The 55,247-nt window shown below is 60.0% G+C and carries 56 protein-coding genes and 2 pseudogenes (2 of these 58 running past the window's edge); 35 read left to right on the top strand and 23 right to left on the bottom strand.

Going from position 1 to position 55,247, the window contains the following annotated elements; all coding sequences use genetic code 11:
• The 5 genes from ACYZUA_RS04400 to pilG all read right to left on the bottom strand — a co-directional run.
• Positions 1-2,359, bottom strand: partial view of an Hpt domain-containing protein gene (locus tag ACYZUA_RS04400; RefSeq protein ID WP_461962210.1) — the beginning only. It extends 3,545 nt beyond the left edge of the window; the window shows 2,359 of its 5,904 coding nt (coding positions 1-2,359); the start codon lies at positions 2,357-2,359; the stop codon falls past the left edge of the window.
• A gap of 37 nt (positions 2,360-2,396) precedes the next feature.
• Complete coding sequence (locus ACYZUA_RS04395) at positions 2,397-4,454, bottom strand: methyl-accepting chemotaxis protein (RefSeq protein ID WP_461962209.1); 2,058 nt, start codon at positions 4,452-4,454, stop codon at positions 2,397-2,399.
• A gap of 125 nt (positions 4,455-4,579) precedes the next feature.
• Entirely contained in the window at positions 4,580-5,113 is a 534-nt protein-coding gene (locus ACYZUA_RS04390; protein ID WP_461962208.1) for a chemotaxis protein CheW, read from the bottom strand.
• 10 nt (positions 5,114-5,123) lie between these two features.
• On the bottom strand, positions 5,124-5,489 hold the full coding sequence (pilH, locus tag ACYZUA_RS04385) for a twitching motility response regulator PilH (protein WP_008068134.1): 366 nt from the start codon (positions 5,487-5,489) through the stop codon (positions 5,124-5,126).
• A 57-nt stretch (positions 5,490-5,546) separates the two neighbouring features.
• Positions 5,547-5,951: a twitching motility response regulator PilG gene (gene pilG, locus ACYZUA_RS04380; protein WP_008152601.1), complete on the bottom strand. Its 405-nt coding sequence runs from the start codon at positions 5,949-5,951 to the stop codon at positions 5,547-5,549.
• A 234-nt stretch (positions 5,952-6,185) separates the two neighbouring features.
• Between pilG and gshB the strand changes: the two genes are divergently transcribed.
• From gshB to ACYZUA_RS04345, 7 genes are all read left to right on the top strand, one after another.
• Positions 6,186-7,139 (top strand): glutathione synthase, encoded by a 954-nt coding sequence (gshB, locus tag ACYZUA_RS04375; protein WP_461962207.1) that lies wholly within the window; start codon positions 6,186-6,188, stop codon positions 7,137-7,139.
• 77 nt (positions 7,140-7,216) lie between these two features.
• Positions 7,217-8,116 carry a TonB family protein gene (locus ACYZUA_RS04370; RefSeq protein WP_461962206.1) on the top strand — a complete coding sequence of 300 codons (900 nt, stop codon included), beginning with the start codon at positions 7,217-7,219 and terminating at the stop codon, positions 8,114-8,116.
• 258 nt (positions 8,117-8,374) lie between these two features.
• Positions 8,375-8,947 (top strand): YqgE/AlgH family protein, encoded by a 573-nt coding sequence (locus ACYZUA_RS04365; RefSeq protein WP_461962205.1) that lies wholly within the window; start codon positions 8,375-8,377, stop codon positions 8,945-8,947.
• Entirely contained in the window at positions 8,947-9,384 is a 438-nt protein-coding gene (ruvX, locus tag ACYZUA_RS04360) for a Holliday junction resolvase RuvX (protein ID WP_005792259.1), read from the top strand. Before ACYZUA_RS04365 ends, ruvX begins: the two co-directional genes overlap by 1 nt.
• 100 nt (positions 9,385-9,484) lie before the next feature.
• Positions 9,485-9,988 (top strand): bifunctional pyr operon transcriptional regulator/uracil phosphoribosyltransferase PyrR, encoded by a 504-nt coding sequence (pyrR, locus tag ACYZUA_RS04355; RefSeq protein ID WP_461962204.1) that lies wholly within the window; start codon positions 9,485-9,487, stop codon positions 9,986-9,988.
• A 27-nt stretch (positions 9,989-10,015) separates the two neighbouring features.
• On the top strand, positions 10,016-11,020 hold the full coding sequence (locus tag ACYZUA_RS04350) for an aspartate carbamoyltransferase catalytic subunit (protein ID WP_007897943.1): 1,005 nt from the start codon (positions 10,016-10,018) through the stop codon (positions 11,018-11,020).
• Positions 11,017-12,288 carry a dihydroorotase gene (locus ACYZUA_RS04345; RefSeq protein WP_008152614.1) on the top strand — a complete coding sequence of 424 codons (1,272 nt, stop codon included), beginning with the start codon at positions 11,017-11,019 and terminating at the stop codon, positions 12,286-12,288. The genes ACYZUA_RS04350 and ACYZUA_RS04345 overlap by 4 nt, the downstream gene beginning before the upstream one ends.
• Before the next feature lie 87 nt (positions 12,289-12,375).
• On the opposite strand, the gene ACYZUA_RS04340 is transcribed toward ACYZUA_RS04345, so the two are convergent.
• Positions 12,376-12,807, bottom strand: coding sequence for an NINE protein (locus tag ACYZUA_RS04340; RefSeq protein WP_461962203.1), 432 nt, complete (start codon positions 12,805-12,807; stop codon positions 12,376-12,378).
• A 250-nt stretch (positions 12,808-13,057) separates the two neighbouring features.
• On the opposite strand from ACYZUA_RS04340, the gene ACYZUA_RS04335 reads away from it, so the two are divergent.
• Positions 13,058-13,675, top strand: a complete 618-nt coding sequence (locus ACYZUA_RS04335) for a C40 family peptidase (RefSeq protein ID WP_461962202.1) — start codon at positions 13,058-13,060, stop codon at positions 13,673-13,675.
• 96 nt (positions 13,676-13,771) lie between these two features.
• Here ACYZUA_RS04335 and ACYZUA_RS04330 read toward each other — a convergent pair whose 3' ends face one another.
• Positions 13,772-14,806 (bottom strand): type IV pilus twitching motility protein PilT, encoded by a 1,035-nt coding sequence (locus ACYZUA_RS04330; protein WP_095127084.1) that lies wholly within the window; start codon positions 14,804-14,806, stop codon positions 13,772-13,774.
• A 195-nt stretch (positions 14,807-15,001) separates the two neighbouring features.
• Here ACYZUA_RS04330 and ACYZUA_RS04325 point away from each other — a divergent pair, with 195 nt between their 5' ends.
• The 10 genes from ACYZUA_RS04325 to ACYZUA_RS04280 all read left to right on the top strand — a co-directional run bounded on the left by ACYZUA_RS04325 (position 15,002) and on the right by ACYZUA_RS04280 (position 22,101).
• Positions 15,002-15,697, top strand: coding sequence for a YggS family pyridoxal phosphate-dependent enzyme (locus ACYZUA_RS04325; protein ID WP_461962201.1), 696 nt, complete (start codon positions 15,002-15,004; stop codon positions 15,695-15,697).
• A 24-nt stretch (positions 15,698-15,721) separates the two neighbouring features.
• The gene (proC, locus tag ACYZUA_RS04320; RefSeq protein WP_461962200.1) at positions 15,722-16,540 is read left to right on the top strand and encodes a pyrroline-5-carboxylate reductase; all 819 of its coding nucleotides are present in this window, start codon (positions 15,722-15,724) and stop codon (positions 16,538-16,540) included.
• Between the two features lie 10 nt (positions 16,541-16,550).
• Entirely contained in the window at positions 16,551-17,141 is a 591-nt protein-coding gene (locus ACYZUA_RS04315) for a YggT family protein (RefSeq protein ID WP_283182032.1), read from the top strand.
• Positions 17,142-17,145: 4 nt separating this feature from the next.
• Positions 17,146-17,442, top strand: a complete 297-nt coding sequence (locus ACYZUA_RS04310) for a DUF167 domain-containing protein (RefSeq protein WP_461962199.1) — start codon at positions 17,146-17,148, stop codon at positions 17,440-17,442.
• 289 nt (positions 17,443-17,731) lie between these two features.
• Positions 17,732-18,871 carry a homoserine O-succinyltransferase MetX gene (gene metX, locus ACYZUA_RS04305; protein WP_461962198.1) on the top strand — a complete coding sequence of 380 codons (1,140 nt, stop codon included), beginning with the start codon at positions 17,732-17,734 and terminating at the stop codon, positions 18,869-18,871.
• Between the two features lie 7 nt (positions 18,872-18,878).
• Positions 18,879-19,499, top strand: a complete 621-nt coding sequence (gene metW, locus ACYZUA_RS04300; RefSeq protein WP_461962197.1) for a methionine biosynthesis protein MetW — start codon at positions 18,879-18,881, stop codon at positions 19,497-19,499.
• Positions 19,500-19,525: 26 nt separating this feature from the next.
• A complete protein-coding gene (locus ACYZUA_RS04295) occupies positions 19,526-19,960 on the top strand; it encodes a DUF4426 domain-containing protein (protein ID WP_461962196.1) in 435 nt (144 codons plus the stop codon).
• Positions 19,957-20,553, top strand: coding sequence for an RdgB/HAM1 family non-canonical purine NTP pyrophosphatase (gene rdgB, locus ACYZUA_RS04290; protein WP_461962195.1), 597 nt, complete (start codon positions 19,957-19,959; stop codon positions 20,551-20,553). The genes ACYZUA_RS04295 and rdgB overlap by 4 nt, the downstream gene beginning before the upstream one ends.
• Entirely contained in the window at positions 20,550-21,755 is a 1,206-nt protein-coding gene (hemW, locus tag ACYZUA_RS04285; protein WP_461962194.1) for a radical SAM family heme chaperone HemW, read from the top strand. Before rdgB ends, hemW begins: the two co-directional genes overlap by 4 nt.
• Before the next feature lie 22 nt (positions 21,756-21,777).
• Complete coding sequence (locus ACYZUA_RS04280; protein ID WP_046045220.1) at positions 21,778-22,101, top strand: DUF3392 domain-containing protein; 324 nt, start codon at positions 21,778-21,780, stop codon at positions 22,099-22,101.
• A gap of 132 nt (positions 22,102-22,233) precedes the next feature.
• Here the strand turns inward: ACYZUA_RS04280 and trmB (ACYZUA_RS04275) are convergent.
• Positions 22,234-22,473, bottom strand: a pseudogene (trmB, locus tag ACYZUA_RS04275) (tRNA (guanine(46)-N(7))-methyltransferase TrmB); the annotation flags it as partial.
• 4 nt (positions 22,474-22,477) lie between these two features.
• On the opposite strand from trmB (ACYZUA_RS04275), the pseudogene ACYZUA_RS04270 reads away from it, so the two are divergent.
• Positions 22,478-22,585 (top strand): annotated as a pseudogene (locus ACYZUA_RS04270) (DUF3392 family protein); the annotation flags it as partial.
• Positions 22,586-22,717: 132 nt separating this feature from the next.
• On the opposite strand, the gene trmB (ACYZUA_RS04265) reads toward ACYZUA_RS04270, so the two are convergent.
• From trmB (ACYZUA_RS04265) to ACYZUA_RS04250, 4 genes are all read right to left on the bottom strand, one after another.
• On the bottom strand, positions 22,718-23,443 hold the full coding sequence (gene trmB / locus ACYZUA_RS04265; protein WP_046053677.1) for a tRNA (guanosine(46)-N7)-methyltransferase TrmB: 726 nt from the start codon (positions 23,441-23,443) through the stop codon (positions 22,718-22,720).
• Positions 23,444-23,452: 9 nt separating this feature from the next.
• Complete coding sequence (locus ACYZUA_RS04260; RefSeq protein WP_008068101.1) at positions 23,453-24,247, bottom strand: thiazole synthase; 795 nt, start codon at positions 24,245-24,247, stop codon at positions 23,453-23,455.
• 60 nt (positions 24,248-24,307) lie between these two features.
• The gene (gene thiS, locus ACYZUA_RS04255) at positions 24,308-24,508 is read right to left on the bottom strand and encodes a sulfur carrier protein ThiS (RefSeq protein WP_008026157.1); all 201 of its coding nucleotides are present in this window, start codon (positions 24,506-24,508) and stop codon (positions 24,308-24,310) included.
• A 90-nt stretch (positions 24,509-24,598) separates the two neighbouring features.
• Complete coding sequence (locus tag ACYZUA_RS04250) at positions 24,599-24,970, bottom strand: DUF423 domain-containing protein (RefSeq protein ID WP_461962193.1); 372 nt, start codon at positions 24,968-24,970, stop codon at positions 24,599-24,601.
• Between the two features lie 74 nt (positions 24,971-25,044).
• Here ACYZUA_RS04250 and mtgA point away from each other — a divergent pair, with 74 nt between their 5' ends.
• Positions 25,045-25,767 (top strand): monofunctional biosynthetic peptidoglycan transglycosylase, encoded by a 723-nt coding sequence (mtgA, locus tag ACYZUA_RS04245; RefSeq protein ID WP_461962192.1) that lies wholly within the window; start codon positions 25,045-25,047, stop codon positions 25,765-25,767.
• Between the two features lie 223 nt (positions 25,768-25,990).
• Here the strand turns inward: mtgA and ltrA are convergent, their stop codons facing one another.
• From ltrA to ftsY, 5 genes are all read right to left on the bottom strand, one after another.
• Positions 25,991-27,283, bottom strand: a complete 1,293-nt coding sequence (gene ltrA / locus ACYZUA_RS04240) for a group II intron reverse transcriptase/maturase (protein WP_461962191.1) — start codon at positions 27,281-27,283, stop codon at positions 25,991-25,993.
• Between the two features lie 506 nt (positions 27,284-27,789).
• Complete coding sequence (rpoH, locus tag ACYZUA_RS04235; protein WP_007897890.1) at positions 27,790-28,644, bottom strand: RNA polymerase sigma factor RpoH; 855 nt, start codon at positions 28,642-28,644, stop codon at positions 27,790-27,792.
• Between the two features lie 113 nt (positions 28,645-28,757).
• Positions 28,758-29,780 (bottom strand): permease-like cell division protein FtsX, encoded by a 1,023-nt coding sequence (ftsX, locus tag ACYZUA_RS04230; RefSeq protein WP_008152652.1) that lies wholly within the window; start codon positions 29,778-29,780, stop codon positions 28,758-28,760.
• Entirely contained in the window at positions 29,777-30,448 is a 672-nt protein-coding gene (ftsE, locus tag ACYZUA_RS04225; RefSeq protein WP_056738938.1) for a cell division ATP-binding protein FtsE, read from the bottom strand. The genes ftsX and ftsE overlap by 4 nt, the downstream gene beginning before the upstream one ends.
• Positions 30,445-31,974 (bottom strand): signal recognition particle-docking protein FtsY, encoded by a 1,530-nt coding sequence (gene ftsY / locus ACYZUA_RS04220; protein ID WP_461962190.1) that lies wholly within the window; start codon positions 31,972-31,974, stop codon positions 30,445-30,447. The genes ftsE and ftsY overlap by 4 nt, the downstream gene beginning before the upstream one ends.
• 344 nt (positions 31,975-32,318) lie before the next feature.
• Here ftsY and ACYZUA_RS04215 point away from each other — a divergent pair, with 344 nt between their 5' ends.
• From ACYZUA_RS04215 to ACYZUA_RS04200, 4 genes are all read left to right on the top strand, one after another.
• Positions 32,319-33,674 carry a M16 family metallopeptidase gene (locus tag ACYZUA_RS04215; RefSeq protein ID WP_461962189.1) on the top strand — a complete coding sequence of 452 codons (1,356 nt, stop codon included), beginning with the start codon at positions 32,319-32,321 and terminating at the stop codon, positions 33,672-33,674.
• Positions 33,667-35,157 carry a M16 family metallopeptidase gene (locus ACYZUA_RS04210; RefSeq protein ID WP_461962188.1) on the top strand — a complete coding sequence of 497 codons (1,491 nt, stop codon included), beginning with the start codon at positions 33,667-33,669 and terminating at the stop codon, positions 35,155-35,157. Before ACYZUA_RS04215 ends, ACYZUA_RS04210 begins: the two co-directional genes overlap by 8 nt.
• Positions 35,157-35,768 (top strand): 16S rRNA (guanine(966)-N(2))-methyltransferase RsmD, encoded by a 612-nt coding sequence (rsmD, locus tag ACYZUA_RS04205; protein WP_033060498.1) that lies wholly within the window; start codon positions 35,157-35,159, stop codon positions 35,766-35,768. The genes ACYZUA_RS04210 and rsmD overlap by 1 nt, the downstream gene beginning before the upstream one ends.
• A 72-nt stretch (positions 35,769-35,840) precedes the next feature.
• Positions 35,841-36,830, top strand: coding sequence for a hydrolase (locus ACYZUA_RS04200; protein ID WP_461963872.1), 990 nt, complete (start codon positions 35,841-35,843; stop codon positions 36,828-36,830).
• Between the two features lie 82 nt (positions 36,831-36,912).
• Here ACYZUA_RS04200 and ACYZUA_RS04195 read toward each other — a convergent pair whose 3' ends face one another.
• Together ACYZUA_RS04195 and ACYZUA_RS04190 are read right to left on the bottom strand one after the other, a co-directional pair.
• The gene (locus ACYZUA_RS04195; protein WP_461962187.1) at positions 36,913-37,767 is read right to left on the bottom strand and encodes a sulfurtransferase; all 855 of its coding nucleotides are present in this window, start codon (positions 37,765-37,767) and stop codon (positions 36,913-36,915) included.
• A 33-nt stretch (positions 37,768-37,800) separates the two neighbouring features.
• Positions 37,801-38,472, bottom strand: a complete 672-nt coding sequence (locus tag ACYZUA_RS04190) for a TetR/AcrR family transcriptional regulator (protein WP_095127066.1) — start codon at positions 38,470-38,472, stop codon at positions 37,801-37,803.
• 146 nt (positions 38,473-38,618) lie between these two features.
• Here ACYZUA_RS04190 and ACYZUA_RS04185 point away from each other — a divergent pair, with 146 nt between their 5' ends.
• The 5 genes from ACYZUA_RS04185 to ACYZUA_RS04165 all read left to right on the top strand — a co-directional run bounded on the left by ACYZUA_RS04185 (position 38,619) and on the right by ACYZUA_RS04165 (position 43,296).
• Complete coding sequence (locus ACYZUA_RS04185; RefSeq protein ID WP_461962186.1) at positions 38,619-40,049, top strand: coniferyl aldehyde dehydrogenase; 1,431 nt, start codon at positions 38,619-38,621, stop codon at positions 40,047-40,049.
• A gap of 28 nt (positions 40,050-40,077) precedes the next feature.
• Positions 40,078-40,623 carry a twin-arginine translocation pathway signal protein gene (locus ACYZUA_RS04180; protein WP_461962185.1) on the top strand — a complete coding sequence of 182 codons (546 nt, stop codon included), beginning with the start codon at positions 40,078-40,080 and terminating at the stop codon, positions 40,621-40,623.
• A gap of 128 nt (positions 40,624-40,751) precedes the next feature.
• Positions 40,752-42,347 carry a GMC family oxidoreductase gene (locus ACYZUA_RS04175; protein ID WP_461962184.1) on the top strand — a complete coding sequence of 532 codons (1,596 nt, stop codon included), beginning with the start codon at positions 40,752-40,754 and terminating at the stop codon, positions 42,345-42,347.
• Between the two features lie 115 nt (positions 42,348-42,462).
• Positions 42,463-42,942, top strand: coding sequence for a pantetheine-phosphate adenylyltransferase (coaD, locus tag ACYZUA_RS04170; protein ID WP_461962183.1), 480 nt, complete (start codon positions 42,463-42,465; stop codon positions 42,940-42,942).
• Positions 42,943-43,044: 102 nt separating this feature from the next.
• A complete protein-coding gene (locus tag ACYZUA_RS04165; RefSeq protein ID WP_038358877.1) occupies positions 43,045-43,296 on the top strand; it encodes a YfhL family 4Fe-4S dicluster ferredoxin in 252 nt (83 codons plus the stop codon).
• A gap of 150 nt (positions 43,297-43,446) precedes the next feature.
• Here the strand turns inward: ACYZUA_RS04165 and ACYZUA_RS04160 are convergent, their stop codons facing one another.
• The 3 genes from ACYZUA_RS04160 to ACYZUA_RS04150 are packed head-to-tail and all read right to left on the bottom strand — an operon-like array spanning position 43,447 to position 45,480.
• Positions 43,447-43,770, bottom strand: coding sequence for a hypothetical protein (locus ACYZUA_RS04160; RefSeq protein WP_046045205.1), 324 nt, complete (start codon positions 43,768-43,770; stop codon positions 43,447-43,449).
• Positions 43,771-43,823: 53 nt separating this feature from the next.
• On the bottom strand, positions 43,824-44,636 hold the full coding sequence (gene mutM, locus ACYZUA_RS04155; protein ID WP_461962182.1) for a bifunctional DNA-formamidopyrimidine glycosylase/DNA-(apurinic or apyrimidinic site) lyase: 813 nt from the start codon (positions 44,634-44,636) through the stop codon (positions 43,824-43,826).
• A gap of 28 nt (positions 44,637-44,664) precedes the next feature.
• Positions 44,665-45,480 (bottom strand): HDOD domain-containing protein, encoded by an 816-nt coding sequence (locus ACYZUA_RS04150; RefSeq protein WP_461963871.1) that lies wholly within the window; start codon positions 45,478-45,480, stop codon positions 44,665-44,667.
• 325 nt (positions 45,481-45,805) lie between these two features.
• Here ACYZUA_RS04150 and ACYZUA_RS04145 point away from each other — a divergent pair, with 325 nt between their 5' ends.
• The 5 genes from ACYZUA_RS04145 to ilvD all read left to right on the top strand — a co-directional run bounded on the left by ACYZUA_RS04145 (position 45,806) and on the right by ilvD (position 52,778).
• Positions 45,806-47,002 carry a class I SAM-dependent rRNA methyltransferase gene (locus ACYZUA_RS04145; RefSeq protein ID WP_033060516.1) on the top strand — a complete coding sequence of 399 codons (1,197 nt, stop codon included), beginning with the start codon at positions 45,806-45,808 and terminating at the stop codon, positions 47,000-47,002.
• Between the two features lie 424 nt (positions 47,003-47,426).
• The gene (locus ACYZUA_RS04140; protein WP_461962181.1) at positions 47,427-48,506 is read left to right on the top strand and encodes a SagB family peptide dehydrogenase; all 1,080 of its coding nucleotides are present in this window, start codon (positions 47,427-47,429) and stop codon (positions 48,504-48,506) included.
• Positions 48,503-49,480 (top strand): diiron oxygenase, encoded by a 978-nt coding sequence (locus tag ACYZUA_RS04135; protein ID WP_461962180.1) that lies wholly within the window; start codon positions 48,503-48,505, stop codon positions 49,478-49,480. Before ACYZUA_RS04140 ends, ACYZUA_RS04135 begins: the two co-directional genes overlap by 4 nt.
• Positions 49,473-50,678, top strand: coding sequence for a multidrug effflux MFS transporter (locus ACYZUA_RS04130; RefSeq protein ID WP_461962179.1), 1,206 nt, complete (start codon positions 49,473-49,475; stop codon positions 50,676-50,678). Before ACYZUA_RS04135 ends, ACYZUA_RS04130 begins: the two co-directional genes overlap by 8 nt.
• A gap of 258 nt (positions 50,679-50,936) precedes the next feature.
• Positions 50,937-52,778 (top strand): dihydroxy-acid dehydratase, encoded by a 1,842-nt coding sequence (gene ilvD, locus ACYZUA_RS04125; protein ID WP_461962178.1) that lies wholly within the window; start codon positions 50,937-50,939, stop codon positions 52,776-52,778.
• A gap of 186 nt (positions 52,779-52,964) precedes the next feature.
• On the opposite strand, the gene ACYZUA_RS04120 is transcribed toward ilvD, so the two are convergent.
• Positions 52,965-54,020 carry an HAD family hydrolase gene (locus ACYZUA_RS04120; RefSeq protein WP_461962177.1) on the bottom strand — a complete coding sequence of 352 codons (1,056 nt, stop codon included), beginning with the start codon at positions 54,018-54,020 and terminating at the stop codon, positions 52,965-52,967.
• A 255-nt stretch (positions 54,021-54,275) separates the two neighbouring features.
• On the opposite strand from ACYZUA_RS04120, the gene ACYZUA_RS04115 reads away from it, so the two are divergent.
• Positions 54,276-55,247, top strand: the 5' portion of a protein-coding gene (locus ACYZUA_RS04115; RefSeq protein WP_461962176.1) for an L-cystine transporter. 420 nt of this gene lie beyond the right edge of the window; 972 of the gene's 1,392 nt are visible here — the first part of the coding sequence; the start codon lies at positions 54,276-54,278; its stop codon lies beyond the right edge, outside the window.

Below are 55,247 nucleotides of genomic sequence, written 5' to 3'. Positions count from 1 at the left end.
AACGGTTGAGGCTGCCCAAATGGGTTTCGGCTTCGTTGCGGAAGATCTCAAGCAGCAGCGGATCGAGGGCGGCGACGTCTTGTGCGTCCTCGTCGAGTATCGGCTCGTTGCCCTTGGCCAAGGCGTGGGCGCGTGCGGCCAATTGGTCGACATCGTTGCGCTGGCGCTGGGCATGGTTGGCAAACTCGGCCACCAGTTCCGGCAGCAGATTCAGCGCATCGCCCAGCAGTTGTTGCACCGCCGGCCCCGGCGGAACGCTGTGTTCCAGCACACGGTTGAGCAGGTTTTCCACGGACCAGGCCAATTCGCCCAGCACCAGCGCGCGGACCATCCGGCCACTGCCCTTGAGCGTATGGAACGCCCGGCGCAGTTCGCTCAGGGCCGATTTACTCTCGGGATCGGCCGACCAGCGCGGCAGGTACTCGCGGAGGATTTCCAGGACTTCATCGGTTTCTTCGAGGAACACTTCCCGCAGCTCATCGTCCACCGGTTCTTCACCGGTGGGCGGCGGCAACAGGCTTCCCGGGGTGGTCAGGGCGGGCGGATTGACGGAGGACACGGGGCTGGCCAATACATCGGCCAGTGACTGGATATCAGGGTCGTCCAGTTCCTGCAGATCCTGCATGACCTGCGCTTCACTCGGGCTGAGCACATCTTCAAGCACCGGCACCTGTTGCTCGATGGGGAAAAAGCCGAGTGAGGCCAGGCTTTTTTCCGCGACGTCGAGCAACTTTTCGCCCGGCGCTTCGGGGTCGTCGCTGAGGCGCTCCAGGTAATACTCGATGCTGGTGATGACGTCGGCCAGGCTGTCCAGTTCCTGCCAGCCGGGATGATCCGGATCCAGCAGCAGGTGCTCGCGGATGAAGTGGTTGCAGGTTTCGATCAGGCTCGCCGCACGGCTCAACGGAATCATCGCCAGCGCACCGCGCACTTGGGTCAGCAAGGCCGGCAGTGGCTGCAAGTGCTGGCGATCCCAGTCGGCGTCGATGTAGTCGACGATCATGTCCTTGGCCTGTTGCAGGCAGATGCGCGCTTCCTTGATCACGATCTGATGGATCTGGGTCAGGTCGGTGGTCGGCAGGCGGCTGTCTTCCTGGCTTTCCGGCTCGACGGTGCCGACCATGCCGGCGAGGTTTGCTTCGACGTAGAGCAAGGCACCGGCGACGTCCATCAGGATCGCGTCGTTGGGCTCACGCTGGCCCTGGACGAGGCTCAGCACCACCGCCAGTTGGTCGATGATGACCTTGCGTGGCTGGCCGAAACCGAGCACCGCCAGGGTGTCAGCGATTTGCCGCAGGGGCGCCAGCAGGCTTTCGAGGTCCGAGGTGTGCTGGCGGTCGCTGCGCACGAACAGGTCCAGGCGCTCCTTGACCCGCACCAGCTCTTCACACAAAGCGGCCAACACCGAACGCATGGCATCGCGGTCGGGACCGGCCAGCCGTGCTCGTTCTTCGTCGACCATCGCGCTGTCAGGCAGCGCGTCGTCAAGTGAGTAGCGATCTTTCATGGTCAGCATCTGCCCGGTGGGATGTTCGGCCTTGGCAATGTAGAACAGCAAACTCTTGAGCAACTCCAGCGGCGCCGGCTGATTGATTCCGGGTATGCCCTGTTCGAGCAGGCGCTTCAGTTCTTTATCGGCCTCCTTGAACAGACTGCGCAACGCCGGACTGTTGGCGATCGAACCGTCGCGCATGCCTTCGACCAGCGCCGAGGCGACTTGCCACAACGGACTCAGGGGTGCGTTGCCGCACAGCCCTTCGAGGCGCGCAAAAACTTTGGTCAGGTAACCGAGATTGGTTTCGCCGTCCTGCTCACGCAGCAATCCGACCAGGGCCATCTGCAACATCTGCCGCAACTTGCGCAGCACATTCGGTAAATCCGCCGGTTCCAGCAGCGCCAGCGACTCTTCGTCCAGTGGCGGCAGGTCCGGCAATTGCGGGCTGAACAGGCTGGTTTCCGACAACAGGCTTTCGCCACGGGCGCTGCGCAGATCGTTGATCAGTGGCAACACGACCAGCGGCAGGTCGCGGCGCGCACCTTGCACCCGGTCGAGGTAAATCGGCAGTTGCCCAAGGGCTTGCAGCAACAGGTGGAGCGTCTCATCGCGATGACTGACGCGGTTCTGTTGCAAAGCCGTGGTCAGATGTTCCATCTCTTCGGCGAGCAGCGCCGCGCCGTAGAACTCGACCATCTGCAAACTGCCGTGAACCTGATGGATGCACGCCAGGCATTCACTGAGGGCGTGCGTCGCCTGCGGGTCATCAAGCAACGTTTCAATCGCCTGGTGAGCCACTTTCAGCGTTTCGGCAATCTCGCCTTTGACCCACTCGAGGGCCACATAGTCGTGCCGATCACCCATAACCACTCCACTCATAATTCGCGCGCCTCAAGGCGCATCACACTTTATCCGCAGCCTGCGCCTTGGCGGCCGGCAAGGTGAAACCGGATACCGAACGCCGCAGCTGACTGGCCATTTTCGCCAGGTTGCCAATGCTCTCGGCGGTGGCGGTGGAGCCGGAGGAGGTCTGCGTGGTGATCTGCTGGATCACGTTCATCGTCAGGGAAATCTGACCGGCCGAAGACGTCTGTTGCTGCGCTGCGTTGGAAATACTCTGGATCAACGCGGCGAGGGTCTTCGACACGCCTTCGATTTCTTCCAGGGCCACTCCGGCATCCTGCGCCAGACGCGCGCCGCGCACCACTTCGGTGGTGGTCTGTTCCATGGAAATCACGGCTTCGTTGGTGTCGGTCTGAATCGCCCGCACCAAGGTTTCGATCTGCCGGGTGGCGGCGGACGAGCGCTCGGCCAGCCGCTGGACTTCATCGGCGACCACCGCAAAACCGCGCCCGGCATCACCGGCCATGGAGGCCTGGATCGCCGCGTTGAGCGCAAGGATGTTGGTCTGATCGGCAATGTCATCGATCAGGCTGACAATGTCGCCGATTTCCTGAGAAGACTCGCCGAGGCGTTTGATGCGCTTGGCGGTGTCCTGAATTTGCTCGCGAATATTGTCCATGCCGTGGATGGTGTTGTGCACCACCTCATTGCCCTTGTTGGCGATTTCCACCGAGCGTTCGGCCACCGCCGACGATTCGGCGGCGTTGGCCGAGACCTGATCGATAGACTGGGCCATGTCGTTGATCGCAGTGGAGGCTTCGGCAATCTGCTGCGCCTGATGCTCGGAAGCCTGGGCCAGGTGCATGGCGGTGGCCTGGGTTTCCTGCACGGCAGCAGCGACCTGGCCAGCGGTGAGGTTGATGGTCGCCACCAGATCGCGCAGTTGGTCCACGGAGTAGTTGATCGAGTCGGCGATGGTCCCGGTGAAGTCTTCGGTCACCGAGGCGGTCACGGTCAGGTCGCCGTCCGCCAGGTCTTCGATCTCGTCGAGCAGGCGCATGATCGCGTTCTGGTTACGCTCGTTCTTCTCGGCCGTTTCGCGCAGCTGACGGTTGGTTTCACGGACCATCACCAGACCGATGAGGATGATCGACATCAGCGCCAACAGCCCCAGCACGTAGCCGCCAATGGTGTCGGTGTTGCGTCCGCCGGCCAGGTTTTCGAAACCGCTGGCCAGGTGCGAGGCTTCTTCGAGCAGGGTCTGCGACAGGGTGAAAATTTGGGTGGCCGACTCGCGGACCTTGAACAGCTCCGGCGAGGTTTCGAGGATTTCATCCACCGAACCCGAGACGAATTCGAACAGCTCGGAAATCTCGATCAACCGCGCGCGCGCATCGCGGTCTTCAACCTGGCTGACTTTCAGTGACGGATTGCCCTGGAGCATGCCGTTGAGCACCTGGCCGAATCGCGCCGCATCACGACCGAAGGCGTCGGCGGCCTGCTGCGAATTTTCATCACCGGACAGCACGGTGTTCACCGCACCGAGAATCCGCTCAGCCAATAGCGACTGGCGCTGGGCCATGGCCACCTGCGCCGCCGGGGCACCGCGCTGGAGGAGGGTTTCGACGACTTTTTCGTACTCGACCTGCAACTGCGGCACGGTTTCGGCCAGCGTCGCGGCGACTTGATGCAGCGACAGCACGGTCTGTTCGCTGGAGAGGATCGCGTCGGTGTTTTTCAGCAAGCGTTCCCAGTCCAGTTGCACGGCACGCATTTCCGGGCGCACGGTGGACGGCGCCGGCGGCAGGCCGGTGGCGGGATCGCCTTTCTTCAGATAGCCCCAGCGTTGGGCAAAGTCGTTGCGCGCATCGCTCAGCAGCTTGAACGCCGCCGCCTTGCCGGCAGCGGCTTCGGTGGCGTTCTTGGCAATGCGCTGGGACAGCACGCGCAGCTCTCCGGCGTGGCCGATGTACTGTTTGTCGTACGTGGCCTGGGTGTTGAGGTACGCGAAGTTGGCGAACAGCAGCATGATGAAGACGATCAGCGCAATGAACAGCGCGATGATCTGCGACCGGCTGCGCGACCCTTCTGGCTTGCCTGTTTTTGCTTTTATCATCGGTCCTCGCCTGAACAGCTGAATGAGTACCTGTAGGAGCAAGGCTTGCCCGCGATGAACGAAAACGCGGTGTGCCTGCAAGACCGCGTCGCCTGCATCGCGGGCAAGCCTTGCTCCTACAAGGATTACAGCGCGACGTGCATGAAGCTTTGCGACTGCACCAACGCAAACGGGCTGAACACATGCCAACTCTGCTCGCGCTGAAACTGGCCCTGGATGAATGGTGCAATCGCGCCGCTCAAGCCATCTGCCGGTTCCAGACTGTCCTGGGCAAAGTGCTGGAGGCCGAAGACTTCATCGACCATCAACCCGGCAAACACCTCGTTATGCTCGACCACCAATACCCGGCGCTGCTTGCGCACGACTGACAGTTCATGTCCGAAGAAGCCGCACAAGTCGATGATCGGCAACAGACGCCCGCGCAGGTTGGCCACGCCCTTGACCCAGGGTCTGACCCCCGGCAGCTGGGTACACCTCGGCTCGTGCAACACTTCGCTGACTTCACCCATCGGCGCGACATACCAGTGCTCGCCCAGACGAAAACCGATGCCGCTCCAACTGTCTTGCCGGGTCGGCTGGGACGGCAAGTCCGCCGCCAGCAGACGACAACGCTGGTCGATCTGCAGCAGCAGTTCGAAAGCCGTCAGCGACTCGGTCATGGCCGGACGATCAACCGGCCAGCACGTTGTTCAGGGTTTTGATCAGGGTTTCTTCGTCGACCGGTTTGGTCAGGTAATCCTTGGCGCCCTGGCGCGTGCCCCAGACTTTGTCGGTTTCCTGATCCTTGGTGGTGATGATGATCACCGGGATGTGCCCGGTTTCCGGGTCTTTGGTCAGCTGACGGGTCGCCTGGAAACCATTGAGGCCAGGCATGACGATATCCATCAGCACCGCGTCGGGTTTTTCCTGACGGGCCAGGGCCACGCCGTCGGCGCCGTTTTCGGCTTTCAACACTTCATGACCGTGCTTTTCCAGCATGCCGGTCAGTTTGTACATTTCGGTCGGCGAATCATCGACGATCAGAATACGTGCCATGGTCTTCCCCATTCTTGTCGACGCCGGGCCCGCTGGCCGAGCGTCACTGTGCGTGTCCTACTGCGGCAAAACGGCGGCGAAGCCCGGTACATGGGCCTGGATCGCGTTCAGCAGTTCTTCCTTGCTGAAAGGCTTGGTCAAAAACTGGTCGGAGCCGACGATGCGCCCCTTGGCCTTGTCGAACAGCCCATCCTTGGACGACAGCATAATCACTGGCGTGGACTTGAACGCACTGTTGTTCTTGATTAAAGCGCAGGTCTGATAACCATCCAGACGCGGCATCATGATGTCGACAAAAATGATGCCGGGGTGATTGTCGGCAATCTTGGCCAGGGCATCGAAACCATCGATGGCGGTGATCACTTCACAGCCCACATTTTTCAACAGCGTTTCGGCGGTGCGACGAATCGTTTTCGAATCATCGATCACCATGACCTTCAAGGCGCTGGAATGCTGTTCCATAAATGCTCTGCCGTCGCCTTTGCGAATCAAATTGTCCATTTCCGATAACCGGAGGCTCGAAACCCTTGATGTTCAAGGGCCAGCGCGATATGGCAGCCTTTTTAGCACAGTCTCCAAAACCAATCTATCGGGGGACTGGCACAGTGGTTTTTCCTTGACCGGGAACACTGTGAGCGCCAATCTGACGCCACTTTTTCGTGCCGCACCGGCCACCCAAATTTCGAGGAAAAACCCATGAGCGTTCGCGTCGGGATTGTCATGGATCCTATTGCCAGCATCTCCTATAAAAAGGATAGCTCGCTGGCCATGCTGCTGGCCGCACAGAAGCGCGGCTGGGAACTGTTCTATATGGAACAGGGCGATTTGTACCAGGCCGAAGGCGAAGCGCGGGCGCGGATGCGTCCGTTGAAAGTCTTCGCCAACCCGGAAAAATGGTTCGAACTCGACGCCGAGACCGACGCGCTGCTGAGCGATCTGGACGTGATCCTGATGCGCAAGGATCCGCCGTTCGACATGGAATTCGTCTACTCCACTTACCTGCTGGAGCAAGCAGAACGCGCTGGCGTGCTGGTGGTCAACAAGCCGCAAAGCCTGCGTGACTGCAACGAAAAGCTGTTCGCCACGCTGTTCCCGCAGTGCACGCCGCCGACCATCGTCAGCCGTCGCCCGGACGTACTGCGTGAATTCGCCGATCACCACGGCGACGTGATCCTCAAGCCGCTGGACGGCATGGGCGGTTCTTCGATCTTCCGCCACACCGCTGGCCACCCGAACCTGTCGGTGATCCTCGAAACCCTGACCCTGCACGGCAAACAGCAGATCATGATTCAGGGCTACCTCCCGGAAATCGTTGACGGTGACAAACGCATCCTGATGATCGATGGCGAGCCGGTGGATTACTGCCTGGCGCGAATTCCTGCCGCCGGTGAAACCCGTGGCAACCTCGCCGCCGGTGGCCGTGGCGAAGCTCGACCGCTCACCGAGAAAGATCGCTGGATCGCCGCACAGGTCGGCCCGACCCTGCGCGAAAAAGGCCTGTTGTTCGTCGGTCTGGACGTGATTGGGGAGCATCTGACGGAAATCAACGTCACCAGCCCGACCTGCATTCGTGAGATTGATAACGCGTTTGGCACCGACATCGGTGGCCTGCTGATGGATGCCATCGATCAGAAGCTCAAGGCCCGTTGATATAGAACAGCCAAGAAACGACCAACATTGCGTTATCATCCGCGGCCTGTGAAAAACGCGATGTTGGTTTTTTTGTCATGACACTTCCGTCCGATCTGCCCGCTGAACTCGCCCATCGTGGCGTGCGCCCGGCTGATCGCCTCGGTTTTACCCTGTTTCTCGCGGCGCTGATTCACCTGGCTTTGCTGTTGGGCGTCGGTTTTACGATGGTCGAACCCAAGCAAATCAGCAAAACCCTGGAAATCACCCTCGCTACCTTTAAAAGCGAAAAGAAGCCTGAGAAAGCCGATTTCCTCGCTCAAGAGAATCAGCAAGGCAGCGGCACCCTGGATAAAAAGGCGATCCCCAAGACCACCGAGGTCGCGCCTTTCCAGGACAACAAGGTGCAGAAGGTCACGCCACCGCCGGCGGCCAAGCCTGAAGTGAAGGAAGCCGCACCGAAGGCAGCCGTGACGACCGTTGCACCGAAGCCGAAAAAGGCCCCGGCCAAAACCGAAGAACCCAAGCCCGTCACCAAACCCGCAGTCGCCGCGCCAACGTTCGACAGTGAACAGCTGTCCAGCGACATCGCCAGCCTGGAAGCGGAACTGGCCAACGAACAACAACTGTATGCCAAACGCCCGCGTATCCATCGCCTGAGCGCCGCGTCGACCATGCGCGACAAGGGCGCCTGGTATAAGGACGAGTGGCGCAAGAAAGTCGAGCGCATCGGTAATCTGAATTACCCCGACGAAGCCCGACGCAAGCAGATCTACGGCAATTTGCGCCTGATGGTTTCGATCAACCGCGATGGCTCGCTCTTTGAAGTGCTGGTGCTGGAGTCGTCCGGCCAACCGCTGCTGGATCAGGCAGCGCAGCGCATCGTGCGGCTGGCGGCGCCGTTTTCACCGTTTACCGGGGATCTGTCGGATATCGATCGTCTGGAAATCATCCGGACCTGGAAGTTTGCCCGCGGGGACCGACTCTCCAGTAACTGACACCCCACAAATCCCTGTGGGAGCGAGCCTTTGTGGTGAGGGGATTTATCCCCGTTGGGTCGCGAAGCGGCCCCAAGCTTGCAACCCCGTTGTGTCTGACACACCGCATACGACTGCTGCGCAGCCGAACGGGGCGGTGCGACGTTTCGCTAAATCCCCTCACCACAAAGGCTCGCTCCCACACTTGACCTGTGTCGACTGCCAAATTGCGCCATCCTCAGCTTGTCAGTTCGCCCCTCCAACGCCACACTAGCGCTCATGAAGAACGTCAGCCCCAGCTACCTCAAGCATCACTTCCTGATCGCCATGCCTCACATGGTCGACCCGAACTTTGCGCACACCTTGACCTACATCGTCGAGCACACGGCCAATGGTGCCATGGGCCTGGTGGTCAATCGTCCGCAAGACCTCAACCTGGCCGATATCCTCGAACAACTGCGCCCCGACATCGAACCGCCGGTGCTCTGCCAGCATGTGCCGATCTTCATCGGCGGCCCGGTGCAGACCGATCGCGGTTTTGTCCTGCACCCCTCGGGGCAGAGTTATCAGGCCACCGTCGAACTTGATGAGAAACTGGCCCTGTCGACCTCCCAGGACGTGCTGTTCGCCATCGCCGACGGCGTCGGTCCGGCGAAAAGCCTGATCGTCCTTGGATACGCTGGCTGGGAAGCCGGGCAGCTGGAAGCCGAACTGGCCCAGAACGCCTGGCTGACCTGCCCGTTCGATGCCGATATTTTGTTCAACACCAGCAGTGAATTGCGCCTGGAAGCAGCGGCCAAGCACCTGGGCGTCAACCTCAGCCTGCTGACCAGCCAGGCGGGACACGCCTGATGGCCCTGCGCCTGATTTTGGGTTTCGACTACGGCACCAAACAGATCGGCGTTGCGGTCGGCCAGGTGATTACCGGCCAGGCCCGCGAGCTGTGCACCTTGAAGGCACAAAACGGTATTCCCGACTGGAATCAGGTCGAAGCTCTGATTAAAGAGTGGAAACCCGATGCCGTGGTGGTTGGCCTGCCCTTGAACATGGACGGCACGCCGAGCGACATGTGCCTGCGCGCCGAGAAATTCGCCCGCCGTCTCAACGGCCGCTACAACCTGCCCTTCTATACCCACGATGAACGCCTGACCACCTTCGAAGCCAAGGGTGAACGGCGTGATCGTGGCGGACAAAAGGGCAGCTACCGCGACAACCCGGTGGACGCCATCGCCGCCGCCCTGCTGCTGCAAGGCTGGCTCGACGAAAACACCGCACTGTTCGAGTCCTGACTGCATCTAATTCTAAAGAGCCGCAACAAGCGTCTCTACGTAGCGACAACCCGAGCCACCTCTCCAGCAGAACCCGGCTCGGGCCCAAGAAGGAGCAACCATGAGCCTGCCCAATCCCGCCGAACTGATCAGCCAGATGGCGACCCGTCTCGAGGCGCACCTGGAACACCGTGGCATCAGTGAACCGCGCTACATCGGCATTCGTACCGGTGGCGTCTGGGTCGCCCAGGCGTTGCTCGACGAACTGGGCAGCGACTCGCCCCTCGGCACCTTGGACGTCTCCTTCTACCGCGACGACTTCAGCCAGAACGGCCTGCACCCACAAGTGCGCCCTTCGGCGCTGCCGTTCGAGATCGAAGGCCAGCACCTGGTGCTGATCGACGACGTATTGATGAGCGGCCGGACCATCCGCGCCGCCCTCAATGAGCTGTTCGACTACGGCCGCCCGGCCAGCGTGACATTGGTGTGCCTGCTGGACCTGGACGCCGGCGAACTGCCGATCCGCCCGAATGTGGTTGGCGCGACTCTGTCGCTGTCCGCCCACGAACGGGTGAAACTGTCCGGCCCGGAACTCAAGCTCGAACTGCAAGACCTCGCCCTTTAATTCGCCCTATTGAGAGTCCCCCTCGCGATGACGCCTCTAGAAACCAAGCGCCCGCTGCAGCTCAATGATCAGGGCCAGCTGCGCCACTTCCTCTCGCTCGACGGTTTGCGCCGCGAGCTGCTGACGGAAATCCTCGACACCGCCGACTCGTTCCTCGAAGTCGGCGCCCGGGCGGTGAAGAAAGTCCCGTTGCTGCGCGGCAAGACCGTGTGCAACGTGTTTTTCGAGAACTCCACCCGCACCCGCACCACCTTCGAACTGGCGGCCCAGCGGCTGTCGGCGGACGTGATCACCCTGAACGTGTCCACGTCGTCGGCGAGCAAGGGCGAAACCCTGCTCGACACCCTGCGCAACCTGGAAGCCATGGCCGCCGACATGTTCGTCGTGCGCCACGGTGATTCCGGCGCGGCGCACTTCATCGCCGAACATGTCTGCCCGCAAGTGGCGATCATCAACGGCGGCGACGGCCGTCACGCCCACCCGACCCAGGGCATGCTCGACATGCTCACCATCCGCCGGCACAAGGGCGGCTTCGAAAACCTTTCGGTGGCTATCGTCGGCGACATCCTGCATTCGCGGGTGGCACGCTCGAACATGCTCGCGCTGAAAACCCTCGGCTGCCCGGACATCCGCGTGATCGCGCCGAAAACCCTGCTGCCGATCGGCATCGAGCAATACGGCGTGAAGGTTTACACCGACATGACCGAAGGCCTGAAAGACGTCGACGTGGTGATCATGCTGCGCCTGCAGCGTGAGCGCATGACCGGTGGCCTGCTGCCGAGCGAAGGTGAGTTCTACCGTCTGTTCGGCCTGACCACCGCGCGCCTGGCCGGGGCCAAACCGGATTGCATCGTCATGCACCCGGGGCCGATCAACCGTGGGGTGGAAATTGAGTCGGCAGTGGCCGACGGCCCGCACTCGGTGATCCTCAACCAAGTCACTTATGGCATCGCGATTCGTATGGCCGTGCTGTCCATGGCCATGAGCGGGCAGACTGCGCAACGTCAATTCGAGCAGGAGAACGCCCAGTGAAGCTCAGCATTCTCGGCGCCCGCGTCATCGATCCGGCCAGCGGCCTGGATCAAGTTACCGATATCCATATTGAAGCCTGCAAGATCATTGCCCTTGGCGCCGCGCCAGCCGGTTTCGTCGCCGTCGACACCCTCGACGCCAAAGGCCTGGTCGCCGCCCCTGGGCTGGTTGACCTGAACGTCGCCCTGCGCGAGCCGGGCTACAGCCGTAAAGGCTCAATCGTCAGCGAAACCCGCGCCGCCGCGGCCGGTGGCGTCACCAGCCTGTGCTGCCCGCCGAAAACCAAACCGGTGCTGGACACCTCGGCCGTGGCCGAATTGATCCTCGACCGCGCCCGCGAGGCCGGCAACACCAAAGTGTTCCCTATCGGCGCCCTGAGCAAAGGCCTGGACGGCGAACAGCTGGCCGAACTGGTCGCCTTGCGCGATGCCGGTTGCGTGGCCTTCGGCAACGGCCTGGACAGCTTTCGCAACACCCGCACGCTGTGCCGGGCGCTGGAATACGCCGCAACATTCGACCTGACGGTGATTTTCAACTCTCAGGACCATGACTTGGCCGAAGGTGGCCTGGCCCACGAAGGCCCGACTGCGAGTTTCCTCGGTTTGCCGGGCATTCCCGAAACCGCCGAAACCGTGGCTCTTGCGCGGGATCTGCTGCTGGTCGAGCAAAGTGGCGTGCGCGCGCACTTCAGCCAGCTCACCAGCGCCCGTGGCGTGGCCCTGATCGCTCAGGCCCAGGCTCGCGGCCTGCCGGTCACGGCCGATGTCGCCCTGTATCAGCTGATCCTGACCGACGAAGCGCTGATCGACTTCAGCAGCCTCTATCACGTCCAGCCGCCGCTGCGCACCCGCGCCGACCGCGATGGCCTGCGTGAAGCGGTGAAATCGGGTGTGGTCTCGGCCATTTCCAGCCATCACCAACCCCACGAGCGGGACGCCAAACTGGCGCCGTTCGGGGCCACCGAACCGGGTATCAGCAGCGTTGAACTGCTGCTGCCGTTGGCGATGACGCTGGTGGAAGACGGTTTACTGGACCTGCCGACGCTGTTGGCGCGCTTGAGCACCGGACCTGCCGAGGCGTTGCGCCTGCCGGCTGGCAAACTGGCGGTAGGTGGACCGGCGGATATCGTGCTGTTCGATCCGGCGGCGTCGACCGTGGCCGGTGAGACCTGGCTGTCCAAAGGCGAAAACTGCCCGTTCATTGGGCACAGCCTGCCAGGCGTGGTGCGTTACACCTTGGTGGATGGGCGTATTAGCCACCAGGCGTAAGACCGCGTCGCTGCAATCGCGAGCAAGCTTTGCTCCTACGGGATTGTGTATGACCTCCCTGTAGGAGCATGGCTTGCCAGCGATGGCTTACTGGAAGGCACCTCGGTTCTGGGCGTTGCGAATCGACACCTGGTCGTTCAGCGTCCAGAAGTCATACAGCACCCCCAGAAAGAACAACCCGCCCGTCACCAGGTACAGCAATCCGCTGATCCACTTCCCCTGATACATCCGGTGTACGCCGAATACCCCCAGAAACGTCAGCAGAATCCACGCCACGTTGTACTCGATAGGCCCGGCGGTAAAACGCAGGTCCGCTTCACGATCCATGGCCGGGATCAAAAACAGGTCGATCAGCCAACCGATACCCAACAAACCGAGGGTGAAGAACCAGATCGTCCCCGTCACCGGCTTGCCGTAATAGAAGCGGTGAGCGCCGGTAAAACCCAAAATCCACAGCAGGTAACCGATCACTTTGCTGTGCGTGTCTTGTTGCGGAACGGGCGGTTGATAGGTGTTCATGTAGGTCCTCGTTTCACACGATAGATAAATATTCTTTAAATCTTTGTGACTTTTTTACAGGTGGCCGACGTATGGCAAATGCTACCTTGTGTCCCGTCAAAGCCTTGTAGCACAAGCGTTGTGTTCGACAATCGCGTCTATTTTCAGCTTATTTGGTTCCGTTGACCCCAAGGTTGAATCGACCAACGGCCTCGGAAGGGCCAAAAAAGCTGTTATAAAGTTGCGCGCTAACTTATATGAGCCTTGCCTAATGCGTCCATTTTTCAAGACATGGCTAACCATTTGCCTTTTGATGCCACTGGCCGCCCACGCCACCAATCGTGAGCAACGTCTTCCTGACGTTAATGGTTACACCCAAAAATCCCATGTTTCTGCTCCTTCGAGCAAAAACAAACAGACCGTAAAACGCGCTCCCAAGCTGAGCAGCAAAAGCAGCCTGGTTCCGCCAATGGCGAGCAAGGAAAGCAGCGACGTGCTGAGCCGCGCCGTCAACGTCCTCGGTACACCGTACCGTTGGGGCGGCAGCAGCCCAAGTAAAGGGTTCGACTGCAGTGGCCTGGTGAAATACGCGTTCAATGACGCCACGTTTGACCTGCCGCGCACTTCCAATGCCATGGCCAGCGGTCATGGTGAGAAAGTCGATCGCAAGGATCTGAAGCCTGGCGACCTGATTTTCTTCAACATCAAGAGTCGTCGGGTCAATCACGTTGCCATCTACCTGGGCAACGACCGCTTTATCCACGCACCACGTCGTGGCAAGTCGGTGACCATCGACACGCTGAAGAAACCCTACTGGGAAAGCCACTACGTGGTTGCCAAGCGGGTTATGCCGAAAGAGAAGAACACCCTGCAGGTTGTTCAGCGCTGATATGAAATCCTGGGGCTGACCCGGGATTTACTTTGATCATGCGGCCCCCTTCGCGGGCGGTGATCCGACTTGCCCGCGAAGGCGTTTCTGGACCGATCAAAAACCATCCGGCGTGCGTGCCTTCTCCCGCGCATGCTCGCGGCTGATCAAGCCCTTGCTCACCAGCTCCTTCAAGCACATATCCAGCGTCTGCATCCCCAGGTTTCCCCCGGTCTGAATCGACGAGTACATCTGCGCCACTTTGTCTTCGCGGATCAGGTTACGGATCGCTGACGTACCGAGCATGATTTCGTGTGCCGCGATCCGCCCGCCGCCGATCTTCTTGACCAACGTCTGCGACACCACCGCCAGCAACGACTCGGACAGCATCGAACGAACCATCGATTTCTCGTCCCCCGGAAACACGTCCACCACCCGGTCGATGGTTTTCGCCGCCGAGGTCGTGTGCAGCGTGCCAAACACCAGGTGACCGGTTTCGGCGGCGGTCAACGCCAGGCGAATGGTCTCGAGATCCCGCATCTCCCCCACCAGAATTACGTCCGGGTCCTCCCGCAGGGCCGAGCGCAGAGCCGTGGCGAAGCTGCGCGTATCACGATGGACTTCACGCTGGTTGATCAAGCATTTGCGTGACTCGTGGACGAACTCGATGGGGTCTTCGATGGTGAGGATGTGCTGATGGCGATGGGTGTTCAGGTGATCGATCATCGCTGCCAGGGTGGTGGATTTGCCGGAACCGGTCGGACCGGTCACCAGCACCAGCCCCCGCGGCGCCTCGGTAATCTTGCGAAACACTTCCCCCATGCCGAGGTCGTCCATGCTCAGGACCTTGGACGGAATGGTCCGGAACACCGCGCCAGCCCCGCGATTGTGGTTGAACGCGTTAACCCGAAAACGCGCCACGCCGGGCACGTCGAAGGAGAAGTCGGTTTCCAGGTGCTTCTCGAAGTCCACCCGCTGCGTGTCGTTCATGATGTCGTAGATCAGCGCCTGCACCTGCTTGTGGTCCAGGGCCGGCAGGTTGATGCGCCGCACATCGCCGTCGACCCGAATCATCGGTGGCAGGCCGGCAGACAGATGCAAGTCGGACGCGCCCTGTTTCGCGCTGAAAGCCAGCAGCTCAGTGATATCCATAGCGTTCCTCAATTCCAGTAGAATGCCGCGAACCTTCAGCCGCCGGCGCCTAATCCTCGCCTGATAAAGTCGCCGAGCGATGATCAGGCAAGGCAAAAGTCGGCGAAGAAGCGGAGTTGACGTCAGTCAATGAGCATTTTGAGTCGACTTTTAACGCCGCATGATCGAGTGCAGGCACTTTTCAGGCAGGATTTGATGTCCACGATAGCAGACAACATGGCTCAGGTTAGTTCACGCATCCACGCCGCTGCCGTCGCCGCAAAACGCGATGAAGACAGCGTCCAGCTGCTGGCTGTGAGCAAGACCAAGCCCGCCGAAGCCCTGCGCGAAGCGTATGCCGCCGGGCTGCGCGACTTTGGCGAGAACTACCTGCAGGAAGCCCTGGGCAAACAGCTCGAATTGGCCGACCTGCCCTTGATCTGGCACTTCATCGGCCCCATTCAATCGAACAAGACTCGCGCTATCGCCGAGCACTTCGCCTGGGTGCATTCCGTGGATCGTTTGAAAATCGCACAACGCCTGTCCGAACAACGTCCCGCCGATTTGCCGCCTCTGAACATCTGCATCCAGGTCAACGTCAGCGGTGAAGCCAGCAAGTCCGGCTGCTCCCCGGCCGACCTGCCGGCCTTGGCCAATGCCATCAGCGAACTGCCACGCATCAAGCTACGTGGGTTGATGGCAATCCCCGAGCCGACTGAAGATCGCGCCGCTCAGGATGCCGCTTTTGCTGCCGTGCAGCGCCTGCAAGCCAGCCTGAACCTGCCGCTCGACACACTTTCCATGGGTATGAGCCACGACCTCGAGTCGGCCATCGCCCAGGGCGCCACTTGGGTCCGTATCGGTACGGCCCTGTTTGGCGCCCGTGATTACAGTCAGCCTCACCGTGGCTGACTCACCTCTCTATAAGGACCTGACATGAGCAAGACTCGTATTGCCTTTATCGGTGCCGGCAACATGGCGGCCAGCCTGATCGGCGGCCTGCGCGCCAAAGGTCTGGACGCTGCGCAGATCCGCGCCAGCGATCCGGGCGCTGAAACCCGCACTCGCGTGAACGCTGAACACGGTATCGAGGTGTTCGCCGACAATGCCGACGCCATTCAGGGCGTGGACGTGATCGTGCTGGCGGTCAAACCCCAAGCGATGAAAGCCGTCTGCGAAGCGCTTCGCCCAAGCCTCAAGCCGAATCAACTGGTGGTCTCGATTGCGGCCGGTATCACCTGCGCCAGCATGAACAACTGGCTTGGCGCCCAACCGATCGTGCGTTGCATGCCCAACACCCCGGCGCTGCTGCGTCAGGGCGTGAGTGGTTTGTTCGCTACGGCTGAAGTGAGCACCGAGCAGCGCAAACAGGCGCAAGAATTGCTGTCCGCCGTCGGCATCGCACTGTGGCTGGATGAAGAGCAACAACTGGACGCGGTCACCGCCGTCTCCGGCTCGGGCCCTGCGTACTTCTTCCTGCTGATCGAAGCCATGACCGCCGCTGGCGTGAAGCTCGGTCTGCCAGCAGACATCGCCGCACAACTGACCCTGCAAACCGCTTTGGGCGCTGCTCACATGGCCGTGGCCAGTGACGTCGACGCTGCGGAACTGCGTCGCCGCGTGACATCGCCTGCGGGCACGACGGAAGCGGCGATCAAGTCGTTCCAGGCCGGCGGCTTCGAAGCCCTGGTAGAAAAAGCACTCGGCGCCGCTGCGCACCGCTCGGCCGAGATGGCCGAACAATTGGGTCAATAAGGAGCCTTACATGATTGGATTGAACACTGCAGCGGTCTACGTGCTGCAAACCCTCGGCAGCCTGTACCTGCTGATCGTGCTGCTGCGCTTCGTACTGCAACTGGTACGCGCAAACTTCTACAACCCGCTCTGCCAGTTCGCTGTGAAAGCTACTCAGCCGCTGCTCAAGCCATTGCGCCGGATCATCCCGAGCATGTTCGGCCTGGACATGTCCTCGCTGGTGCTGGCGATCCTCGTGCAACTGGCGCTGATGGCCCTGACCCTGCTGCTGACTTACGGCACCATCGGCAACCCGCTGCAATTGCTGATCTGGTCGCTGATCGGCGTGACCGCGCTGTTCCTGAAGATTTTCTTCTTTGCCCTGATCATCAGCGTGATCCTGTCGTGGGTCGCACCGGGCAGCCATAACCCTGGCGCCGAGCTGGTGAACCAGATCTGCGAACCGGCCCTGGCGCCGTTCCGCAAGATCCTGCCAAACCTTGGCGGCCTGGATATCTCACCGATCCTGGCGTTCATCGTGCTCAAGCTGATCGACATGCTGGTGATCAACAACCTCGCCGCCATGACGATGATGCCGGAAATCCTGCGTCTGCTGATCTGACCCGGTGAGCTACTTTCGCTGGGACGGTGACGACTTGATTCTGGAGTGTCACCTGCAACCGGCGGCCCGCAGTGATGATTTCTGCGGGCTGCATGGTGATCGATTGAAGATCCGCCTGACGGCGCCGCCGGTTGAAGGCAAGGCCAATGTGTATTTGATGGCGTTTCTGGCCAAGGCGTTTGGCGTGTCCAAGAGTCAGGTCAGTTTGATTAGTGGGGAGCTGAACCGGCAGAAGCGCGTGCGGATTTGCTCGCCGAAGAAGTTGCCGGATTTGCCGGGCTTGGTGCTGCGTTCGCTTTGATTGGGTGTCGCTTCATAAAGCCACCCCTCACCCCAGCCCTCTCCCCAGTGGGGAGAGGGGGGAAAGGGAGCCGATCTCGGTTGATTTCAATCCTGAGTTCGACTCGATATTTCAGGTCGATGTAACTCGAATGAGCACCTCGGTCAGTCCCCTCTACCCTCTGGGGAGAGGGTTAGGGTGAGGGGTCGATCCAACGCCGAGCCCCCATTTCCCAAACACCTCGGCCTTAGCTTGCTGCTAAAGGCAGCGGTCTTTAGACTTACGCCTCATTTCAACGAGAGCAGGGTCGATGCCAGCTGCCTTCCCCCCCGATTCTGTTGGTCTGGTGACGCCGCAAGTGGCGCACTTCAGTGAACCCCTGGCCTTGGCCTGCGGGCGTTCGCTCCCAGCTTATGACCTGATCTACGAAACCTACGGCACGCTGAACGCCGCGGCGAGCAACGCCGTGCTGATCTGCCACGCCTTGTCGGGTCACCATCACGCTGCCGGTTTCCATAGCACCGACGATCGCAAACCCGGTTGGTGGGACAGCTGCATCGGGCCTGGCAAACCGATCGACACCCACAAATTCTTCGTGGTCAGCCTGAACAACCTCGGCGGCTGCAACGGCTCCACCGGCCCGAGCAGCACCAACCCGGAAACCGGCAAGCCGTTCGGTGCCGACTTCCCGGTGCTGACCGTGGAAGACTGGGTTCACAGCCAGGCGCGTCTGGCTGACCTGCTCGGCATCGGCCAATGGGCCGCCGTGATTGGCGGCAGTCTCGGTGGTATGCAGGCGATGCAGTGGAGCATCACCTACCCGGAGCGCATTCGCCACTGCCTGGCCATCGCCTCGGCCCCCAAGCTGTCGGCGCAGAACATTGCCTTCAACGAAGTGGCGCGCCAGGCGATCCTGACCGACCCCGAATTCCACGGCGGTTCGTTCCAGGAAGCGGGCGTGATCCCCAAGCGTGGCTTGATGCTGGCGCGGATGGTCGGGCACATCACGTACTTGTCCGACGACTCCATGGGCGAGAAATTCGGCCGGGGCCTGAAGAGCGAGAAGCTCAACTACGATTTCCACAGCGTCGAGTTCCAGGTCGAAAGCTACCTGCGTTATCAGGGCGAAGAGTTCTCCGGGCGCTTCGACGCCAACACCTACCTGCTGATGACCAAGGCGCTGGACTACTTCGATCCGGCGGCGAACTTCGATGATGACCTGGCGAAAACCTTCGCCAACGCCCAAGCCAAGTTCTGCGTGATGTCCTTCACTACCGACTGGCGCTTCTCCCCTGCCCGCTCGCGGGAACTGGTGGACGCGCTGATGGCGGCCAGGAAAGACGTCTGCTACCTCGAGATCGACGCTCCGCAAGGCCACGACGCCTTCCTGATTCCGATCCCGCGCTACTTGCAGGCGTTCAGCAATTACATGAACCGCATTACGTTGTGAGAAAGCCATGAGAGCAGATCTGGAAATCATCCAGGAATGGATCCCCGCCGGCAGCCGCGTGCTCGACCTCGGTTGTGGTGACGGCGAATTGCTGACCTGGCTGCGCGAAAACAAGCAAGTCACCGGCTATGGCCTGGAAAACGACCCGGACAACATCGCCGAGTGCGTGGCCAAGGGCATCAACGTGATCGAGCAGGACCTGGACAAGGGCCTGGGCAACTTTGCCAGCAACAGCTTCGACGTCGTGGTCATGACCCAGGCGCTGCAAGCCGTGCACTACCCGGACAGAATCCTCGACGAAATGCTGCGCGTCGGTCGCCAGTGCATCATCACCTTCCCCAACTTCGGTCACTGGCGCTGCCGCTGGTACCTGGCGAGCAAGGGCCGGATGCCGGTGTCCGATTTTCTGCCGTACACCTGGTACAACACGCCGAACATTCACTTTTGCACCTTCGAAGACTTTGAAGCGTTGTGTCGCGAACGTGAAGCCAGGGTCATTGATCGGCTTGCCGTGGATCAACAGCATCGGCACGGGTGGGCCAGTAAGCTATGGCCTAATCTGTTAGGTGAGATCGGTATTTACCGCGTCAGCAGCCCAGGGCTGCAAGACCACAAGGTCGCTGTCTGAACCACGAAATTCCAAGGAGAACGAACATGGGTCGTCTAGCGCTGTTTTTACTCACTGCCTGCCTGAGCGTCACTGCTATGGCCGCCGACGTCATCAAAGGCGAGCGCAAGGAAACCTTTGGCGATGTAACGGTGCATTACAACACCTTCAACTCCACCTTCCTGACACCGGACATTGCCAAAGCAGCCGGGCTGACACGAAGCAAGAACCAGGGTGTGATAAACGTCTCAGTGCTCAAGGATGGCAAGCCAATGACCGCTGAAGTCAACGGCACGGTCAAAGACCTCACCAGCCAAAGCGTTTCGTTGAAGTTCAAACAGGTCACCGAACAGGGCGCTATCTACTACATCGCGCAATACCCGGTCGATCAGCAGGAAACCCGTACCTTCCAGATCAACGTGAAGAACGGCGATAAAACCAACACCATCAATTTCAACCAAGAGCTTTTCCCAGGCGAATGATCAATTTCACGCAACTCGTACTGGCCAGCCATAACGCCGGCAAACTCAAGGAACTTCAGGCCATGCTTGGCGAATCGGTGCAATTGCGCTCGATCGGTGAGTTCAGCAGCGTCGAACCTGAAGAAACCGGTCTGTCGTTCGTCGAAAACGCCATCCTCAAGGCCCGCAATGCCGCGCGCATCTCCGGCCTGCCGGCGCTGGCCGACGATTCGGGGTTGGCAGTCGATTTCCTCGGCGGTGCGCCGGGTATCTACTCGGCTCGTTATGCCGACGGTCAGGGCGATGCGGCGAACAACGCCAAGCTGCTCGACGTATTGAAAGACGTGCCGCAAGCCGAGCGCGGTGCGCAATTCGTTTGCGTGCTGGCGCTGGTGCGTCATGCCGACGATCCGTTGCCGATCCTCTGCGAAGGCCTGTGGCACGGACGAATCCTGCCAGCGGCCAGCGGCGAACACGGTTTTGGTTACGATCCGCTGTTCTGGGTGCCGGAGCACGATTGCTCCAGTGCCGAGTTGAGCCCGAGCGACAAGAACCTCATCAGCCACCGCGCCCGTGCAATGGATCTGCTGCGCCAGCGTCTGGGCCTGAAATGATCCATGACTCATCCGCATCGCCGCTGATCTTCGGCGGTGATGCCCAATCGCCTCGGGCCGCCCTGCCTGTACTGCCGCCCCTGGCGCTGTACATCCACATCCCGTGGTGTGTGCGCAAATGCCCTTATTGCGACTTCAATTCCCACACCGCCAGCCCGGTGTTGCCGGAAGAAGAATATGTGGACGCGCTGCTGGCCGACCTCGATCAGGACCTGCATGCGGTTTACGGCCGTGAGCTGAGTTCGATCTTCTTTGGTGGCGGCACGCCGAGCCTGTTCAGCGCTGAAGCCCTGGGCCGTTTGCTTAAAGGCGTCGAGCAGCGCATTCCGTTTGCCAGCGACATCGAAATTACCCTGGAAGCGAATCCCGGGACGTTTGAACAAGAGAAGTTCGTTGCCTACCGGGCGCTGGGCATCAATCGCCTGTCGATCGGCATCCAGAGCTTTCAGGAAGAGAAACTCAAGGCGTTGGGGCGGATTCACAACGGTGACGAAGCGGTACGTGCCGCCGGCATGGCCCGTCAGGCCGGATTCGACAACTTCAATCTGGACTTGATGCACGGTTTACCCGATCAGTCCCTGGACGACGCGCTGAGCGACCTGCGCCAGGCCATCGCCCTGAAGCCGACCCACGTGTCCTGGTATCAGCTGACCCTGGAGCCGAACACGGTGTTCTGGAACCAGCCGCCGACGCTGCCGGAAGACGACACGCTGTGGGACATTCAGGAGGCCGGTCAGGCGCTGTTGGCCGAGCACGGTTACGCGCAATACGAAGTCTCGGCGTACGCCCAACCCGGTCGTCCGGCGCGGCATAACCTCAATTACTGGAGTTTCGGCGACTTCATCGGCATCGGCGCCGGGGCTCACGGCAAGCTTAGTCACCCGGACGGGCGCATCGTCCGTACCTGGAAAACCCGTCTGCCGAAGGACTACCTCAACCCGGCCAAAAGCTTCAAGGCTGGGGAGAAAGCCCTGACCAATGAAGAGCTGCCGTTCGATTTCCTGATGAACGCCTTGCGCCTGACCGAGGGTGTGGAATCGCGACTGTATCCGGAACGCACCGGGCTGAGCCTGGAAAGCCTCGCCGAACGCCGGCGCGAAGCCGAACAAAGTGGCTTGTTGCAGGTCGAACCGTCACGTCTGGCGGCCACCGAGCGCGGACAACTCTTCCTCAATGACTTGCTGCAGACATTTCTGAGCTGATTTCAGCCTTAAGGGAAAACGAATGGATTTGATACTCGACCTGCTCGCCACCGCGTCCCGCTGGAGCCGTAGCAACCTGTCTGAAATCGCTCTGGCACTGGTGGGCTGCCTGCTGGTGTTGTTTGGCGCCGACATCAAAGGCTGGGTCGACCAACGCCTGGGCAGCATCGCCGGCGCCTTGCGCGTCCCGCTGATGGCCCTGCTGTGCATGATCGGCAGCGGCGTCGCGCTGATTTACGCCACGCCATGGATCATCAAAGGCCTGAGCCAATTCAACAACTACAGCCTGGCGCCGGTGTTGTTGGTGGTGCTGGTGCTCATCGGGGTCGTCGCCGACCGCCGCTGATTCCAACCACAACACAAAACCTGTAGGAGCCGAGCTCGCTCGCGATGGCGGCTTAACAGTCAGCACAAATGTTGAATGTTATGGCCTCATCGCGAGCAAGCTCGGCTCCTACAGTTTGTGTAGCGTTACGACTTAAGACTGTTTTTCGAACTTCAGGTCCCACACACCATGCCCAAGACGTTCGCCGCGGCGTTCGAACTTGGTGATCGGGCGCTCGGTCGGGCGCGGGACGCATTTGCCGTCTTCGGCCAGGTTGCGATAGCCCGGCGCGACGTTCATCACTTCCAGCATGTACTCGGCGTACGGTTCCCAATCGGTGGCCATGTGCAACACACCGCCGACCTTCAACTTGCTGCGCACCAGCTCAGCGAACGATGCCACGCCATGGATCATCAAAGGCCTGAGCCAGTTCAACAACTACAGCCTGGCGCCGGTGTTGTTGGTGGTGCTGGTGCTCATCGGGGTCGTCGCCGACCGCCGCTGATTCCAACCACAACACAAAACCTGTAGGAGCCGAGCTCGCTCGCGATGGCGGCTTAACAGTCAGCACAAATGTTGAATGTTATGGCCTCATCGCGAGCAAGCTCGGCTCCTACAGTTTGTGTAGCGTTACGACTTAAGACTGTTTTTCGAACTTCAGGTCCCACACGCCATGCCCAAGACGTTCGCCGCGGCGTTCGAACTTGGTGATCGGGCGCTCGGTCGGGCGCGGGACGCATTTGCCGTCTTCGGCCAGGTTGCGGTAACCCGGCGCAACGTTCATCACTTCCAGCATGTACTCGGCGTACGGTTCCCAGTCGGTGGCCATGTGCAACACACCGCCGACCTTCAACTTGCTGCGCACCAGCTCAGCGAACGATGCCTGAACGATACGACGCTTGTGGTGGCGGCTCTTGTGCCACGGGTCCGGGAAAAACAGCATCAGGCGATCGAGGCTGTTGTCGGCCACGCAACGGTTGAGCACTTCGATCGCGTCACAATCGTAGACCCGCAGGTTGGTCAGGCCCTGAGTGAGCACGCCGTTGAGCAGCGCACCAACACCCGGACGGTGCACTTCCACGCCGATGAAATCCTGTTCCGGCGAAGCCGCGGCCATTTCCAGCAGCGAATGACCCATGCCGAAACCGATTTCCAGCGAGCGCGGTGCCGAACGACCGAACACCTGATCGAAATCCACCGGCGCATCGGCCAGAGGCAACACGAACAGCGGCGTGCCCTGCTCCAGACCTTTTTGCTGGCCTTCGGTCATGCGCCCGGCGCGCATCACGAAACTCTTGATGCGGCGGTGTTGGCGCTCTTCGCCTTCTTCCGGCTGGATAGGCGTTTCGTTTGATTCAGTCATCAATGGCTCTTACTTGATCAGACCATCCAGCGGCGAGGAGGCGCTGGCATAGAGTTTTTTCGGCATGCGGCCGGCGAGGTAGGCCAAGCGACCTGCAACGATGGCGTGTTTCATGGCTTCAGCCATCATGATCGGCTGCTGGGCGTGGGCGATGGCCGAGTTCATCAGCACCGCTTCGCAACCCAGTTCCATGGCGATGGTGGCGTCGGAGGCGGTACCGACACCGGCGTCCACCAACACCGGGATCTTGGCTTCTTCGAGGATGATCTGCAGGTTGTACGGGTTGCAGATCCCCAGGCCCGTGCCGATCAGGCCGGCCAGCGGCATCACCGCGATAACGCCGATTTCCGCCAATTGACGGGCGATGATCGGGTCATCACTGGTGTAGACCATCACGTCGAAGCCTTCCTTGACCAGCACTTCGGCGGCCTTGAGGGTTTCGATCACGTTGGGGAACAGGGTTTTCTGATCCGCCAGCACTTCCAGCTTCACCAGGTTGTGACCACCGAGCAGCTCACGGGCCAGGCGGCAGGTGCGCACAGCCTCGGTAGCGTCGAAGCAACCGGCGGTGTTAGGCAGGAAGGTGTAGCGATCCGGCGACAGGACTTCGAGCAGGTTCGGTTCGCCCGGGTTCTGGCCGAGGTTGGTGCGGCGCACGGCGAAGGTGACAATCTCGGCACCCGAGGCTTCGATGGCCAGGCGGGTTTCTTCCATGTCGCGGTACTTGCCGGTGCCTACCAGCAAACGCGACTGGTAAGTACGACCGGCCAGGACGAAGGGCTTGTCGCTACGAACGATGCTCATGGGAAATCCTCTGTAGGGGTGAGGTTCTTGCAGAATTCTGTGCCCTTGCGGGCCGGACGACTAGCCGCCGCCGATGGCGTGGACGACTTCGACGCTGTCACCGTCGTTCAGCGTGGTGTCGGCATGCTGACTGCGCGGGACGATATCCAGATTGAGTTCGACCGCTACCCGGCGCCCGGTCAGTTCCAGACGGGTCAGCAGGGCCGCAACGGTTTCACCGTCGGGCAGTTCAAGGGATTCGCCGTTCAACTGAATGCGCATGCCGAATGCCGCCATCATTTTTAGGGGCTGGCATTCTAGCCCGATCAGTCTTGGCGACCCAAGCCATTCGTCATGAAATGGACCACCCGGTCAGCTCAACCGCCAGGCGGCAAGCCCCAGGCACAACCAGCCGACCAGAAATGCCAGGCCGCCGAAGGGGGTGATGATCCCAAGCTTGCTGACGCCGGTCATGGTCAACAGGTACAGACTGCCGGAAAACAGCAGGATGCCAACGGCAAACGACGCGCCCGCCCAGGTGATCAGGCGCCCGGGAATCTGCGTGGCCAGCAGCGCAACGCCCAACAATGCCAATGTGTGCACCAACTGATAGGTCACGCCGGTGTGGAAAATCGCCAGGTACTCGGGCGTCAGGCGGCTTTTCAAGCCATGGGCGGCGAACGCGCCAAGGGCAACGCCGGTGAAGCCGAAAAAAGCGGCCAGCATCAGAAAGCCACGCAGCATGAAGAACTCCAGTCAGACTCGATCCACAGGGTCTGTATAATGGCCCGCTCGACGGGTTCGGCCAAGCCATCTCTATGCTGCGTATATTTTTGCGACGATTCACGAAGGCCCTGCTCTGGTTCGCAGGTGGCAGCGTATTGCTGGTGCTGATCTTTCGCGTGGTACCGCCACCGGGAACGACGTTAATGGTCGAGCGTAAGGTCGAATCCTGGTTCGACGGCGAGCCCATTGACTTGCAACGCACCTGGAAACCCTGGGATGAAATCTCTGACGACCTGAAAGTCGCAGTGATTGCCGGCGAGGATCAGAAATTCCCGGAGCATTGGGGTTTTGACTTTGGCGCGATCCAGGCCGCACTGGCCCACAACGAACTCGGCGGAACGATTCGCGGCGCCAGCACCCTGAGCCAGCAGGTCTCGAAGAATCTGTTTCTGTGGTCCGGCCGCAGCTGGTTGCGCAAAGGCCTGGAAGCCTGGTTTACCGGGCTGATCGAAGTGCTCTGGCCCAAGCAGCGAATTCTTGAGGTGTACCTCAACAGTGTCGAGTGGGATGACGGTGTGTTTGGCGCTGAAGCAGCCGCCAGGCATCACTTTGGCGTCGGCGCTCGTTCGCTGTCCCGGCAGCAGGCCAGTTTGTTGGCTGCGGTGCTGCCTAACCCGCGGGTGTGGAGCGCCAGTCATCCGACTAACTACGTCGCACGGCGAGCGGGATGGATTCGGCAACAGATGAGTCAGCTCGGTGGCGACAGCTACCTTGTAGGCATCAATGATTCCCGCCGCGCACCTTGGGCTCCCTAACTCGACGCACTCTGTAGGAGCAAGGCTTGCCCGCGAAGGCGGTGTGCCAGCCGACATCACTGCTGAATGACACACCGCCTTCGCGGGCAAGCCTTGCTCCTACAGGGGTTTGTGGTATGGCGGATATATTGGACAATCGGCATAGGGGGCGGCCTTCATAGGCCGCTCCCCTGCCACACCACCCGGCATGCGGGTCCGCACCGGGCGGTTCAAGAGATTGAGGTTATGAGAGTCGCACCAGACCCAGCCTGTCGAACCACGCCACATCCAGCACTCGATTGAGCTCAAAGCGGCTGTTACGCCACCAACTATATGAGTTGGCCGCCACTTTCCGTGCCGATTGGCTGCTGGCTCCTAGCGCTCTCAGCTCGCGGTAAATCGTCGGGCCGCGCCTCCATTGTTTAAGCTGGATCGCTCGTAATCGGTGTCGCATCCACTCGTCCAGCCCTCGCCAGATTTTCGGCGTTTGTGACAACCCAAAGTAAGTTTTCCAGCCCAAAAGATAAGGGCGTAGGTTCTCGACAACTTGTCGCAGGCTGCGACCGCCTGAGCGACGGGTGAGTTCGCGTATCCGGTGCTTGAACTGCTTGCGCGCTTTGACCGCTACTGTTCTTTTGATGCCTTGTGGAGATGCCCAGAAAGCGTATCCCAGAAACTTGCGGCCAAACGCGCTCGCCACCGCACTCTTGCTCTCGTTGACGCTCAAGTGCAGCTTTCCATACAGACGCTTCAGCAAGGCCATCACCCGTTGCCCCGCCTTATGACTGCGAACATACACATTCGCATCGTCGGCATATCGCACGAAACAGTGGCCTCGACGTTCAAGCTCCCGATCCACTTCGTCCAGCAGCACATTCGCCAGCAACGGCGACAGCGGGCCGCCTTGCGGCGCCCCGCAGCGGCTTTTCTCGACCACACCATTGATCAGCGTTCCCGCATCCAGATACGCCCGAATCAGCCGGATAACCGCCCGATCCGCAATCCGCTTGCGTAAACGATCAATCAAAATATCGTGGTCGACCCGGTCGAAGAACTTCTCCAGATCAACATCCACCACCACTCTGCGCCCTGAAGACACATGGCGCTGGGCCGCCAAAACGGCGTCCTGCGCGCAGCGTCCCGGACGAAAGCCGTAGCTGTGTTCACTGAAAGTCGGATCGAGTAATGGCTGCAATACTTGCAGCAACGCTTGTTGGATCAAGCGGTCGGTGACCGTCGGAATTCCCAACTCGCGCTCACCGCCGTCAGGTTTGGGAATGACCACACGCCGTACCGGACTGGGCCGGTAGACACCCGAAAGAAGCTGTTCACGAATCGCCGCCCATTGGCTCAGCAGATGTTCGGCCGTCTGTTCAATATCCAGACCGTCGACTCCCGCTGCACCTTTGTTGGCCTTGACCCGTTTCCACGCCCGCTTCAGGTTTTCTCTCGCAAAGGCTCGTTCCAGCAGCCCTTGCCCTGCGTTATCGGGTTCATCTTGCGGGCGATTGACCTCGTCGCTGGCGGGACTTCTCACGGATTCACCGCTCGCTATCTCCGTCCGCCCCGCGTTTGGCAGGCATCTGACTTCCGGTCTTTCGCATCAACATGGCCTATAACACTTTCTCTCGTTCGGCCCTTCGTCAAAAAAAAGACTACTACGGCCTCTGCTGACTTCTCGCTCCGGCTTGCACCGTCGCCCTTTCAGGCACGAGGCGAGATCTCCCCAGGTAAGGAACGCAATCCTTCCCCGCACAACCGCCGGATTTACGCAACCTGATCTTTGACCACAAGAGCTTCGCGATTTTTGGCTCGCTCGCCCTGATCGGCTCCGCCTTTTATCCGGTTCTTGTCCATCGGCTCGCGGTTTCGATTCACGCTTCCTCCCCACACTCGGTCGCCCTCATGCAGTTGCGCTTCACTTCGTTCGCTGTGGTCAGCTTACGGCGGGACTTTCACCCACAAGATTGCGCCCATGCTGGGCGCACCAAACAAAAACGCCCCGATCAATGATCGGGGCGTTTTTTTATGCCGGCGCTGCGGTTAGGCGGCGATCGACAACTTGAGCTTGTTCATCGCGCTCTTCTCGAGCTGACGAATACGCTCGGCCGACACGTTGTACTTCTGCGCCAGGTCATGCAGCGTGGCTTTTTCTTCCGCCAGCCAGCGCTGGTAGAGGATGTCACGGCTGCGGTCGTCCAGCACTTCCAGCGCTTCGTGCAGGTTGTGGTTGGAGTTGTCGCTCCAGTCAGCATCTTCCAGTTGACGGGCCGGGTCGTACCGGTGGTCTTCCAGATAGTTGGCCGGCGACTGGAAAGCACTGTCGTCGTCCGCTTCCGCGGCCGGGTCGAAGGCCATGTCATGGCCGGTCAGGCGACTTTCCATCTCACGCACTTCCCGAGGCTCTACACCGAGGCTTTCCGCCACACGGTGGACTTCCTCGTTGTTCAGCCACGCCAGACGCTTCTTCTGGCTGCGCAGGTTGAAGAACAGTTTGCGCTGGGCCTTGGTGGTCGCGACTTTCACAATGCGCCAGTTGCGCAGGATGAACTCGTGGATTTCCGCCTTGATCCAGTGCACAGCGAACGAAACCAGGCGCACACCCATTTCCGGGTTGAAGCGTTTCACCGCCTTCATCAGGCCGACGTTGCCTTCCTGGATCAGGTCAGCCTGAGCCAGACCGTAGCCGGAATAGCTACGGGCGATATGTACAACAAAACGCAGGTGGGCGAGCACCATCTGCCGAGCCGCCCCCAAATCCTGCTCATAATAGAGACTCTCGGCCAGTTCACGCTCCTGCTCCGGCGTCAGCAATGGAATGCTGTTCACGGTGTGCACATAGGCCTCCAGGTTCGCACCCGGGACCAGAGCATATGCAGGTTGCAAAGAATTGGTCATACGAAAAAACCTCCGACTTACATAACTCGTGCAGTTCAGCACTGCGAAAATTGACCGGAAACCAAAAGACAAGTTCCCATAAACGCTGAAAGGTCAATACGAGCAAAATGATATTACTTTGGCGCAAGCTCCCGCAGGTGGCGTGCGACTGCAATCCATGCACCGATATACCCCAACAGCACCGCGCCAAGCAAGAGAGACAGACCGTCGGCAACTGGCACTCCGGCCAGCGCAAAATCACTGCCGTACAGACCGGCCAGCCCAACCACCGCGTCGTTCAGCCAGTCAAGGCCGAACGCCAATACGCCCCAGGAAAGAATCCCCGCACCGAAGCCATAAAGCGCACCCATATACAGAAAGGGCCTGCGCACATAGCTGTCAGTGCCGCCGACGAGTTTAATCACTTCTATCTCTGTGCGGCGGTTTTCAATATGAAGACGAATGGTATTGCCTATCACCAAAAGTAATGCAGAAACCAGAAGCACGGTCAGACCGAAGACAAAACGGTCACCCAACTTTAGGATGGCTGCCAGACGCTCGACCCAGACTAGATCAAGTTGCGCCTGTTGTACCTTCGGCAGCTCGGAAAGTTTTTGTCGTAATGCTTCAAGCGCGGGCTTATCGACCTCGTTCGGCGTCACCAAAACCACGCCCGGCAACGGGTTTTCCGGCAGTTCCTTGAGCGCCTCACCCAGACCTGACTGCTGCTGGAACTCTTCCAGCGCCTGATCGCGGCCGACATACTCAGCATCAGCTACGCCAGGCATGCCTTTGATCTGCTCGCGCAACGACTCGCCTTCAGCGGGGCTGGCCTCGATTTGCAGGTACAGGGAAATCTGCGCCGCACGCTGCCAGGAACCGCCGAGACGCTCGACGTTACTTAGCAAAAGTGACAGGCCCATCGGCAAGCTCAGGGCAACCGCCATCACCATGCAGGTAAAGAAACTACCGATGGGCTGCTTGCCCAAACGACGCAAGCTATCGAGCAGGCTGGCACGATGACTCTCGACCCAGGCACGAAACAGTGTGGCGAAATCCGGGCCGTCATCATCGTCGCGTTTTTTCTTCTGCGGTTGCTGATCGGCGGCCTTCGGGGCTACGCGCTCGGAAACCTTGGGGCTGCGTGTCGCACTCATACGCCAGCCTCCCCGTCGCCGATCAATCGGCCGCGTTGCAAGGTCAGCATGCGGTGGCGCATGCGGGCGATCAGTGCCAGGTCGTGACTGGCAATCAGCACGCTGGTGCCCAAACGGTTGATGTCTTCGAACACGCCCATGATCTCGGCCGCCAGACGCGGGTCGAGGTTACCGGTCGGTTCATCCGCCAGCAGCAAGGCCGGGCGGTGAACGATGGCGCGGGCGATGCCGACGCGCTGCTGCTGACCGGTGGACAGGTCGCCAGGGTACAAATCGGTCTTGTCCGACAGCGCCACGCGCTCCAGGGCCGAATCCACGCGCTTGGTGATCTCGGCCTTGGACAGGCCAAGGATCTGCAAGGGCAGCGCGATGTTGTTGAACACGGTGCGATCGAACAACAGCTGGTGATTCTGGAACACCACGCCTATCTGCCGCCGCAAGTACGGGATCTGCGCATTGCTGATGGTGCTCAGGTCTTGCCCGGCCAACAGCAATTTGCCGGTGGTCGGACGCTCCATCGCCAGCAGCAGGCGCAATAAGGTGCTTTTACCGGCGCCAGAGTGGCCGGTCACAAACAAAAACTCGCCCCGACGGACTCGAAAGCTCAGCTCATGCAAGCCGACATGTCCGTTCGGGTAGCGCTTACCGACCTGTTCGAAACGAATCATGAACGCTCCCGCTCGGCAAACAATGCCTGGACAAAGGGTTCTGCTTCAAAAGTACGCAAATCATCAATGCCTTCACCGACGCCGATATAGCGAATCGGCAAGCCAAACTGCTTGGCGAGGGCGAAAATCACCCCACCTTTGGCGGTGCCATCGAGCTTGGTCAGCGCCAGGCCGGTCAGTTCGACGGTCTGGTTGAATTGTTTGGCCTGGCTGATCGCGTTCTGGCCAGTGCCGGCATCGAGCACCAACAACACCTCGTGCGGCGCGTCGGCATCGAGTTTGCTGATCACCCGGCGAACCTTCTTCAGCTCTTCCATCAAGTTGTCTTTGGTGTGCAAACGACCGGCGGTGTCGGCGATCAGCACGTCGATACCACGGGCCTTGGCGGCTTGCACGGCGTCGAAGATAACCGAAGCCGAGTCAGCGCCGGTGTGCTGGGCGATGACCGGGATCTTGTTGCGCTCGCCCCAGACCTGCAATTGCTCGACGGCGGCGGCGCGGAAGGTATCGCCGGCCGCGAGCATGACTTTCTTGCCTTCGAGCTGCAGTTTCTTCGCCAGTTTGCCAATGGTGGTGGTCTTGCCGGCGCCGTTGACGCCGACGACCAGAATCACGAACGGCTTGCTCTGCGAGGTGATTTTCAGCGGTTGCTCGACGGGTTTGAGCATCGCCGCCAGTTCCGCTTGCAGGGACTTGTACAGCGCGTCGGCATCGGCCAGTTCTTTGCGAGCGACCTTCTGAGTCAGACGCTGAATGATCACCGAAGTCGCCTCGACGCCCACGTCGGCGGTCAGCAGGCGGGTTTCGATGTCTTCGAGCAACTCGTCATCGATGAGCTTCTTGCCCAGGAACAGGCTGGCCATGCCTTCGCCGATGCTGGCGCTGGTCTTGGACAAACCTTGTTTCAGGCGGGCGAAGAAACCGGCTTTGGTTTCTTCGGTACGCACAGGCTCGGCAGGCGCTTCGACGGGAACGACAGATGTAGCGGCAACAGGAGCGACGGGAGCAACGACCGGTGCCGGCGCTTGAACAACCGGAGCAACCGGAGCAACAAATGCAGGCACCACAGGTTCCGGAACAACCGGTTCAGGCTCGGCCACCACCACTGGCGCGACAACCGGCTCAACCACTGGCGCTTGAACGGGCTCAGGAGCAAAGGCAGTCGGTGCTGGAATGGGTGGTGTAACGTGCGGCGCCAGCTCATCTACGACCAATGCCACCGGCTCTTCCGCCACGGGCAACGTCAGCCATGGCTCCGCAACGGGCGTGAGGGGCACCTGGGTCACGACGTCGGCGACGACGTAAGGCTCAGGCTCCGGCTCGGCGACTGGCGGCAACACCGGCTCAGCAATCGGCAGGACAACCGGCGCAAGTTCTTCTTCTATTACCGGCGCAGGCGTGGGCTCAGGAAGTGGCTGTGGCTGTTCGACGACGGGTTCCTGCGGCTTTTTGCGCAGCCATCCGAACAGGCTTTTCTTCTCACCAGCCGCAGCTGGGGCTTTCTTGTCGTCGTTGGAACCAAACATGGAGGACGGCTATCTCACGGTAGCGACGCGCCAAAGGGCGCCTCGGCAAATAAATATTCGATGCAGAACAGACTGCGATTGACCCAGCTTGTTCACGCGCAACATTTTGTCGAGGTGCAAACAGCACCTCAAAGGTCGACCAATACGAAGGACTGGAACGGCATCGTCGGCGAAAACGCAGAGTTTAGCTGACAAACTCAAAGCTTCCGCCGCAAACCCAAACAACCTGCTGACCGATCAAAGGCCTGATAGGCGTGGCCGCCAGTAAAACGGATCAGTATCCTAGCACCCTCTCGCCCGCCGACGCTAAGACCAAGCGGGCAGCCCCAAAGGTTTAAAAACGAATGAATGCTCTAGCCCGCCGCGCTGCAGGCCTGCTGCTCAGCACAGTTTGTCTGCCCCTCTCGGCCCTGGCTGCCGATCCACAACCCACCCACGAATTCACCCTCGATAACGGCTTGAAGGTCGTCGTGCGCGAAGACCATCGTGCGCCGGTGGTGGTTTCCCAAGTCTGGTACAAGGTCGGCTCCAGCTACGAGACCCCGGGTCAGACCGGTTTGTCCCACGCCCTGGAACACATGATGTTCAAAGGCAGCGAGAAAGTCGGCCCCGGCGAAGCGTCGCTGATCCTGCGCGACCTCGGCGCCGAAGAGAACGCTTTCACCAGCGATGACTTCACGGCGTATTACCAGGTGCTGGCCCGCGACCGCCTCGGTGTGGCCTTCGAGCTGGAAGCTGACCGCATGGCCAGCCTGCGTCTGCCGGCCGACGAGTTCGCCCGCGAGATCGAAGTCATTAAAGAAGAACGTCGCCTGCGCACCGACGACAAGCCGATGTCCAAGGCTTACGAACGCTTCAAGGCCATGGCTTACCCCGCGAGCGGTTACCACACGCCGACCATCGGCTGGATGGCGGACCTGGACCGCATGAAAGTCGAAGAGCTGCGCCACTGGTACCAATCCTGGTACGTGCCGAACAACGCCACGTTGGTGGTGGTCGGTGACGTGACCCCGGATGAGGTCAAAACCCTGGCCCAGCGCTACTTCGGCCCGATCGCCAAACGTGACGTGCCGTCCGCGAAAATCCCGCTGGAACTGGCCGAACCCGGCGAGCGGCAGATCACCCTGCATGTGCAGACCCAACTGCCAAGCCTGATGCTGGGTTTCAACGTGCCAAGCATCGCCACCGCTGAAGACAAACGCTCGGTGAACGCCTTGCGCCTGATCTCCGCGCTGCTCGACGGCGGCTACAGCGGCCGTATCCCGACGCAATTGGAGCGCGGCGAAGAGCTGGTGTCCGGCGGTTCGTCGAGCTACGACGCCTATACCCGTGGCGACAGCCTGTTCACTTTGTCGGCAACGCCCAATACCCAGAAAAACAAAACCATGGCTCAGGCCGAAGCGGGCCTGTGGAAGCTGCTTGAACAGTTGAAAACCACCGCGCCGTCCGCTGAAGAACTGGAACGCGTCCGCGCGCAGGTCATCGCCGGCCTGGTCTACGAGCGTGACTCGATCACCAGTCAGGCCACCGCTATTGGCCAACTGGAAACCGTCGGCCTGTCGTGGAAGCTGATGGACACCGAACTCGCCGATCTGGAAAACGTGACTCCGGAAGACATCCAGAAAGCCGCCAAGCTGTATTTCACCCGCGAACGTCTCAGCGTCGCCCATGTACTGCCACTGGAGACGACTCATGAGTGAGCGTAAAAAACCACGTTTGGCCCTGATCGGCCTGATCGCTGTCGCATTGATCGGGTCTGCCGCGTTTTACTTCTTGAAGACCGACGAATCCACGGCCAGCGAAGCCCTCGACAAGGCCAAGTCCAGCCAGAAGCTGCAATCACTGGCCGAACTCGACGGCAAGGCGCCAAGCCACCGCACCCTGGACGTGCAGACCTGGAAAACCGCCGAGGGCGCCAAGGTTCTGTTCGTTGAAGCCCGGGAGCTGCCGATGTTCGACATGCGCCTGATCTTCGCCGCCGGCAGCAGCCAGGACGGCGACGCACCTGGCCTCTCCGTGCTGACCAATGCCATGCTCAACGAAGGTGTGGCCGGCAAAGATGTCGGCGCCATCGCTCAGGGCTTCGAAGGCCTGGGCGCAGACTTTGGCAACGGCGCGTTTAAAGACATGGCACTGGCTTCCCTGCGCAGCCTCAGTGCCGCGGACAAACGCGAACCGGCCCTGAAGTTGTTCTCTGAAGTCGTCGGCAAACCGACCTTCCCGGCCGATTCCTTTGCGCGCATCAAGAACCAGATGCTCGCCGGTTTCGAGTACCAGAAGCAGAACCCCGGCAAACTCGCGAGCCTGGAGCTGATGAACCGTCTGTACGGCGATCACCCGTACGCGCACGCCAGCGACGGCACGGCGAAAACCGTTCCAGCGATCACACTGGCTCAACTGAAGGCGTTCCATGAGAAAGCCTACGCGGCTGGCAACGTGGTGATTGCGCTGGTGGGCGACCTGTCTCGCACCGAGGCGGAGGCGATTGCTTCGCAAGTCTCCAGTGCGCTGCCAAAAGGCCCGGAGCTGGCGAAAATCCCGCAACCGCAGGAACCAAAAGCCAGCATCGGTCACATCGAGTTTCCGTCCAAGCAGACCAACCTGATGCTCGCGCAATTGGGCATCGACCGTGACGACCCGGACTACGCGGCACTGTCCATGGGTAACCAGATCCTTGGCGGCGGTGGCTTCGGCACGCGGTTGATGAGCGAAGTGCGCGAGAAGCGCGGCCTGGCTTACGGCGTCTATTCGGGCTTCTCCCCGATGCAGGCTCGCGGTCCGTTCATGATCAACCTGCAAACCCGCGCCGAGATGAGCGAAGGCACGCTGAAACTGGTGCAGGACGTGCTCGCCGACTACCTTGAAACCGGCCCGACCCAGAAAGAACTCGACGACGCCAAGCGTGAACTGGCCGGCAGCTTTCCGCTGTCCACCGCCAGCAACGCCGATATCGTCGGCCAACTCGGCGCCATGGGTTTCTACAACCTGCCGCTGAGTTATCTGGATGACTTTATGCGCGAGTCCCAGAGCCTGACGGTCGAGCAGGTCAAAACTGCACTGAACAAACACTTGAGCACGGACAAAATGGTCATCGTCAGCGCTGGCCCGACCGTGCCGCAAAAGCCGTTACCGGCCCCCACTGATAAACCTGCCGAGCAACCGCTCGGGGTTCCGGAGCATTAATGGCCACTCGTCCTAAAAAACCCGTACACAACGTCCACAACGGCGTGAACCAACTGCGCATCATCGGCGGTGAATGGGGCAGCCGGAAGCTGAGTTTCCCGGATGCACCAGGCCTGCGCCCGACCCCGGACCGGGTGCGTGAAACCCTGTTCAACTGGCTCGCGCCTTATGTCGCTGGCGCCAAGGTTCTGGACCCGTTCGCCGGCAGCGGCGCGTTGTTCCTCGAAGCCTTGTCCCGTGGCGCGGCCATGGGTCAGGCGCTGGACGCCAGTAACATCGCGGTCGCCAGCATCAAGGAACATCTGGGCACGCTACGCTGCACCACCGGCCAGATTCAGACCGCCGATGCCTTGCGCTACCTGGAAACCCAGACAGCGACCGCTTACGACCTGGTGTTCCTCGACCCGCCGTTCAACCAGAACCTGTTGCCGGGCGTCTGCGCATTACTTGAAGAGCGTCAGTGGCTGGCCGATGAAGCCTGGATCTACACTGAAAGCGAGAATGCGCCATCGAGCCTTGGCTTACCAGGCAACTGGCGCCTGCACCGGGAGCAGAAATCCGGGCGGGTGTATTACGCGTTGTGGCAACGTATGGCAGAGATTGCCGGTTAACCAACCGGCCTGAAAAAGGTGCGCGCCTCAAGCGAGGCTCGCACCGCTGCATCGAGAACCATCGTGCTCCAAATGCCAGAACGCTTCACCCCCGCCTTCGGCCTTGGCAACCCGCACTTGCAAACCTTGTGGGGACCGCTGTGGCGCAAAACCACGCACATCGAACGCCAGCGCGAACGCTTGTGGCTTGAGGATGGCGACTTTCTCGATCTCGACTGGCACGGTCCGCACAGCGTCGATGCGCCACTGGTGCTGGTGTTGCACGGCCTGACCGGCTCTTCAAATTCGCCTTACGTGGCCGGGGTGCAGAAAGCACTGGGCGCCCAAGGCTGGGCCAGCGTTGCGCTGAACTGGCGTGGCTGTTCGGGCGAGCCGAATCTGCTGCCGCGCAGCTACCATTCCGGAGCCAGTGAAGACCTGGCCGAAACCATCAAACACCTGAAGGCCCAACGACCGCTCGCGCCGTTGTATGCGGTCGGCTATTCCATGGGCGGCAATGTGTTGCTCAAGCACTTGGGCGAATCCGGCAGCAATAGCGGCGTGGTCGGAGCGGTGGCGGTGTCGGTGCCATTTCGTCTCGACCAATGCGCCGACCGTATCGGCCAGGGTTTCTCGAAGGTCTATCAGGCGCATTTCATGCGCGAGATGGTGGCCTACATCAAGAACAAACAGCGCCAGTTTCAGCATGACGGACGCGAGGAAGGACTGGCGACATTGGCCGCGCTGGGCTCGCTGGAGAACATGCGCACGTTCTGGGATTTCGATGGCCGGGTCACTGCGCCGCTGAACGGTTTCGTCGATGCCAGGGATTACTATGACCGCGCCTCAAGTCGCTATTTCCTTGGCGAAATTCGTACGCCAACCCTGATCATTCAAGCAGCCGATGACCCATTTATATTTCCTCATAGCCTGCCGCATGCCGACGAATTGTCCGCCTGCACTCAATTCGAGCTACAGACCAAGGGTGGGCATGTCGGCTTCGTCGATGGTTCGTTCAGGCAACCGGGTTACTACCTGGAACGCCGCATCCCGCAATGGCTGACCGCCGTGGGTCGTCAGTAAGGCCATGGCCGTCGATCAGGGGAGTCGATCCGATTCTGGCAAACGGCGCCGGGCGCTTACCGCAGCGCGCGGCTTTTGATCTTCATTCGCCGAGGGCGACGCCCCGCGCAGGATCGTTGATCCACTCGCTCCATGAACCGGCATACAACGAGCCCAACGGATAACCCGCCAGGCACAGCGCGAACAGGTTGTGACAAGCCGTCACACCCGAACCGCAGTAAGCCACCAGATCGCTCGGCGAACGATCACCAAGCTTCGCGGCAAAACGCTGTTTGAGCTGATCCGCCGGCAGAAAACGCCCATCGCTGCCCAGGTTGTCGGTGAACGTCGCACATTGCGCGCCAGGGATGTGCCCGGCAATCGGGTCAATCGGTTCTACTTCGCCCTTGAAACGCGGCAAGCCGCGGGCATCGAGCAGGGTCAGCGCAGGCTGGCCGAGACGTTGCTGGAGCTGTTCGGCGCTCAAGACCAGCGCGGTGTCCGGCGTCCCCGTGAAGGTGCCCCGTTCAATCTGCGGCGCATCAAGACTCAAGGGCAAACCGGCCGCGTGCCAGGCCTTGAGTCCGCCATCCAGAATAAACACGCCGTCACGCTTGCCCAGCCAGGCCAGCAACCACCAGGCCCGCGCCGCGTAGGCACCCGGACCGTCGTCGTACAAAATCACATCGCTGTCGGCGTTGACGCCCCAGGCTTGCAGACGTTCGATCAAGTCTTCAGGTTCAGGCAACGGATGACGCCCGGTCACACCCTTGATCACCGCCCCGCTCAAATCACGCTCAAGATCGGCAAAACTCGACCCGGCGATATGCCCTTCGGCATAACTGCGTTGACCGTAATCCGGGTCTTCGAGGGCAAAACGACAATCCAGAATCACCAGCCCCGGCTGCTCCTTTTTCAGGTCCAACGCTTGCGGGCTGATCAGTTGCGCAATGGGCATAACGGGCTCCTGTGATTAAGTCTGTTTTGAATCCTACTGCACTTCTTCCAGCGCTTGGGCGAGCGGCACGTAAAACTCCTCGAACAACGCGTTTACCGCGGCGCGAGATTGATCCGTGACAAAACCGGCCTCAAGCACCAGCACCTGATACACGCCTCGCTTGATGGCTTGTTCGCTCAGGTGATTGGAGTTCTCACGCGTGGTGCACAGAAAACGCACCCAGGACGTGAGGATGATCCAGGCATTGAGCGTCAGGGATTCGATCTGAACCTTGTCCATTTGCAGGATGCCGGCCTCGACGAAGCCCGCGTAGATGTGAGTGCCATGGATCAGGCAGCGTTGGGAAAAGCGCCGATAACGGGCGGCCAGTTCCGGATCACTGTCGAGCAGGTGCTCCAGATCGCGGTGCAAAAACCGGTAGCGCCACATGGCGGCCAGCAATTCCTGGAGGTAGAAGCGCTTGTCTTCGACCGTGGCGGCACGACCCTGGGGTGGGCGCAGGAAGCTGTCCACCAGGCTTTCGTACTCACTGAACAACACGGCGATGATCGCCTGCTTGTTGGGGAAGTGGTAGTACAGGTTGCCCGGGGAAATTTCCATATGGGCAGCAATGTGGTTGGTGCTGATGCTGCGCTCACCCTGCTGATTGAACAGCTCAAGGCTGTTCTGCACGATGCGCTCGCTGGTTTTGATCCGAGGGGCCATGGCTTGGGCTTTAATTCAAAATGCGTTGACCGGCATCTTACGACCTATCGGCGAGTGGATAAAACAAAGCTGCGCCAGGATGTCATTTGACTTTCTAGAGCATAGACTCTAAAAAGACCCTCATTACAATAAATCCGGAGCCGAGCATGACTGCTGACATCGCCTACCTACAGAACCTGCAGCAGCCTCTGGAAGAGCTTCAGACCCTGTTCGATGCTCAACGCGCGGCGTATGCCGCCAACCCGATGCCGCCCGCCGCCCAGCGCCAGCAATGGCTGAAAGCCCTGCGCGATCTGTTGAGCAAGGAGCGCCAGGCATTGATCGAAGCCATCAGCCAGGATTTCAGCCATCGCAGCGCCGATGAAACCCTGCTCGCCGAGCTGATGCCCAGCCTGCACGGTATTCACTACGCCAGTCAGCACCTCAAAGGCTGGATGAAGGCGTCGAAGCGCAAGGTCGGGATTGCCTTTCAACCTGCGGCAGCCAAAGTCGTTTATCAGCCTTTGGGTGTGGTCGGGGTGATCGTGCCGTGGAACTACCCGCTGTATCTGGCCATCGGGCCATTGGTCGGCGCGTTGTCGGCAGGCAATCGGGTGATGCTCAAACTCAGCGAGTCGACCCCCGCCACCGGTTTATTGCTCAAGGAACTGCTGGGCCGAATCTTCCCGCAAGACCTGGTCTGCGTGGTACTGGGCGAAGCCGATATCGGCGTAGCGTTCTCCAGATTGCGCTTCGATCACCTGCTGTTCACCGGCGCCACCAGCATCGGCAAACACGTGATGCGTGCGGCGGCCGAGAACCTGACCCCGGTGACCCTCGAACTCGGCGGCAAATCCCCGGCCATTGTGTCGCACGACGTGCCGCTCAAGGACGCTGCTGAACGCATCGCCTTCGGCAAGACGCTCAACGCCGGACAGACCTGCGTGGCCCCGGACTATGTGCTGGTGCCGGAAGATCGCGTAGGCGCTTTCGTCGAAGCCTATCGTCAGGCGGTTCGCGGGTTTTATCCGACCTTGACCGACAACCCGGACTACACAGCAATCATCAATGACCGACAACTGGCGCGCCTCAACGGCTACATCAGCGACGCCACCAGCAAGGGCGCGCTGCTGATTCCGCTGTTCGACAAGGGCCAGGGACGCCGCATGGGCCACAGCCTGCTGCTCAACGTCAGCAACGACATGATGGTGATGCAGGACGAAATCTTCGGTCCACTGTTGCCGATCGTTCCGTACAAGGATTTGGATCAGGCCTTTGCCTACATCAATCAACGACCTCGTCCGCTGGCCCTGTATTACTTCGGCTACGACAAGCGTGAGCAACACCGCGTACTTCACGAAACCCATTCCGGCGGCGTGTGCCTGAACGACACCCTGCTGCACGTCGCTCAAGACGATATGCCATTCGGCGGGATCGGCGCCTCGGGCATGGGCCATTACCATGGCCACGAAGGTTTCCTGACCTTCAGCAAAGCCAAAGGTGTGCTGATCAAACAGCGGTTCAATGCAGCGAAATTGATCTACCCGCCGTACGGAAGATCCATTCAGAAGCTGATTCAGAAGCTGTTTATCCGCTAACGATCATCCCCTTCGGGTAATAACAATAATGAGCCCAAGCCTGTCCGATACACCCGCGCTGTCACGGCGCGGCTTGCTTAAATTCAGCCTGGGAGCCAGCGCGTTTCTCGCCACCGCCGGATTGGGAGCGAGCCTCAGCGGTTGCTCATCAAGCGTTCCCGCCAGCGGTTTCGCGATTCTGCGCAGCGGTGACTTGCTGTTTCTGCGGGCACTGCTTCCAGTGATGCTCGATGGCGCCGTGGCCGTCGAAAAAATGCCTGTGGCCGTCGGTGAAACCCTGCGCTGCCTGGATAACGGCCTGAATCACCTGTCGCCGGAAATGCTCCAGCTGACCCAGCAGTTGTTCGATGTGCTGGGAATGAGCATCACGCGTGGACCACTGACCGGGATCTGGGGCAGTTGGGAAAACGCCAGTGCCGACGATATCCGGCACTTTCTGGACCGCTGGGAAAACAGCTCGTTAAGTCTGCTGCGCATGGGCCACAGCTCGCTGCTGCAACTGGTGATGATGGCGTGGTACAGCCGGGCGGAGTCGTGGGCGCATTGCGGGTATCCCGGGCCGCCCACCGTTTGAAATCGTGGCGACCCTATCGCGAGCAGGCTCGCTCCCACAGGGGTTACGCGATCCATGTGGGAGCGAGCCTGCTCGCGATAGCGTCTGCTGCCTCACCACCGAATCCAAAATAAGAAGAGAACCTGAAAATGCCCGTACCCGATCCATTCCGTGAAGGCCTGGCCCGTGGCTGGAAAACCTATAACGGTTCACAACTGACCCAGGACCTGACCCTCGAAGCGGACGTGGCGATTATCGGCAGCGGCGCTGGCGGTGGCACCACCGCCGAAATCCTCAGCGCCGCGGGCTACAAGGTATTGCTGATCGAGGAAGGCCCGCTCAAGACCAGCAGCGACTTCAAGATGCTCGAAGACCAGGCCTACACCAGCCTCTATCAGGAAGGTATCGGCCGCATGAGCAAGGACGGTGCAATCACCATCCTTCAGGGCCGGGCGGTGGGCGGCACCACGCTGATCAACTGGACTTCAAGTTTTCGCACGCCGGATCCGACCCTCGAGCACTGGGCCAAGGAACACGGCGTCAAAGGCCACACGCCAGCCGAGATGGCGCCGTGGTTCGAGAAAATGGAGCAACGCCTGGGCGTCGCCCCGTGGATGATCCCGCCCAACGCCAACAACGACGTGATCCGCAAAGGCTGCGAAAAACTCGGCTACGCCTGGCATGTGATTCCGCGCAACGTGCGTGGCTGCTGGAACCTGGGCTACTGCGGCATGGGGTGTCCGACCAACGCCAAACAATCGATGCTGGTCACGACCATCCCGGCGACTTTGGAAAAAGGGGGCGAGTTGCTCTATCTGGCTCGCGCCGAAAAGCTCTTGATCGCCGGCGACAAGGTCACAGGCTTGCACTGCGTCGCGATGGACGACCGTTGCGTCGCACCTACTGGACACACGATCACCGTCAAGGCGCGGCATTACGTGCTGGCCGGTGGCGGGATCAACAGCCCGGCGCTGCTTTTGCGCTCTGAGGCGCCGGACCCACACAAACGGCTGGGCAAACGGACTTTTCTACACTTGGTGAACATGTCGGCCGGGCTGTTCGACGAGGTGATCAACCCGTTCTATGGCGCACCGCAGTCGATCTATTCCGACCATTTCCAATGGCAGGACGGCACCACCGGAAAAATGTCTTACAAACTCGAAGTGCCGCCGCTGCACCCGGCACTGGCCACGACCCTGCTCGGCGGTTTCGGCAAGGAAAACGCCCAACACATGGAAAACCTGCCCCACACCCACGCCATGCTGGCGTTGCTGCGGGACGGCTTCCACCCGGACAGCCCCGGCGGCAGCGTCGAGTTGCGCGGTGACGGCACGCCGGTGCTCGACTATCAGGTTTCACCGTATGCCTGGGACGGTTTGCGTCGGGCGTTCCACAGCATGGCCGAGATCCAGTTCGCTGGCGGTGCCCATGCGGTGATGCCAATGCACGCCGACGCTCGCTACGTGAAAACCCTGGCCGAAGCGCGCACGCTGATCGACGGACTGAGTCTTGAGCTGTATCGCACACGCTTGGGCAGCGCCCATGTGATGGGCGGTTGCGCCATGGGTGAAGACCCGAACAACACCGTGACCGACAGCCTCGGCCGGCATCATCAGCTAGGCAATCTGTCGATTCATGACGGCTCGCTGTTCCCCACCAGCATTGGCGCAAACCCGCAATTGTCGGTCTACGGGCTGACGGCGCAGCTGGCAACTTCTTTGGCCGAACGTTTGAAAAACCCATGAAAATGGAGAGTATTCCAATCGTCTATAGTGCTTTCTTACCCAAAAGGCGACTTGGCCGACCGGGAAGGCTGCGATACCATCCGACTCCCCAACGGACTCCCGCCAGGACGACGCGATGAACCGAGTGTTGTACCCAGGTACCTTCGACCCTATTACCAAGGGCCATGGCGATCTGGTCGAACGCGCCGCGCGCCTGTTCGATCATGTGATCATCGCCGTTGCCGCCAGCCCGAAGAAAAACCCGTTGTTTCCTCTGGAACAGCGTGTGGCGCTGGCCCGCGAGGTCACTAAACATCTGCCGAACGTTGAAGTCGTCGGCTTCTCGACGTTGCTGGCGCATTTCGCCAAAGAGAAGAACGCCAACGTGTTCCTGCGTGGCTTGCGCGCGGTGTCGGACTTCGAATACGAATTTCAGCTGGCCAACATGAACCGTCAGCTGGCGCCGAATGTGGAAAGTCTGTTTCTTACCCCGTCCGAGCGTTATTCCTACATTTCCTCGACGCTGGTCCGTGAAATTGCAGCCCTGGGCGGTGATATCACCAAGTTCGTCCACCCTGCGGTGGCGGATGCCCTGAACGAACGCTTCAAGAAGTAACAACCGCTCAAGCGGCGCCCGCGTGCACTGCGGGCGCCAATGCGGCACAATTGTGCGCATTGGTTTATTGCGCCCGGGCCTTCCGCCCTGGCTGGAGTTAGCATGTCCCTGATCATCACCGACGATTGCATCAACTGCGACGTCTGCGAACCCGAGTGTCCGAACGCCGCCATCTCCCAGGGCGAAGAGATCTACGTGATCGACCCGAACCTGTGCACCCAGTGCGTCGGCCACTACGACGAACCTCAGTGCCAGCAAGTGTGCCCGGTGGATTGCATTCCGCTGGACGAGGCGCATCCGGAGACTGAAGAGCAGTTGATGGAGAAGTACCGGATCATTACCGGTAAGGCTTGAGTCAGAGATTTTTGTAGTGTTTGTACGGGCCTCATCGCGAGCAGGCTCGCTCCCACAGGGGATCTGCGTTGGGACAAGCACCGAAGATCTACTGTGGGAGCGAGCCTGCTCGCGATGAGGCCATCAGCCACACCAAAGAAGTAACTGACTTCACTCCCGCTGCTCAAACCCTTCTCCGATACACCCCAGACACCGCACGAACGCCGCTTTCGCCGGGTCGACCACCAACGCCTGCCCCGCATCGCCGACGCCACCGCCCAACGCGGTAAACGGCAACGACACCACAAACGCTCCGGCACCGATCACCGTCGCCACGACCAACAAAGGTCGGGCAATCAGCAAATCGCCGAGCATGGCGTACGCCGGGGGATTCTGGATGGTGTAACGCGGGTCGCCGCTGCCCGTGTTTGCCGCCAGCGCTGGTGCTCCGACGCTCAGCAGCAAAACGACGACAACGGTTCGAAACAGGTTCATGGCACGGTCCTTGGGTTGGGCAGTCAGAACACTGACTATAGACCGTAGGCGTATCAGCTCTGACAACGCGGGCAAAAGACGCTGGCGCGCTGCCCGAGCTTCACTTCCCGCAACTCCGTGCCGCAGACCTTGCAGGGCGCACCGCCACGGCCATACACGAACAGTTCCTGCTGGAAATAACCCGGCTGACCGTCACCGCCGATAAAGTCTCGCAGTGTGGTGCCGCCGCGCTCGATAGCGGCCGCCAGGATGCGTTTGATCTCGATCGCCAGTTTCAGATAACGCCCCCGGGAGATGCTCTTGGCCTCACGACGCGGGTCGATACCGGCCGCGAACAACGCTTCGGTTGCGTAGATATTGCCCACGCCGACCACCACCGCGTTGTCCATGATGAACGGTTTGACCGCCATGAATCGCCCGCGGGATTGCTGGAACAAGCGCTCGCCGTCGAACAGCTCCGTCAACGGCTCTGGACCCAGGCGAATCAACAATTCGTGGTTGAGTGGGTCGAGGCTCCAGAGCATCGCGCCAAACCGTCGCGGGTCGGTGTAACGCAAGGCCAGTCCGGATTCCAGTTCGATGTCCACATGCTCATGCTTGGCCACCGGCGCGCCGACTTCCACCAGACGCAGATTCCCCGACATCCCCAAATGGCTGATCAGCGTGCCGACTTCGGCATTGATCAGCAGGTACTTCGCGCGTCGCTCCACCAGCACGATGCGCTGGCCGGACAGCCGCACATCCAGGTCTTCGGGAATGGGCCAGCGCAAGCGCCGCTCACGCACGATCACCCGGCTGACGCGCTGGCCTTCCAGGTGCGGCGCAATCCCGCGGCGAGTGGTTTCGACTTCTGGCAGTTCCGGCATGGTGCTCTCGAATCAGGCTGTGCAACGCTCAGCGGTGAGCGCCAAGGTCACGAATCGTTTGTTTGAGGGTCTCGAAGTCGTAGTCCGAGAGACCGACATAGTCGAGAACCAGCGGAGCGATGCTGTTCCACTCGTGGTCATCACGCTGGTTGCCCAGCACCCGAAAGGACGCACAAATGTGCTCGGCCATTTTCAGGATCGCCAGCAGGTTTTTCAGCTGACTGTTGCGCGACGACTCATCGCTGAAGATCGCCAACGCATTGTGGTGATTGGCGATGGCGGCGGTCACATGCTCCGGCAGGCGCCAGGATTTGGCGGTGTAATAACCCACCACCGCATGATTGGTATTGAACACCCGATTCTCAGTGTCCACCACCCGACATTCGGCGCTGGCGCTGGCGTAGGCCTCTTCCAGAACCGTCATGTAGTTGGGGAAGCGCTGGAGCATCAGCGGCACGCCGCAGTCGTGGAACAGGCCCAACGCGTACGCTTCATCGCCGGCCTGGGTGCCAATGCGCTTGGCCAGGGTCAGGCAGGTCATCGCCACGTCCTGAGCGGTATCCCAGAAACGATTCAAGGTGACGATGGTGTCGTCGTTCATCTCGCCCTTGATCGACTGTGCGTTGATCAGGTTGATGATCGAGCGGCTGCCCAGCAAATTCACCGCACGCTGAATCGAGGCGATCTTGTTGCTCAAGCCGTAATACGGCGAGTTGACGATTTTCAACAAGGCGCCAGAGAGGCCCGGGTCTTGGGAGATCAGCTTCGCGATCACCTCCAGATCCGGATCGGGCATGTACTGTTCCATCTGCAAATCCACCATGATTTGCGGCTGGGCCGGCACGCTGATGCCTTGCAGGGACTGTTGAATCTGTTCGGAAGTCAGCTCTGGGGACATAAGTACACACTCTGGGACAGGCGGCGATTCTAACCCTTATAAAGTTGGATCCGACACACCGGCCGGCCTTTTGAACAAAGTTTCATGTCGGTGCTGCATTCAAAATCGCTTCGTCGGAACGCCGCCCGGAGCCGGCTCGCTTCCACAGGGGAATGCATTCCAAATGTGGGAGCGAGCCTGCTCGCGAAGAGGCCATCAGTGTTTCATCGCCTTCAAACCCGTCGCCACACTCAACACGCTATACTCCCGCTCTTTTTTCCGGAGCGACGTCATGTCCCTGCCTAGCCTGCGCCTCAAAGCCAACGCCGACCGTCGCCTGCGAAATGGCCACTTGTGGGTCTACAGCAACGAAATCGATGTAGCCGCTACTCCTTTGCACGGTTTCAAGGCCGGCGATCAGGCGATCCTCGAAGCCGCCAGCGGCAAGCCGCTGGGCATCGTTGCCATGAGCCCGAACAACCTGATCTGCGCCCGCCTGTTGTCGCGCGACATCAAGTTGCCGCTGGACAAGTCGCTGCTGGTGCATCGCCTGAACGTCGCGCTGTCCCTGCGCGATCGCCTGTTCGACAAGCCGTTCTATCGCCTGGTCTATGGCGACTCCGACCTGCTGCCAGGTCTGGTAGTCGACCGTTTCGGCGACATCCTGGTGGTACAGATCGCTTCGGCAACTATGGAAGCCCATAAAGAAGACGTGATCGCTGCGCTGACCCAAGTGATCAAGCCTAGCGGCATTCTGTTCAAGAACGACTCCGCTGCCCGTGATGCCGAAGGCCTCAACCGCTACGTCGAAACCGTGTTCGGCCTGGTGCCGGAGTGGGTTGCCCTGGAAGAAAACGGCGTGAAATTCGAAGCACCGGTCATCCAGGGACAGAAAACCGGCTGGTTCTACGACCACCGCATGAACCGCGCACGCCTGGCACCTTATGCCAAAGGCAAGCGCGTCCTCGACCTGTACAGCTACATCGGTGGCTGGGGCGTGCAAGCGGCTGCGTTCGGCGCCAGTGAAGTGTTCTGCGTCGACGCTTCGGCCTTCGCCCTCGACGGCGTCGAGCGCAACGCCGCGCTGAACGGTTTCGCCGACAAGATGACCTGCATTGAAGGTGACGTGTTCGAAGCCCTGAAAGAGCTGAAAGCCAGCGAAGAGCGTTTCGACGTGATCGTTGCCGATCCTCCGGCGTTCATCAAACGCAAGAAAGACATGAAGAACGGTGAAGGCGCCTACCGTCGCCTGAACGAGCAAGCCATGCGCCTGCTCAGCAAGGACGGCATCCTGGTCAGCGCTTCGTGCTCGATGCACCTGCCGGAAGACGACCTGCAGAACATCCTGCTGACCAGCGCCCGTCACCTGGACCGCAACATCCAGATGCTGGAACGCGGCGGTCAGGGCCCGGATCACCCGGTTCACCCGGCCATCGCCGAAACCCGCTATATCAAGAGCATCACCTGCCGTCTGCTGCCAAACAGCTGATTTCGCCGGTTTGACGGGGAGCCAGCCGGCTCTCCGTTCTGTTTTCTGTTATTGAATTCTCCAACTTCCTACTCCAGCAGTCGTAATGACTTGCAGGACGTTTCGCTGTGTCTTTTATTTTAGCGGACATAACTTACAAGATTCGTCCAGCCCTCAGATCGATCCGACAAAATTACTGGAACATTCCTACCTAATCTCCCCTTGATAAGAACTCATTACAAACTATGATTAAGCCGTCACAAAGGAGTGACACTCTTCATCAACTACAAGGAGTTCAAAACATGAAAGCAATTACTCTGGAAGCTAACAAAATCGCCAACCTGTCTTTTCTGGTTGCTCCAAAAGCCCGCTAAGTAAATGAAACGCTGGGGAGTGCCGGCTACCCAGCGTTTTCTATGGCACGGACCAGAGTGAGTCACCAATCATGCAGATAAACCCTTATATATTCATACTTCCTCGCACGCCCAACCAAATAGTCTGGGATTACAAGAACCACAAACAGTTCGAATTGAATCTTGAATATTCAACCCGCCTCACTCACCTTATCGACAACCCTGAAAAGTTTGATGACAACAATATAATAGACACGCAACTCCTGAACGCTGGAATACTCACAACTTCAATACAAGCCCCCCTTGAATGGGGCTGGGATGAACTGTCGAAGATATTTCATATCGGCACCAAGAACATTCCTTGTGAATATGTCCCCCAAGATATTAATGAATGGTCGAGACTCTATCTGGACCATTGCGCCGAAGTATTGGCCACTCCTGCCCCGCAGGTCAGACTCACAGAACGCCCGACAAGCGAGCGGATTGCCCTGCCCCAACCTTCCTGTCTGCCGCAAAGCGCTCTTGCAAAGACGTTGATCGAGCGAAAGACCTGTCGCTCCTTCACGGGTGAAGGGGTTTCTCTCGACGATGTGGGCACTCTTTTGTATTTGTCCCTTGGCTATCTGCGTGAGCGCGACAACGACATCGACGAAACCATCGCTGAAGGTCTCGGCGCCCGGCGCAGTAGTCCATCCGGTGGCGGGCTGAATGCCTGCGAAGGTTTTCTTCATGTTCTGAACGTCAGCGGCCTGAATCCCGGGCTCTACGCCTATCACCCCGACGAACATGCGTTGAGCTTCGTCAATCCGGTGCCTGACTCGCCCTTGGGCCAGTTGTTGTGTGGGCAGCATTTCATCAACAACCTGCCAGTCGGCCTGTTCCTCACCGCACGCTTCGACAAACTGTGGTGGAAATATGAACACTCGCGGGCCTACCGAATGGCTTACGTCGAGGCAGGTCATATTTCCCAGACCTTTCAACTGGTGGCCACCGCACTTGGCTTAAGCACCTGGCTGACCGGTGCGTTGGCCGACGATCAGGTCGAAACGTTGCTGGGGATCGAAAACAGCGCCGAACAACCGTTGTTTTTTGTGGGTTGCGGCCAGAGTGACGGGCAAGTGATGTGCAAGGAATTGAAAGCACTGCTAAGCAACCGAGGCTCACAACAATGACCGAGCCCCGCACAAACGACCTGTCGCTGCCCGACGCCTGGGCACAGCGCTTCACGCTCGGCGACTGGAACACCCGGGCCTCGGTACGAACCAGCGAGCACACCTATCAATTGCCATCAGATCTGGAACGGCAACTGGAAACACGACACTGGTTCCCGCCCGCCTTCTTGCCCTACCTGAATCATCCGGTGATCGAAGCAGCCGGCAGCGCGATCACTCATCGACTATCGGCCAACCATCTGGTGTATTTCCTCGACTACACCACCCGGCTCGAACATCGGATCGTCAACCGCTCCGTGGAAACCATCGTCCACGATGAGCTCGGTGCGTCCATCCCCCGACGGATGAAAACGGCCGCCCTCCAGCTCTATACCGATGAGGGCTATCACGCGCTGTTCTCCAATAGTCTCGCCGAGCAGATAGCCGACCTCTACGGCATGACCCAACGCCCGGTGATGCCGCACCGCATTACCCGACTGAACGCCCTGCTTGACCACGCACCTGACAGGCATAAAGCGCTGGCCTGGTTTCTCGTCGGCTTCGTGTCCGAGACCATCATCGCCAGGGAACTGCTAGAGGTTTGCCGCAACGAGCTGGTGTCCAGCGTCCAGGAAATGCTCAGGGACCACCTCACTGACGAGGCCCGACACAGTCGTTACTTTTGCGAAGTGTTCCATTATCTGTGGCTGACCCTGAACAGCAGCCAACGCACGTTCGCCGCGAAGCTGCTGGTAGACATTCTCCTGATGTTCTTTGAGGTCGATGAGCGATGGCTGAAGGAAAGCCTGAACAGCGTGGGCCTCAGGGAGAATTGCGTCGCAGAAATCCTCAGTGACCTGACCGGTCCGCAAGCCTGCCTTCAGCGCGCCCGATCAGGTGCAGGCGCGACGCTACAGGCAATGGAAAAGGCTGGGTTTTTTGACCTGCCTTTCAACCAGCAACTCTTCGCACAGGCCGGACTTGTCGATGGATGAAGAAAAGTCTGCGGCCAGTGTCAAACACCGCCGCTCTGCGATCACCCTGTTAATGACCATGGTGATGCTCGGGGTCTTCCCTCTGGATGTTCTGCTGCCATCGTTCCCGGCGCTGGCCGAACACTTCCGGACCACGCCAGGCGATATCGCGTTTTCCATCAGCCTGTTTGCCATCGGGATCGCACTTTCCCAACTACTGGTCGGGCCGCTTTCGGATGTCATTGGGCGCAAAAGTCTGCTGCTGGCGGGAATGGCGGTCTCGATTGTCGGCGCGACGGGTTGCGTGCTGTCCACCGACTACGCCTGGTTCCTGATGTTCCGGGTAGTGCAGGCCATCGGCTGCGGTTGCTTCGTACTCTCGCAGGCGCTGGTCCAGGACCTGTTCGACGGCAAGGAGCGGGATCAACTGCGGATTCTGATGGTCACCGCCAGCGAGATCTTCATTTCCGTCTCGCCACTGGCTGGCACCCTGTTGCAACAGGCACTGGACTGGCCCGCAAGCTTCATTGTCTTTATTGCCCTCGCCGCCGCCGTGTTCCTGAAGGCCTGCTTCTTTCTTGAAAACCGGCACACCGCCACAACCCCGCGCCGAAGCATTCTTCAGTCCTACCGGCGCGTCTGTCGCGATGCGGGTTTCCTCGGCTATTGGCTGATCGCCGCAATCGCCTTCACCTGCCACTTTTCCTTCATTGTCATTTCGCCCCTGATCTTCATGGAGCAGTTGCAGCTTTCGGCCTACGAGTTTTCCCTGACACTGCTGCTGTATGGCGTGGCCTACATCATCGGCGGCATTGTCGCTCGAGTCCTCGCAGGGCGGATCGCACCCAATACACAGATCATTGTTGGTTTGAGCCTGATCTTCTTTTCGGGGCTGGTAATGCTCTTGCTCTCAAATCTGCTGGGGCTTTCAGCCCTGACCGTGCTGATCCCTATGATCATCTGCACTGCCGGCACGACCATCGTCCGCCCTGTCGCCACCTCCAAAGCCATGGAAGTGTTCCCGGACAATGCCGGTACATCGGCGTCGGCCGGGAACACGCTGGTCTTCATCTTTGGCGGGGTGATCAGCGCCCTGATCAATCTGAGTGGAGCCCATCTGCAAACGACTCTCGCATTGAGTTTCCTCGCCTTGAGCACCGTCGGCGTTTCCTTCAATGCACTGATCACACGTCGGCAGCTCTCGCTGAATAGCGGGTGATTCCTGCCGGTCGTCATCCCACACGTTCCGTCGGCGCTGGATCCCCCTTTTCCGGCATTCCCTCCTGACGCCAGCCGTGTAGAATCGCGACATTCATCGCCAGTCATCCCCCGGCGGGTTTATGAGCTCAAGCTGAAGCGCGCGGCGATCCCGCAAAGTTATCGGCAACTTCCGGACACACGGCCATTTCTGAGTGTTCCAGACGTCAATAGAAGCTCACTTCCCTTTTGATACCTGATTAGCCGCCCGGAGTGCTTCATGCCTGATTACCGCTCGAAAACATCCACCCATGGCCGCAACATGGCCGGCGCCCGCGCACTGTGGCGCGCCACGGGGATGAAAGATGACGACTTCAAAAAGCCGATCATCGCCATATCCAACTCCTTCACCCAGTTCGTACCGGGCCACGTCCACCTCAAGGACCTGGGCCAACTGGTCGCCCGTGAAATCGAACGCGCCGGCGGTGTAGCCAAAGAATTCAACACCATCGCCGTGGATGACGGCATCGCCATGGGCCACGACGGCATGCTGTATTCGCTGCCGAGCCGCGAGATCATCGCCGACTCCGTCGAGTACATGGTCAACGCTCACTGCGCCGACGCCATCGTCTGCATCTCCAACTGCGACAAGATCACCCCAGGCATGTTGATGGCTGCCCTGCGCCTGAACATCCCGGTGATCTTCGTTTCCGGCGGCCCGATGGAAGCCGGCAAGACCAAACTGGCCAGCCACGGTCTCGACCTCGTCGACGCCATGGTGATCGCCGCCGACTCCAGCGCTTCTGACGAGAAAGTCGCTGAGTACGAGCGCAGCGCCTGCCCGACCTGCGGTTCGTGCTCCGGCATGTTCACCGCCAACTCGATGAACTGCCTGGTTGAAGCCCTGGGCCTGGCATTGCCGGGCAACGGTTCGACCCTCGCGACCCACAGCGATCGCGAACAGCTGTTCCTGCAGGCCGGCCGCACCATCGTCGAGCTGTGCAAGCGTTACTACCACGACAACGATGAGTCGGTATTGCCGCGCAACATTGCCAACTTCAAGGCGTTCGAAAACGCCATGACCCTGGACATCGCCATGGGCGGTTCCACCAACACCATCCTGCACTTGCTGGCCGCGGCCCAGGAAGCCGAGATCGATTTCGACCTGCGCGACATCGACCGTCTCTCCCGTCACGTGCCGCAACTGTGCAAAGTCGCGCCGAACATCCAGAAGTACCACATGGAAGACGTGCACCGCGCCGGCGGGATCTTCAGCATCCTCGGCTCGCTGGCCCGTGGCGGTTTGCTGCACACCGACCTGCCGACCGTGCACAGCAAAACCCTGGCCGAGGGCATCGCCAAGTGGGACATCACCCAGACCAGCGACGAAGCGGTGCATCACTTCTTCAAGGCCGGCCCTGGGGGCATCCCGACGCAAACCGCGTTCAGCCAGTCGACCCGTTGGGAAACCCTGGACGACGACCGTGAAAACGGCTGCATCCGCAGTGTCGAACACGCCTATTCGAAAGAAGGCGGCCTGGCCGTTCTCTACGGCAACATCGCGCTGGATGGCTGCGTGGTCAAAACCGCCGGCGTCGACGAGTCGATCCACGTCTTCGAAGGCAACGCGAAGATCTTCGAAAGCCAGGACAGCGCCGTACGCGGCATCCTCGCGGATGAAGTAAAGGCTGGCGACATCGTGATCATTCGTTACGAAGGCCCGAAAGGCGGCCCGGGCATGCAGGAAATGCTGTACCCGACGTCGTACCTGAAATCCAAAGGCCTGGGCAAAGCTTGCGCCCTGCTCACCGATGGCCGTTTCTCCGGCGGCACCTCGGGCCTGTCCATCGGCCACGCTTCCCCAGAAGCGGCAGCGGGCGGCGCGATTGGTCTGGTGCAGGATGGCGACAAAGTGCTGATCGACATTCCGAACCGCTCGATCAACCTGTTGATCAGCGACGAAGAAATGGCCGGTCGCCGTGCCGAACAGGATCAGAAAGGCTGGAAGCCTGTGGAAAAACGTCCACGCAAGGTGACCACCGCACTGAAGGCCTACGCTCTGTTGGCGACCAGCGCCGACAAGGGTGCAGTGCGTAACAAGGCAATGCTCGACGGGTTGTAAGCGTCAGTTGCAGAAACAAAAATGCCCCGCCAAGTGCGGGGCATTTTTTTGACCACGATCCCCCCAACACTGGAGATCAACTGTGGGAGTGAGCCTGCTCGCGATGGCAGTGTGTCTGTCACCATTGATGTCGCCTGACACTTCGCTATCGCGAGCAGGCTCACTCCTACACTGGATTTTTGGTGCTTACTGGATCTCTTCTGGCTTGACGATCACCCAGTTCTTGTCCGCCGTGACCTGTAGCCCTTCCTTGGCCTGAGCCGCCGCGTGCTTGGCCATCATGCCGTTAATCTGGGTCATGTATTTGTCTTTGCGGTTGACCCACAAGTGGATGCCGCCCTTGGCCACGTCGACATCGTGGAACAGCATGTAACCGTCGCTGGTCGGGGTATCGCCGCCCACCAGTACCGGTTTTTTCCACTCGTCGATGTAGGTCAGGATCGCCGCGTGCTTGCCGGACATCCAGGTCGCCGGGGTCCACAGGTACGGGGTCAGTTCGAGGCCGAGGTTAGCCTTCTCGTCATACTTGCCCGCGGTGATCTGCTTGCGCGCCGTGGTCAGCTCGCCGGTCTTCGGATCCTTGAGCAACAAGCTCACGCCGATCACGTTCTGCGGTTTGACGTTGTAGCCGTACTTAGGGTCGGCAGCGACCATTCGCACCAGTTCTTCGGAGGCGGCGGTCATCACGTAGACCTCGATGCCGTTCTCCATCAGCTTGTTGTAGAGCTCTTTCTGGCCGGTGAAGATTTTTGGCGGATTGACATCGAGTTTCTTGACCACGTCGCCTTCGTAATACGTCGCCGGCACCGGTTTACCGGACGCCATCAGCTCATCGACGTGGCCTTTGAGTTCCTGGAGGGTGAAGCCGGAGAACACTTGCGCGACCCATGGATAGCAGACCATGTCGTCGAGTTCGCAGAGGCGATAGTAGTAGCTGAACAGGCTTTCCTTGTGGTCGGCAGTGTCTTTGAACGGCATCAGTTTCAGGGAGGGGTCGAGTTTCTCGCGGGTGATCAGGCCCTTGTTTTCCATGAACGGCAGCAACGACTCTTCAAGGTCGTAGCGGTAACTGGTGTTGTCCATGTCGAACACCGCGTAGTTACCTTTGTTGGCGTTGGCGGCAATCATTGCGTCCAGCGCCTTGGCCTGATCGGCTGGCCAATGCTTTAAATCCGTAGCGAATACCTGGCCGGCGAGGCCCAGGCAGAGTGCAGCGACCAGAAATTTCGGTGCGAGCTTCATCGGCATGCTTCCTTGTTAAAAGACCCTGGATGTGAAGGACATCGACGCTAACAAATAAGTGTGACGCTCCTCGTCTGTCAGCGACCGCTACCGTACCTATTGCGCCAGCTGCATCCCCGTCAGCGACGCTGCCTTATTCCAAAAACGACAGTCCACCGCTGTTTTCGGTATTAATTCATTAAATATCAAGCTGTTAGGATTCCCGGCTCGCAGCTGCCCAGGAAGGCAGCCAGCACAAGTCTTATTGGAGTCTTTATGAATCTGCCGCTGATCCTCAATCTGCTGGTGTTCCTCGCCCTGCTCTTTGGCCTGGCGCAAACCCGTCACACCACGTGGAGCCTGGCGAAAAAAGTTCTGCTCGCGTTGGTGCTGGGCGTGGTCTTCGGTGTGGCTCTGCACACCGTTTACGGTGCCGGCAACCCGGTACTGAAAGCCTCGATCGGCTGGTTCGATCTGGTGGGCAACGGTTACGTGCAGTTGCTGCAAATGATCGTGATCCCGCTGGTGTTCGCCTCGATCCTCAGCGCCGTGGCCCGTCTGCACAACGCCTCGTCGCTGGGCAAAATCAGCTTCCTGACCATCGGCACGCTGTTGTTCACCACCGCCATCGCGGCGCTGATCGGTATCGGTTTGACCAACCTGTTTGGTCTGACCGCCGAAGGCCTGGTGGCCGGCACTCAGGAAATGGCCCGTCTGCAAACCATCCAGACCGACTACGCGGGCAAGGTTGCCGACCTGAATGTGCCGCAGCTGTTGCTGTCGTTCATTCCGCAAAACCCGTTCGCCGACCTCGCTCGCGCGAAGCCGACCTCGATCATCAGCGTGGTGATTTTTGCTGCATTCCTTGGAGTCGCAGCGCTGCAACTGCTGAAAGATGATGTCGAAAAAGGTCAGAAAGTGATCAACGCCATCGACACCCTGCAAGCCTGGGTGATGCGTCTGGTGCGTCTGGTGATGAAGCTGACCCCGTACGGTGTATTGGCGCTGATGACCAAAGTGGTCGCCGGCTCCAACCTGCAGGACATCATCAAACTCGGCAGTTTCGTGGTGGTTTCCTACATCGGGCTGGGCCTGATGTTCGTGATCCATGGCCTGCTGGTGTCGGCGGCCGGGATTAATCCGCTGCGCTTCTTCCGCAAGATCTGGCCGGTGCTGACGTTTGCCTTCACCAGCCGTTCCAGCGCGGCGACCATTCCGCTGAGCATCGAAGCCCAGACCAGCCGTTTG

Source organism: Pseudomonas sp. LS2P72, assembly GCF_054897865.1.
The sequence above is the reverse complement of the archived record's forward strand: the minus strand, read 5'-3'. Positions and strand labels throughout refer to the sequence as shown.

What these genes read in the sequence shown, in the direction of transcription:
- gshB (WP_461962207.1), top strand. Translation starts at nt 6,186, where the DNA reads ATGAGCGTTCGCGTCGGGATTGTCATGGATCCTATTGCCAGCATCTCC.
- ACYZUA_RS04135 (WP_461962180.1), top strand. Translation starts at nt 48,503, where the DNA reads ATGACCGAGCCCCGCACAAACGACCTGTCGCTGCCCGACGCCTGGGCA.
- pyrR (WP_461962204.1), top strand. Translation starts at nt 9,485, where the DNA reads ATGAGCCTGCCCAATCCCGCCGAACTGATCAGCCAGATGGCGACCCGT.
- mutM (WP_461962182.1), bottom strand. Translation starts at nt 44,636, where the DNA reads ATGCCGGAACTGCCAGAAGTCGAAACCACTCGCCGCGGGATTGCGCCG.
- ftsE (WP_056738938.1), bottom strand. Translation starts at nt 30,448, where the DNA reads ATGATTCGTTTCGAACAGGTCGGTAAGCGCTACCCGAACGGACATGTC.
- coaD (WP_461962183.1), top strand. Translation starts at nt 42,463, where the DNA reads ATGAACCGAGTGTTGTACCCAGGTACCTTCGACCCTATTACCAAGGGC.
- pilH (WP_008068134.1), bottom strand. Translation starts at nt 5,489, where the DNA reads ATGGCACGTATTCTGATCGTCGATGATTCGCCGACCGAAATGTACAAA.
- thiS (WP_008026157.1), bottom strand. Translation starts at nt 24,508, where the DNA reads ATGCGCATTCAGTTGAACGGCGAATCCCTTGAACTGCCCGACGGTGAA.
- mtgA (WP_461962192.1), top strand. Translation starts at nt 25,045, where the DNA reads ATGCTGCGTATATTTTTGCGACGATTCACGAAGGCCCTGCTCTGGTTC.
- ACYZUA_RS04200 (WP_461963872.1), top strand. Translation starts at nt 35,841, where the DNA reads ATGCCAGAACGCTTCACCCCCGCCTTCGGCCTTGGCAACCCGCACTTG.
- ACYZUA_RS04315 (WP_283182032.1), top strand. Translation starts at nt 16,551, where the DNA reads ATGATTGGATTGAACACTGCAGCGGTCTACGTGCTGCAAACCCTCGGC.
- ACYZUA_RS04190 (WP_095127066.1), bottom strand. Translation starts at nt 38,472, where the DNA reads ATGGCCCCTCGGATCAAAACCAGCGAGCGCATCGTGCAGAACAGCCTT.
- ACYZUA_RS04215 (WP_461962189.1), top strand. Translation starts at nt 32,319, where the DNA reads ATGAATGCTCTAGCCCGCCGCGCTGCAGGCCTGCTGCTCAGCACAGTT.
- ACYZUA_RS04325 (WP_461962201.1), top strand. Translation starts at nt 15,002, where the DNA reads ATGTCCACGATAGCAGACAACATGGCTCAGGTTAGTTCACGCATCCAC.
- rsmD (WP_033060498.1), top strand. Translation starts at nt 35,157, where the DNA reads ATGGCCACTCGTCCTAAAAAACCCGTACACAACGTCCACAACGGCGTG.
- ftsX (WP_008152652.1), bottom strand. Translation starts at nt 29,780, where the DNA reads ATGAGTGCGACACGCAGCCCCAAGGTTTCCGAGCGCGTAGCCCCGAAG.
- ACYZUA_RS04295 (WP_461962196.1), top strand. Translation starts at nt 19,526, where the DNA reads ATGGGTCGTCTAGCGCTGTTTTTACTCACTGCCTGCCTGAGCGTCACT.
- ACYZUA_RS04185 (WP_461962186.1), top strand. Translation starts at nt 38,619, where the DNA reads ATGACTGCTGACATCGCCTACCTACAGAACCTGCAGCAGCCTCTGGAA.
- ACYZUA_RS04210 (WP_461962188.1), top strand. Translation starts at nt 33,667, where the DNA reads ATGAGTGAGCGTAAAAAACCACGTTTGGCCCTGATCGGCCTGATCGCT.
- ACYZUA_RS04175 (WP_461962184.1), top strand. Translation starts at nt 40,752, where the DNA reads ATGCCCGTACCCGATCCATTCCGTGAAGGCCTGGCCCGTGGCTGGAAA.
- ACYZUA_RS04145 (WP_033060516.1), top strand. Translation starts at nt 45,806, where the DNA reads ATGTCCCTGCCTAGCCTGCGCCTCAAAGCCAACGCCGACCGTCGCCTG.
- ACYZUA_RS04180 (WP_461962185.1), top strand. Translation starts at nt 40,078, where the DNA reads ATGAGCCCAAGCCTGTCCGATACACCCGCGCTGTCACGGCGCGGCTTG.
- rdgB (WP_461962195.1), top strand. Translation starts at nt 19,957, where the DNA reads ATGATCAATTTCACGCAACTCGTACTGGCCAGCCATAACGCCGGCAAA.
- ACYZUA_RS04365 (WP_461962205.1), top strand. Translation starts at nt 8,375, where the DNA reads ATGAAGAACGTCAGCCCCAGCTACCTCAAGCATCACTTCCTGATCGCC.
- ACYZUA_RS04280 (WP_046045220.1), top strand. Translation starts at nt 21,778, where the DNA reads ATGGATTTGATACTCGACCTGCTCGCCACCGCGTCCCGCTGGAGCCGT.
- ACYZUA_RS04340 (WP_461962203.1), bottom strand. Translation starts at nt 12,807, where the DNA reads ATGAACACCTATCAACCGCCCGTTCCGCAACAAGACACGCACAGCAAA.
- metW (WP_461962197.1), top strand. Translation starts at nt 18,879, where the DNA reads ATGAGAGCAGATCTGGAAATCATCCAGGAATGGATCCCCGCCGGCAGC.
- ACYZUA_RS04335 (WP_461962202.1), top strand. Translation starts at nt 13,058, where the DNA reads ATGCGTCCATTTTTCAAGACATGGCTAACCATTTGCCTTTTGATGCCA.
- pilG (WP_008152601.1), bottom strand. Translation starts at nt 5,951, where the DNA reads ATGGAACAGCATTCCAGCGCCTTGAAGGTCATGGTGATCGATGATTCG.
- trmB (WP_046053677.1), bottom strand. Translation starts at nt 23,443, where the DNA reads ATGACTGAATCAAACGAAACGCCTATCCAGCCGGAAGAAGGCGAAGAG.
- ACYZUA_RS04330 (WP_095127084.1), bottom strand. Translation starts at nt 14,806, where the DNA reads ATGGATATCACTGAGCTGCTGGCTTTCAGCGCGAAACAGGGCGCGTCC.
- ACYZUA_RS04195 (WP_461962187.1), bottom strand. Translation starts at nt 37,767, where the DNA reads ATGCCCATTGCGCAACTGATCAGCCCGCAAGCGTTGGACCTGAAAAAG.
- ACYZUA_RS04130 (WP_461962179.1), top strand. Translation starts at nt 49,473, where the DNA reads ATGGATGAAGAAAAGTCTGCGGCCAGTGTCAAACACCGCCGCTCTGCG.
- ACYZUA_RS04395 (WP_461962209.1), bottom strand. Translation starts at nt 4,454, where the DNA reads ATGATAAAAGCAAAAACAGGCAAGCCAGAAGGGTCGCGCAGCCGGTCG.
- ftsY (WP_461962190.1), bottom strand. Translation starts at nt 31,974, where the DNA reads ATGTTTGGTTCCAACGACGACAAGAAAGCCCCAGCTGCGGCTGGTGAG.
- hemW (WP_461962194.1), top strand. Translation starts at nt 20,550, where the DNA reads ATGATCCATGACTCATCCGCATCGCCGCTGATCTTCGGCGGTGATGCC.
- ACYZUA_RS04140 (WP_461962181.1), top strand. Translation starts at nt 47,427, where the DNA reads ATGCAGATAAACCCTTATATATTCATACTTCCTCGCACGCCCAACCAA.
- ACYZUA_RS04390 (WP_461962208.1), bottom strand. Translation starts at nt 5,113, where the DNA reads ATGACCGAGTCGCTGACGGCTTTCGAACTGCTGCTGCAGATCGACCAG.
- ilvD (WP_461962178.1), top strand. Translation starts at nt 50,937, where the DNA reads ATGCCTGATTACCGCTCGAAAACATCCACCCATGGCCGCAACATGGCC.
- rpoH (WP_007897890.1), bottom strand. Translation starts at nt 28,644, where the DNA reads ATGACCAATTCTTTGCAACCTGCATATGCTCTGGTCCCGGGTGCGAAC.
- proC (WP_461962200.1), top strand. Translation starts at nt 15,722, where the DNA reads ATGAGCAAGACTCGTATTGCCTTTATCGGTGCCGGCAACATGGCGGCC.
- ACYZUA_RS04370 (WP_461962206.1), top strand. Translation starts at nt 7,217, where the DNA reads ATGACACTTCCGTCCGATCTGCCCGCTGAACTCGCCCATCGTGGCGTG.
- ACYZUA_RS04165 (WP_038358877.1), top strand. Translation starts at nt 43,045, where the DNA reads ATGTCCCTGATCATCACCGACGATTGCATCAACTGCGACGTCTGCGAA.
- ACYZUA_RS04160 (WP_046045205.1), bottom strand. Translation starts at nt 43,770, where the DNA reads ATGAACCTGTTTCGAACCGTTGTCGTCGTTTTGCTGCTGAGCGTCGGA.
- ACYZUA_RS04260 (WP_008068101.1), bottom strand. Translation starts at nt 24,247, where the DNA reads ATGAGCATCGTTCGTAGCGACAAGCCCTTCGTCCTGGCCGGTCGTACT.
- ACYZUA_RS04120 (WP_461962177.1), bottom strand. Translation starts at nt 54,020, where the DNA reads ATGAAGCTCGCACCGAAATTTCTGGTCGCTGCACTCTGCCTGGGCCTC.
- ACYZUA_RS04350 (WP_007897943.1), top strand. Translation starts at nt 10,016, where the DNA reads ATGACGCCTCTAGAAACCAAGCGCCCGCTGCAGCTCAATGATCAGGGC.
- ruvX (WP_005792259.1), top strand. Translation starts at nt 8,947, where the DNA reads ATGGCCCTGCGCCTGATTTTGGGTTTCGACTACGGCACCAAACAGATC.
- ACYZUA_RS04250 (WP_461962193.1), bottom strand. Translation starts at nt 24,970, where the DNA reads ATGCTGCGTGGCTTTCTGATGCTGGCCGCTTTTTTCGGCTTCACCGGC.
- metX (WP_461962198.1), top strand. Translation starts at nt 17,732, where the DNA reads ATGCCAGCTGCCTTCCCCCCCGATTCTGTTGGTCTGGTGACGCCGCAA.